The sequence below is a fragment of the Streptomyces sp. NPDC044002 genome (assembly GCF_056434525.1).
The window spans coordinates 53139-99982 of record NZ_JBWKEZ010000026.1; the positions used below are offsets into that span (position 1 = coordinate 53139).

A 46844-nucleotide genomic window follows, 5' to 3' on the forward strand; every position below is an offset into this window, starting at 1 on the left:
CCCCACGGCTCTCCTTGGCTGGCGCGGCGGCTTCGCCGCCACGGTACCGCGCGAGCGCACGTACGTAAGGCGTCTTCGTCCTGCGCCGCCCTCCGGGCGGCCTTTCCGTCTTCCCTCTGAGCGCCCTTCGGGCGCTACTGCTCTTCGCCGCCGCCGCTTCACGTAAGTGTGAGCACGATCACGTGTCTACTCGTTTCCGAAATCAAGATCTTTTAGCGACTCATAAGTGTAAGTACGTAAGTCGCAAGGCTTGAGCCCCTGTCGGGGCTCGCCTGATGAAGACGAAGTACGTATGTACGTACTTCGCAGGCTGGAGTCACTAATTCCTAATTGGAAGGGCTCCGCCCGGCGATCAGAGCTACCGCCGAACTGGTCTCAAATTCGCAAGAGGGTACTTCGGCGAGACGGATATCGCTGCACGGCGCGAAATCAGTACGGAGATCGCTGCCCGGAGACGGCAACAGATATCGACCACATTCTTCCTGGTGATGACCATCGAGAGATCAACCTTCGAGCGCTCTGCGGTTTTCATCACCAGGTCAAATCATCGCGCGAGGGTGCGGCGGCCCAAGCCGCCAGGCGACGGCGCATGAAGAACAGGTTCCGGCGGACGGAGGCTCACCCCGGCCTGGTCGGCTAGGAGGTGAGCACATGCCCGGTCCCGTGCCGGCACGGGAGTCCGACCTCGCCCGCCCGCGTGAGCGCAAGGGCGGCGATGTCCAGGCGGTCACCCGCGGAATCGCGCGCCCCACGAAGGTCCCCAACGGCGACCGAAGCTGGCACCCCATCGCCAAACGCCTCTGGGACTCCCTGAAGGAATCCGGTCAGGCGGACTACTACCAGGCCAGCGACTGGGCCATGGCCTTCTCGCTCTGCGAAGACCTGTCCCACTACAAGCAGGCCGGCAAGCGCAGCGGCCAGATGCTCCAGACCATCTACAGCGCCTTTGAGCGGCTCCTCGTGACCGAAGGCGACCGGCGCCGTGTGCGCATCGAGCTGCACGAGCCCGAGCCGGAGGAACAATCCGCGGCCGTGCTCGCCATCGCCGACTACAAGAAGGATCTCGGACTCGCCGAGTAGCTCCGGGAGGTGAGCCCCATGGTGAAGGCTCCCCCGCAGCTCACCGAGGAGGAGATCGACGCCCTCGAACCGAGCTTCCTCGGGCCCACATGGCTGCGAGGACCGGACGGGGCGTGGAAGCTCCCCGAGCACACGCTCGGGTGGCAGATTGCGGGCTGGTGCGCGGAGTACCTGAAGGCCGAGGACGGCGGGCCCTGGCGCTTCACGCGCGAGCAGCTCCGCTGGGTCCTCTGGTGGTACGCCGTCGACAGCAACGGCCGCTTCATCTACCGCAAGGGCGTCTTGCAGAGGCTCAAGGGGTGGGGCAAGGACCCGCTGTTGGCCGTCGTCTCGCTCGTCGAATTCGTCGGCCCTTCCCGCTTCTCGCATTGGGAGGCCGGACAGCCGGTCGGAATCCCCCATCCCCAGGCTTGGGTGCAGATCGCTGCGGTCTCGCGCGATCAGACGCGCAATACGATGACGGTGATGCCGGGTCTCATGAGCGACAAGCTCATTGAGACGTACGGCATCAAAGCCGGGGCCGAACTAATCCGCGCAAACGGTGGCCGACAGCGCCTTGAGGCGGTGACAAGTAGTTATCGCGCCCTGGAAGGGGCGCGTTCTTTAACGGTCCACGTTTGTCGTTCTCAATGAAACGCATCACTGGGTCGAAGGCAATAATGGCGACAAGATGTACGCCACCATCGACGGTAATGCGACGAAAAAGGATTCGCGCTACCTCGCGATCACCAATGCGTATTTGCCCGGTGAAGACAGCGTGGCCGAGCGGATGCGTGAGGCTTTCGAGAAGATCCTCGAAGGCCGAGCGGCCGACATCGGTTTCATGTACGACAGCATCGAGGCGCACCCCGCGACTCCGCTGACGCCGGAAGCAATTCGGATTGTCCTCCCCAAGATTCGCGGCGACGCCATTTGGCTGCGGGTGGAGACTATCCTTCAGTCAATTCTCGATACGACGATCGCGCCGAGTCGCAGCCGTCGAATGTGGCTGAACCAGATCGTCGCGTCCGAGGACGCGGTGTACTCCCCCGCCGACTGGGACGTCCTGCGGGACGACACCCTTGTTCTCCAGCCCGGCCACGAGATCGTGCTCGGCTTCGACGGCGGCCTCCGCGACGACAGCACCTGCCTGGCAGCCCTCCGCGTGAGCGACGGCTACGCCAGCGTCCTGGGTCTGTGGGAGAAGCCCGACGGCCCGGCCGGCAAGGACTGGGAAGTCCCCCGCGCCCAGGTCGACTCGGCGGTCCACGAGGCGTTCAGCACCTTCAACGTGCAGGGCATGTACGCCGACGTCGCCCTCTGGGAGAGCTACATCTCCGAGTGGAGCGCGCAGTACGGCGAGGGCCTGACCGTGAAGGCCCCGGGTAAGGACGCGATCGGCTGGGACATGCGGACCAGCCTGAAGGCGTCGACCATGGCGCACGAGCGCCTCGTGCGATCGGTGCTTGACCGGAAGATCCTCCACGACGGCGACCGGCGCCTGCGCCGCCACGTGCTCAACGCGAGGCGTAGGAGCAACAACTTCGGGCTCTCCTTCGGCAAGGAGAGCAGGGAGTCCCCGCGCAAGGTGGACGCGTACGCGGCGCTCATGTTGGCGCACGAGGCCCTCGTGGACCTTCGGGCCCGGGGCAAGCGGACGCGTAGGCGCACGGGACGCGGCTACTTCCTCTGACCCATCTATCAACCTGTAACAAAGGGCGGTGATCCATGGCCAGCCCTTCCCCCCTGCCGCTCGCGCGACAGCTCCTGGGCATCCTGCACCGGGACGGCGATCGGCTGCGTCACATCGACGCCTACCTTCACGGCCGGCACGCGGACCCGTACATGCCGCCCCAGGCTGACGACGAATACCGCCTGCTGGCCCGGCGTGCGGTCTCGAACTGGATGCCCTTGCTCGTCGGCACGCCCGCACAGGCCCTCTACGTGGACGGTCACCGCCAGGGCGGCGGGTCGGGCGAGGCCGACGGCCCCGACTCGACGACCCCCGAGTGGGAGCACTGGCAGGCATCCCGGCTCGACGCACGCCAGGCCGCCATCTACCGGGGTGCCCTGGCCTACGGGCACAGCTTCACCGTGACGGAGCGGAACCAGGCCGGGGAGATCGTCACGCGGGGCCTGTCGGCCCTCAAGACAGCGGCGCTGTTCGAGGACGCGGCCAACGACGACACCCCGGCGGCGGCCCTCACGGTGACGGCCTGGCCGCAGGGTGAGCAGCCGGGCGAAGCCCGGCTGTGGGATGCCCGACGCGAGTACGCCGTCACCTTCCTCGCGCTGAACGACGAGAAGTCGATCCGCGTACAGGCCCGGCGCCCGCACGGAGCCGCGGAGTGCCCGGTTACCCGGTTCTCCGCCTACGTCGACCTGGAAGGTCGGACCCTGGGTGTCATCGAGCCGATGATCGCCCTCCAAGACCGCATCAACCAGACCGTTTTCGATCTCCTGCTGGCGCAGAGCTACGGCAGCACGAAGGTGCGGACGGTCACCGGCATGGCCCCGCCGGTCCAGCGCAACCCCGAGACCGGCGAGCCCGTCCTCGACGCGGACGGCAACCCGATCCCGCTCCGGATCAACCACAACAGCAGGCGATTTTTGTTCGCCGAGGACCCAGACGTTCGCTTCGGCTCGCTGGACGAAACCCCTTTGCAGGGCTTCATCGACTCGATCGACATGAGTATCCGCCACCTGAGCGCCCTCGCGCAGGTGCCGCCGCATCACCTGCTTGGGCAGATCGCCAACCTGTCCGCGGAGGCCCTCCAGGCCGCCGAGGTGGCCCTGAGCAGGAAGATCGCCGAGTTTCGTACGAGCTTCGGCGAGTCCTGGGAGAGGGTCTTCAGACTCGCGGCCGAACTGTCCGGCAACGCGTCGGCCGCCGAGGACTACAAGGGCGAGGTTGTCTGGCGCGACATGGAGTCGCGCAGCCTGGGCCAGGCCGCAGACGCCCTCGGCAAGCTGCGCACCCAGCTCGGCATTCCCGAGCGCGGACTGTGGCGCAGGGTTCCCGGCGTCACCCAGACCGAGCTTGAGGACTGGGAGCAGATGCGCGAGGACGACGACTCTGTTGCCCAGCTCGCAGGCGCCCTCACCCGGGCAACTCCCGAGCAGCAGACCGACGTTCAGCAGGTGGCCGCATGAGCCGCCCCGCCCGGCAGTCCGAGACGGACAAGGCGTCCGCGGCCTTCCACGCGGCCCTCGTGGAGATCGGCGCGCAGACCACGGCCGAGGCCCTGTCGCTGTGGGCGGACGTGCCGGCCGATCTCCGCGCAGCCACAGCGGGCGGCTGGCTCCGCAAGGCCATCACGATGGTGATGAGCCGACGGCGCCAGGCCCGCGACCTGGCCCGCGCGTACTACCGGCTGACCCGAGCCCTCCAGACCGGGACGACCGTCGCCGACCCCTACCACCCGGAGCCCGAGCACATCACGCTCGGGGATCTTCGCCGGGAGTTCGGGGCCCTGGCCGGCACGTACCGCCCCTCGGCCTCGCGGGCGGAGGAGGCCGCGACCGGCGAGCCCGGGGAAGCCTCCTCCGGCCCGCCCGACGAGCAGTCCGAGAACGAAGACGACCGGCCCCGCTCCGACGACGATGACGACGACTGGGAGCAGATCACCGTCGAGGAACTCGACGGGCTGCGTGAAGAGGAAGAGCGGGCCGAGCGTGAGGCCGAGGAGGAACTCCGTTCCGCGCTTGACGCCCTTGGCACTCAGAACCTGAACCGGCGTCTGGCCGAGGTCGACGACGAGCAGCCCGCGAAGGACGCTGACGCTGCCCGCGCGCACGCGCACCGGCAGGCCGGAGCCCGGCAGGCCGCCGCAGCCAGCCGCGTCGCCATGAACGGCGGACGGTCGAGCACGTGGCGCCACATGCGCAAGGACGGCCGGGCGCTCGGCTACGTGCGTCTATCCAGGTCAGGTACCCCATGCGGCTGGTGCGCCATGCTCATCAGCCGAGGGCCGGTCTACAAGAGCCGCCAGTCCGCCACGTTCAACGACGGCGACAAGTACCACGACAACTGCGCCTGTTACGCCATGCCGGTCTGGTCCCGGGACCAGTACCAGTCCAGCGAACTCACCGCGCTCTCACGGCAGTACGAAGCCCTGTGGCCGAAGGTCACCAAGGGGCACACCGGCAAAGACGCGATCAGCGTCTGGCGCCGGTTCATCCGCCAGAAGCAACGAGCCGCAGCCCAGGAGGCTCGGCAGACCACGACCACAGCCCAGGAGGCGTGACGTGTCCGAAGGCACCCCCAACAAGCCCGCTCAGGACGACGAGAAGACCGGCACGCCGGGCGAGGAGGAGACTCCCGCACCGGAAGCCAGCACGGAGTCGGCCGAGGACAGCCTGCCCGAGTGGGCGCGCAAGGAGCTGGTGAAGGTCCGCGGTGAGGCCGCCGGGTACCGCACCCGGCTGCGCGACGCCGAGGCGAAGCTCTCCGAGGCCAAGTCGCCCGAAGAGTTCGAGGCCGCCCTGTCCGAGGTGAAGCAGCAGAACGCCGCGCTGGAGCGCTCGCTCCTGGTGACTCGCGTCGCGGGGAAGTTCGAGCTGCCCGAGATCCTGGCCGACGCGCTGAAGGGCGACACCCCAGAGGAGCTGGAATCTCACGCCAAGGCGCTCCAGGCGCTCGTCGCGCCGCCCCTCACCCCAGCGCTTTCCGGCGGGCTGAACCCCGCCGATGCAGACGACGGCGAGATGGACCCGCGCAAGCTCGCGCGGCTCACCCGCCGTTGACCCATACCCAGGCTGTGAACCTGTAACAGGTTGCCTCTTTTTCCATTTCCACGCCTCCGGTCTCCGGGGGCTATTTCTATGCCCCAGGAGGCTAAGTGACAGCCGAACACATGGTGGTCAAGCCGGAAAAGCTCATCGCTACGGCCATCGGAATGCTGGAGCAGGAACTCGTCGTTCCGAACCTCTTCACCAAGGAGGGCGTCGACAAGTTCAAGGGCGCCAAGAACGACACGATCAACGTCACCGTTGAAGGCGTCCTGCCCTTCCACGACTACGAGTGGCGCTCCGGATCGGCCGGCAGCTCGACTCCGGGCACCCGTCAGCGTGTCGTCTTCGACGAGTACGCCGAGCGCACGATCCCGGTGACCTTCGGCGGCAACGTCTACAACGGCGTCAAGCTCACCGACGAGCAGGCCGACTTCGATATCCCGCAGTGGGGCAAGCTCCTGCGACCCCAGGTCAAGGCCATCGCCCGCGGCCTCGCCCGGCGAGCGGTGAAGACCCTGGTGGACCAGCCGTACGCGGTGACCATCGGCAACACCGAGAAGGCCATGCGTAAGGCGATCATCGAAGCCCGACGCGTGCTCAACAAGTTCAACGTGCCCGAGGGCAACCGCTACATGGTCGTCGGGTCCGACTTCGAGACCGTCCTGCTGTCCGACCCGGACCTGAACCTGGCGTCGAACGTCGGCGACAGCCAGGCCGAGTCCGCTCTCGTGAATGCCACTCTGGGAAACCGGTACGGCTTCCGCTTCATTGTCGATCAGACCATTCCGGCGGATAGCGCCTACGCGTTCGCCCAGAGCGGCTTCATCTTCGCTTCGGCGGCGCCGTCCGTTCCCCAGTCCGTTCCCTTCGGCGCGACCACGAGCTTCGAGGGTCTGGCCCTTCGCTGGCTGCGCGACTACGACAGCGAGTTCTTCCAGGACCGTTCGATCGTGAACTGCTACCAGGGCTTTCGCTCGGTCGAGGACACCCTTGTTGGCTGGGACTCGGCGAAGGAGAAGGAAGTCATCTCCACCGACCAGCACTTCGTACGCGGCATCAAGCTGACGCTCGACGGCAAGTCGGACTACCCCGAGGCGGCCTCCGAGCTGGCGAAGATCACGGGTATCAGCGACGCGAAGGTCTGGACCCCGACCGGCCGCGTCCCCGAGGGCGACCCGGCCAACGCCTGAGCCATGACGGCCGTGTGAACCTGTAACAGGGGTTCGCACGGCCGCCGGGCCTGACCGAAGGAGTCAGCTTGGCGTACGCCACACTCGACGACCTGCGGGGCCGTCTCGACTGGGAGCCGGACGAAGACGAGCTGCGCATCGCGGCGGGCGCCCTGGAAGACGCCTCAGCGCTCGCCGCGGCCTACGGCCGCGACTGGCCGGCAGACCGGGTTCCCCAGCTAGTACGGACCCTCGTCCTCAAGGCCGCCGCCCGCTACATGAGCAATCCCGGCGGCTACACCCAGAGCCGGGCCGGGGACGAGACCCTCGCCTGGTCCGACCTCGGCCACGACGCGGGCACCGTCTTTTTCACGGCCGAGGAGAAGCGCCTCCTGGAGGGGCTGGCCGGCACCCGGCCCGGTCTGGTCAGCGTGGTCGTCAGCTCCTGGGAGTCCACCATCCGCCCCGGCGTGGGCGGCCTCGTCCCCGTCGACTACGACGGGGCCCGGTTCCCGATGTTCTCCTCCGATCGGGGGCCGTGGTGAGCCTCCAGCGCAGACGCGGCCAGCGGGCGCGGGTCTGGCGGACCGTCGAGGTCACCGACTCACGCGGCAACCAGGTCACCATGCCCGACCCCGCGGGCCCCGTCGAAGTCCGGGCCGCGTTCATCCCGCAGCGCTCGGCCCGTGCCGAGGTGCCGGGCCAGCAGCAGATCAACGTGACCAGGATGGTCGTCGATGCCCACCTGGAGGGCGTCTCGCTGTGGTCCCGCGTCGAGTACGCGGGTCGCCAGTGGGACGTGGTGTCCCCACCCGCCTACCACCACGGGTCCCGGCGCACACGGCACTGGTCCATCGACATCCGGGAGCGCCCCTGATGGCGGAGGTCTATTCGACGATCGGCGCCCACGGCATCGGGAAGTTCATCGCCGTGCACGAAGGCGTGCAGGACGAGTTGACGAAGCGTGCCTTCGAGATCGCGGTGCGCGCCGAGGAGATCCTCGCGGACCATCACGTAGACGGACACGCCGAGATCGACATCGAGGCGGGTGACAACAACAGGTACGTGATCCTCTCCGACGATCGCGGGCAGAAAGCGGCGCTCAGCATCGAATACGGCCGCGAGGAATCCGTCATCGTCCGCGAGGACACGCATGGCAGGAAGTACCTCGACGTTCTTCCCGCCATGGACGGCCTCTACATTCTCGCCACCGCTTCGAATCTTCCCAAGAAGCGCAAGGGGAAGGTGAAGCTCGACTAGTGGCCGGTATCCCTGACCACATCAAGGCCCTCGCCGAACTCTCCCCGGTTGAAGACCTTCTGCTAGCAATCCTCCGCAAGGGCCTCCCGGGCGTTCGCGTCAAGTCCCTCATCGACCGCCACGAGAAATTCCCGCTCGTCCTGGTGCGCCGTGATCCGACATTCGGACAGTGGGCGGCCGACACCCGATTCACCGACGCCGCCCGGGTCGTGGTGAATTGCTTCGCCGAGGACCCCGACGGCGATTCTGATGCCGCCATCCTCTCCGAGGCCGTGCGCGTCGTCCTGCGTGACTCGTGGCTCAACCACGAGGTAATCCCCGGCAGGGGCCACATCACTCGCGTGGACATGAACTCCTCACCGCGCAGGGCGAGCGACTGGGCCACCGCGACCGGGCCCGTGCAATACGCGGATCTGCCCACAGGCGTGTGGCGATACGAGTCGGTCTTCGACATTCAGATTCGCAAGCCCCGGCAGCGCCCCTTCCCCCTCCCTTAGTCCAACCCGCACGCACCCCGCCCTTTTCCCGGCGGGGCCTCTGGCGTGCGCGAATTAGGAGACATTCCTTCTTGGCGCTCAACGACCACGCAACTCTGGTTGTCGGCAATGGCAATTACCTGACGGCCCCCGTCGGAACCTCCATGCCCGATGATCTCCTCGTGCCGGTCTCCCCTTGGCAGAACGTCGGCCACACCTCCCTTGAGGACGTCTTCGGAATCACCTCCGAGGGCGGCGAGGCCACCACGATCGGCACGCTCCAGAACAAGAGCCTCCGGACGAAGTATTCAGCCCGGACCGAGTCGATCACCTTCACCCTGAACCAGTTCGACACGGCTGCGCTCCGGCTCTACTTCGGCGCCAACGCGCCGCTTCTGCCGGACGGCTCGGTCGGCGTGCCGGCCGACCCGCAGCCGACGCAGTCGGCCTTCCTCGCCGTATTCGTCGATGGCGAGTCGCACTTCGCGGTCTACGCCCCGAAGGCGGAGATCTACCGCGCGGACGACATGGCCATTGGCGACACGGAGTCCCTCGCGGGCCTGCCCCTGGCCGTGAAGCCCATGGTCTACGGGAGCAACTCGTGGACCTACGCGGTGACCCCGCTCGGCGGCACCGTCGCCACGGGCGCGGCGGCAGGCACCCCGGGCGCCTTCACGCCGACCGGCGCCGTGGCCCCGGCGGACCTCGCGGCTCTCGCCTCCGTGATCGCCACCCCCACTGCGAAGTGGTCCACCGGACAGTACGTCGATCTCGCGGACTCCTCGAAGGCGTTCTGGGACGGCTCCAAGTGGGTGGCCGGCACGGCTGCCTGACCTCCTTCTCCTTCTCCCGGCGCGAGCGCGCGGACCCGCTCGCGCCGGGCCTTCCCCCGGTCCGCCCCACCCCTGACACCTGGAGGTCCGCACCCCATGGCTTCTTTCACGCTCGACAGCATTCGCACCGCCGCCGAGGCGAAGTACGGCTCGACCGACATCGAGCTGGGTGACGAAACGATTCGCCTGCTCAACCCGCTGCGCCTGCCGAAGGCGTCCCGCACCGCGCTCTCCGGCCTTCAGGACCAGATGGGAGTCGACGATGCCGACCAGGAGGAGCTTCTGTCCGAGGCCATCCGCCTGGTCGCCGAGCACCCGAAGGCCGCGGAGCGGCTCCTGACCGCCGTGTCCGGCGACCTCGCCGTCCTCGCCGAGATCTTCGACCGGTACGGCCGGGGCGCGCAGGTGGGGGAAGCCTCGGCCTCGCGCGACTGATCGACGACTACGGCGAGGGCCTCTACGCCGATCTGCGGCACTACTACGGCGTTGACCTCGCCGATGTGATCGCGGGCCGGGGGCCCTCGCCCGCGCTCGTCCTCCTCCTCGTGGCGAGGCTGCCCGACACCTCCTTGACCGTCGCCCTGGCGTCGGGCGGCAGGGAGCACTTCGGCTGGGGTGCGGACAGGCACCTGGCCGCCGACCTCTTCGACGCGATCAACGCCAACACCCGGGCAACCGGGCAGTGGGGGCGGGGTAAGGCTCCGAAGATCCCGCTGTTCCCTCGCCCCAAGGCGAAGGCACCGGCCAAGAAGGCGGCCAAGCGGCCCACGACCGTGGCCCAGCTCTACCAGCACTTTCAGCGGAGGTAGCCCTTGTCAGCGGGCCAGATCATCGGCCGCGTCGCCGTCAAGGTGTCCCCCGACACCCGCGACTTCAAGCGGGATGCCGAGAAGAAGCTCGACCGCATCGAGCAGCAGCTCGAAGCGCTCAAGGTGTCGACGAAGATCGACATGAGCGGCGCGAGTCGCGGCTTCCTCGAAGAGTTGCGGAAGATCAACAAGCGGAACAAGCAGTCCGACGCGCGCAAGATCCGCTTCTACACAACGATCTCCACCGACGGCATGGCGACGGCCGTTCGCAACGCGGCCCGCGAGCTACAGCAGCGGGCCAACCGCGAGCGCGTCTCGTTCAAGGTCGACAACCTCAAGGCGGCCGGCAAGGTCGAGCTGGAACTCGACCAGCAGTCGGCGGACCGGGTCAAGCGCAAGCTCCAGGACTGGGCCGACGACATCAGCCCGCTGAAGGTCAAGGTCGAGCCCGACTTCGCGCACGGCTCCGGCCTCGCGATCTCCACCCGCCTTCAGGTCCTCACCCGGCCGCGCACGGTCCCGATCATCCCGGACCTCGACAATGCGGCCGTTGCCAAGGTCGGCGCCGCTCTGGCCGCACTCAGCGGCGCGCGGGTGCTGAACTCGATGTTCGAGAAGCTCGGCCGGACCCTCCGGGACCTCGACAAGAGCGTCCCGATCATCGGGTCCCTGAGCCTGGCCATCTCCGGTCTCGCGGGCTGGGGGCTCACCGCGGCCTCCAACCTGGCCGCACTGTCGTCTAGCCTGGCGCAGATCGGCTACGCCGGTCTGCTCCTGCCCGGCCTGCTCGGCGGAATGGCCGTCGGCCTCGGCGTCACGATCGCGGCGTTCCGCGACTTCAACAAGGTCCTTCCCGAGGTCAAGGGGGCCCTCTCCGGCCTCCAGGACACGATCTCGGAGAACTTCTGGGCCAAGGCCGCCGAGCCCATACGCACGGTCGTCGACGACCTGCTGCCGCGCTTCCGCGACGGCGTCTCGCAAACCGCGACCGAGCTGGGCGGCTTCTTCGGGAGCTTCGCGACCAACCTGGGGACCTCGCTCTCCCCCGCGCTCGACCAGATGTTCTCGGACCTGTCCGAGTCCATCGCGAACGCCACGCAGGGCACCGACACCTTCGCGTCGATCATCGCGACGCTCGGCAAGGTCGGCACCAGCTACCTCCCCTCGCTGGCCAACTGGTTCGTCCAGATCAGCGAGCGGTTCGACGCCTTCCTCAAGCGGAAGGGCGAGGACGGCCTCAAGAAGGAGATCGACGGAGGGATTGACGCCCTCCAGGATCTCGGCTCCGTCCTTCAGCACACGGGCGGCATCCTCGCCGGTATCTCGCGCGCGGCGGAGGCTGCGGGTGGCTCCTCGCTCGGGATGCTGGCCGGCACCCTGGAGCGGATTCACACCACAGTCGACTCTCCTGGTTTCCAGGAGGGGTTGACCAACGTCTTCGCGGCGGCGCACGCCGCGATGCAGCAGATCGCGACCGTCTCCGGCCCGGCGGTCGAGCAGTTCTTCACGACCTTCGGTCACCTGCTCACAGCGATCCTGCCGCAGGTCGGCGCGACCATCGGCCAGGCCCTCGCGGCGGTCGCGGGCGCGCTCGCGCAGCCTGCGGTCTTCAGCGGCGTCGTCGCGCTCTTCAACGGCATCCAGAATGCCGTTGGCGCGCTCGCCCCCGCCATGGCCCCGCTGGGCCAGGCGTTCGGCGCCCTGCTGGAGGTCATCGGCGCCTTCGCGACGATGCTCGGCCCGCTCGTCGCCGCCGCGCTCGTCCCCCTGGCCAACGCCTTCACTGCGCTGGCCCCGGCGGTCATCCCGCTCATCGCCCTGCTGGGCGGAGCGCTCACGGAGGCTATCGGCCAGCTCGCGCCGATCTTCGCTCAGCTCGTTCCGGTCGTCGGAGCGGCGCTTGGCACGGCGTTCTCGGCGCTCAGCGCGATCCTGCCGCCCATCGCCGAGCTGTTCACGACGATCCTGGCGGCGGTTGTACCGCTCGCCGCGTCGCTGATCGAGGGCCTGGCCCCGATCCTGCCGCTCCTCGCGACGGCCTTCTCCGCGATCATCACGGCCGTCACCCCGGTCGTGGAGCTGCTGACGCAGCTCTTCGCGGCGGTGATCACGCCGCTGATCCCGCTCTTCGAGTACATCGTCGCCGCGTGCCTGCCGCCGCTGACCGAGGCATTCCAGCGCGTCTCGGAGGCCCTTCAGCCCTTCCTCCAGGCGCTGATCCAGGTCGTCGACTTCATCATGCCGGTCCTCGTACCGGCGTTGCAGTTCGTCGCTGACTTCATCATCGGCGCGCTGGCGATGGCGCTCGACGGCATCGTGGACGTCATCACCGGCGTCCTCGACGTGATCATGGGCGTCTGGGAGGTCTTCGCAGGCGTCTTCACCGGCGACTGGTCCCGCGCCTGGGAGGGCGTCAAGCAGATCTTCTCCGGGATCTGGGACATCATCGTCGGCGCTTTCAAGGTCATCATCAACGTCGGCATCTTCGGCGTCCTGAAGAAGGGCATGGCGCTCGTCAAGGGCGTCTGGGAGTTCGGCTGGTCCGGAATCCGCACCTTCTTCACGGGCATCTGGAACGCCATCCGCGGCGGCCTCGGCGTCGCCTGGACCGCCATCAAGGGCTACATCGACGACGGACTGCGCAGCGTCCGCTCCACCTGGTCCTCCGGCTGGAACGCGGTCAAGCAGTTCTTCATCGACGCCTGGAACGCAATCAAGACCAAGGCAGTTGAGGGAGCCAAGGCGCTCTGGCAGGCCATCCAAGACGGCGTCGAGCAGTCGATCAAGTTCGTCAAGGAGCTGCCGAGCAAGGCGAAGTCGGCCCTGTCCGACCTCGGCTCCACGCTGCTGAGCGCGGGCAAGGACCTGATCAAGGGCTTCATCAAGGGCATCACCTCGATGTTCGGCGGGGTCAAGGAGACCCTCGGCAATCTCACCGACAAGCTCACCTCGTGGAAGGGCCCGCCCAAGAAGGACGCGGTCCTGCTGTACGACGCGGGCAAGCTGATCATCAAGGGCCTGATCAAGGGCCTGGAGTCCGAGTACGACAGCGTCAGGAAGTCGCTGACCGACCTGACGGCGAAGATCCCGTCCAACGCCTCGAAGGGGCTGAAGGACCGGGTCAACCGGGACCGCACCCAGCTCCTGGCGCTCACCGCCGCGTGGGACGCCGGTTCGAAGCGGCTCGAAGCCGCGCGCGACAAACTCGACAAGCTGCGCGACGAGGCCGCCGACTATGCCGGCCGAGTCGCTGACCGGATCATCGCCACGGGCGACGTGACCAAGTCGAAGGACTCCTCCTTCGGCGGCATCGTCACCGACCTCAAGGCGGCGGTCGATCAGGCGAAACGCTTCGCCAAGGCGCTGGCGGTCCTCAAGTCCAAGGGTCTCAGCCAGACCGCCATCGACCAGATCGCGAGCGCAGGCCCCGAGGCCGGGCTCGCGGCGGCCGAGTCGATCGCGGCGGCCGGCAAGGACGGTATCGACCAGATCAATGCCCTCCAGGCCGAGCTTGCCAAGTACGCGAAGCAGGCTGGGAAGACGGCGTCGGATGCGATGTACGCCAACGGCATCGCCGTGGCCGAGGGCATCGTCAAGGGTCTGGAGGCCAACCAGAAGGCGATCGAGAAGCAGATGCTCAAGATCGCCGACGCGATGGTGGCCGCGATCAAGAAGAGCCTCGGCATCCACAGCCCGAGCCGCGTCTTCGCCAAGCTCGGCTCCTTCGTCGGCCAGGGCTTCGCCCAAGGCATCGAAGGCGAAGCGGACCGCGTGGCCAGGGCAGTTGACGCCATCACCGCGCGGCCCGGCTCTGCGGACTACGCGAACGCCGCACGAGCGACCACTGCCGCCATCGCAGGCGGCCTCGGAGCCGCCGGGAGCGGCGGCACAACGAAGGTTCTCAACTACTACGCGGCCAGCGGCTCGTCGCTCAGCTCCCAGGAGGAGCTGTTCGCGGCGGCCCACCGCGCACGAATGGTGGGGTGGTGAGTGACTGCACTCCTACTGGAAACCGAGCGCGACTCGCTCGACTTCAACGAGGTGGCCAGCACGGGATACGGCTACCAGGCCACGGTCGGGGCCACCGGGTTCGGTCTGCCGTCCGTCTCGGCGCAGTGGCTGGAGGGAGCCGGGGACGGCTCCCGCTTCCGGGGGCAGCGGGTCCTTTCCCGCGACGTCGACCTGCCCCTGGACATCGTCGGCCGCAGCCGCCGACACCTGAGCAGCCTGATCTCGCGCCTGGCGCGCGCGGTCGCGCAGGAGTGCTCGCTCGTCCTGGTCGACGACGCGGGGGTGCGCTGGTCGACGCCCGTCTACCGGACCGGCGGCGGCGAGATCGACCTCGCGGGCACCAACGACGTCCAGACGACGATCAGCTTCAGGGCCCCCGACCCGTACTTCACGGCGAGCACCGTCTCGACGCAGCGGGTCGGGGGCGACGCGGGCGCCGATCCGTTCTTGTCGAGCATCGCTGCCCTGCCCGTCGCGGCGTCTCAGGCCATCGGCGAGATCCAGCTCGACAACACGGGCGACGTGCCGGCCTATCCCGTGTGGGAGATCTACGGTCCCGGCCGTGACCTGACCGTCGTCTCGCCGACCGGTGAGACGCTGCGCTGGACCGGCTCCCTGTCGAGCACAGAGAAGCTGATCGTCGACACCCGCTCCGGCACCGTCAAGGACGGCAAGGGGGCGAACCGCTACGCGCTGCTCGACACCGCGCCGCGCTTCTGGACCGTGCCGCCCGGCGTTTCCACAGCCGCCGTCCGCCTCCTCGACACCACCGCGGCCTCCCGCGTCGTCTGCTCCTGGCGTCCGCGCCGATGGATGGTGATCTGACTGAAGCTCACGGACCTCACGGTCGAGGTGCGCGACCGCACCCTGACTCGCGTCGGCCTGATCCGCCCCGAGGATCTCTCCCTCGACGTCGACGACACGTTCAACAACGTCGGCACGTTCAAGCTGACGCTCCCCTCCGAGCATCCGCTCGCCGACACCCTGCGCCTGCCCGGCTCGGGGCTCATCATCACCGGCCCCGGCGACGTCCTGATGTCGGGGCCGGTCACCTCCTCCGAGTACGCGGCCAGCCCAGAGGACCGCTTCGGCTCCATCGTCTTCGAAGGCGTCTCGGACTCGGTGATCCTGCTCGACATGCTCGCCTGGCCCGATCCGTCCAACCCCGACGTCACCACCCAGAAGACCGGCCACGACGAGCGCAGCGGTCCCGCGGAATCACTCATGCACGCATACGTCAACGCCAACTGCGGCCCCGCCGCACCAGCGGCCCGGCGCCGGGCAGGGCTCGTCATGGGCCCGAACGGCGCGCGCGGCCCCGTGGTGTCCAAGAGCGCGCGCTTCCCGACACTGGGTGAGCTGCTCACGGGGATCGCGACCGTCGCCGACCTCGCCTTCCGGATCGTGCAGCGCGGCAAGCAGCTCGTCTTCGAGACGACCCAAGTGGCCGACCGGACCCGCGAGGTCAGGCTCGACGTGCTGGCCGGCACTCTCGCCGGACAGCGCGTCGCGGTCTCCACGCCTGGCGCGACCCGCGTCATCGTGGCGGGCCAGGGCGAGCAGGCCGACCGCACCTTCGTCCCCGTCGACAACGCCGCCTCCGTAGAGGCCGAGGGGGACTGGGGCCGCCGTATCGAGCGGTTCGTCGACCAGCGCAACACCGACGACAAGGCCGAGTTGAAGCAGGCGGGCGACGAGCTGCTGGCGGACGAGGGCTTCACCCGGACCGCCGTCCAGGCCGTACCGGTGGCCGACAGCGCCATGGAGTTCGGCAAGGACTGGGGCCTTGGCGATCGTGTCTGCGTCATCGCGGGCGGCCAGGAACTCACCGCCCCCGTGACCGGCCTGGTCCTCAAGGCGGGTGACCAGGGTTTCCAGGTCGGCGCCCTGTTCGGTGACCCGACCGGCTTCAACCCGCGCGCAGCATCCACCCGGCACGCGCAGAGCACCGAGCGCCGCGTCTCCGCGCTGGAGCGCACCGCCGAGGGCGGCTCTGACCCTGCCGGACAACTCCTGAGCCTCATGGGGGTCTTCTAGTGGCGAATACGCCCAAGGCTTTCTACCGGTCCGCACTTCCGGCCGGCATGACCACCGTCTACACCGTGCCGCCGTCCGGCGTCGCGATCATCACCAACATCGTCGCCACCAACCCGGCCGCCAGCGCCGCCAGCGTCACCGTGCGCCTGGGAGGCGTCCCGCTCCTGTCCAACGTCGGCATCGCGCCGGGCGGCGTCCTCGCTCTCGACGTGCGACAGGTACTCGCTGCGGGCGACAAGATCGACGTGCAGGGCAACGCCACCCCGGCCCTCGTTCACATCAGCGGCGTGGAGGTGGCCTGATGGGACTCACCGTCTGGCCCGCCCCGGAAGACAAGGGCGTCGTCGGCCCGACCGGCGCAGCAGGCCCCGCCGGACCCGCAGGAAACACCGGACCAGCAGGCCCCGCCGGGCCACGCGGCGAAGCGGGCGCTCCGGGCGCCGCAGGCGTCCCGGGCAGCGCGGTCTTCACCGGACAGGCCGCCCCGGAGACCGGACTCGGCCGGGACGGCGACTTCTACATACAGACCACGGCGACGACGTTCCTCGGCGTCACGAGCACCACAGTCACCTACTGGACGAAATCCGCGGGCGTCTGGTCGAAGGTGTCCGGGGACGTGAGGGGCGCCGCCTGGTACATGAACACCGCGTCGACCTCCAGCGCGGACACCCGCCCCGGCGACATGCTCCTGCGCACGGACACCGGGGACATCTGGCAGCGCGGCGCGAGCGGCTGGGGCAACCCCGTCGGCAACCTGCGCGGACCGCAAGGCGCTCCAGGGGCTACCGGGCCGCAGGGCCCCAAGGGCGACGCGGGCGGCGTTGCCTCCGTCAACGGCAAGGCGGGCTCGGCGGTCACCCTCACCGCAGCCGACCTCGACGCCGTGCCGGCCACTGGCCCGGCGGTCATCACCCTGCCCTCCGGGTCGTCCGAGATGCCGTTGGTCGTCAAGGCGGCCGACAAAACGACCAACCTCATGGAGGTCCGGGCAACCGGAAGCCTGCGGTTCCCCACCGCCAACGTGTACGTCGATAAGTCCCTTCGCATCGGGGACGCCTACGCCGATACCGGCGGAGGCGTAGGGGTCATCGCGCTCAAGGACGCGGCCACCGTTCCGACCACGAGCACCACCACCTCGACCGGCGTCATCGCCTACTCCGAGGGCGGCGTGCTCAAGATCCGCCAGGGCGACGGGTCGGTCATCGTCCCCGGCAGCGCACCGGCAGGAACGGTGACCTCGGTCAACGGCAAGGACGGCCCCGCCGTCACCCTGACAGCCAGCGACGTCGCGGCCCTCGCCGCCAGCACCCGGGGCACCGCGAACGGTGTCGCTTCCCTCGACTCCTCCGGCCGCGTGCCGGCCGCCCAGGTCCCCGACCTGCTGCCGGACGAGTGGGGGCCGGAGGACCACGGGTTGGCGGCCTGGGCGTTCGACCCGGCACTGGCCAACAGCACCGGCCTGTTCCCGGGCTCGGGCCCCATCCGCGTCACCGCCGTCCGCCTGCGGCAGTCCACCCAGGTCAGCCGGATCGTGTGGCACGCCACCGGCTACGCGGGCGGCCTGACGTCCGGGTCCTGGGCAGCGATCTACAACGCCTCCGGAACACGCGTCGGGGCGACCGGGGACCTGTCCACGGCGACGTACGAGCCCGCCGAGGTCCACACGGGCGGCGGAGCGGCCATCAGCTCACCCCTTGCCTCTGCGGTCACGCTGGCCCCTGGCGTCCATTACGTCGCCTGGCGGATGACGTACAACACGACCGCTGGCGACGGGCCGATGCTCCTGGCCAGCGAGTCGTCGGCCGGGGCGCCGCCCAACTTCTTCGGACTCAACACGACGCGCCGCTTCGGCTACTACGCATCGGGCGGCACCACCGCCCCCGCCTCGATCACCGTCTCGTCCATGCTCAACGGCGCTAACCGCTTCTGGGTTGCCGTGGCGTGACGGAGGAAGGACCCCGTGAAGCCCATCTCCGCCACCATCCCGGTGCACCCCGTCGGCGAAGTGCAGAAGGTCTTCGGCACCGTCGAGGTGACGATCAGCGAACCCCACGCCTCTTACCCCGACCTGACGGCCGCCGAGCGGGAGGCCATCCTGCGCGCTGCGGTCACAGCAGTCCGCGGCGCCCTGCCCGTCGACTTGGAGTCCGCGCTCCCCCTCCTTCGCGCAGCCGAAGACCAGTCCCTCTGAAAGGAGACCGCCCCACGTGGCGATCACGTCCTACCCCTTCGACGGCCAGACAGTCACGGAGAGCCAGTTCTCTCAGCTCTTCCGCGAGGCCGTAGACAGCGGCGTCGCCTCGTCGACCACCGCCAGCAGCTTCAGCGTCAGCGCGGACGGCGCCACGATGACCGTCAAGGTCCAGCCCGGCTTCGCCATCCTGCGTGGGCACGCCGTGCTCTCCACCGCAGTCGAGACGCTCACGATCGCGACGGCCGGCACGTCCGCGCGGTCCGATCGCGTCGTCCTGCGCCTGGACCCTGCGGCCAACAGCATCGTCCTGGCCGTACTTCAGGGAGCGGCGGGCGGCACCGTCCCCTCCCCCACCCAGACGGACACGGGGGTGTACGAACTCCCGCTCGCGACGATCACCGTGGGAGCCAACATCACCGCCATCACTGCGGCGGCCGTGGACAAGGAGCGCGCCTTCGTCGGCAACACGGTGGGCGCCTGGACGAACCGCACCCGTCCCACCGTGCCACGCTTCGGAAAGCTGGGGCTGAACTACGACACCGACACCTGGGAGTTCTGGGATGGCGCCGCCTGGTCGCCGCTCGTGGCCTCGGTCTCCTGGTCGAGCCTGACCGGCAAGCCGAGCAGCTTCCCGCCGTCCTCCCACACCCACGCCTGGGACGACCTCACCGGCCGCCCTTCTTCGCTGCCGCCGACGGCGCACAAGCATGCGTGGAGCGACGTCACGGGCACGCCGTCCACGTATCCGCCCGCGACGCACGCACACACCTGGTCCTCGATCACCTCGAAGCCGACCACCTTTCCGCCGTCGGGCCACTCCCACTCCGGCTACCTGGAGGCCGGGGACACGATCTCGTGGGCCAACGGGTCGAAGAAGCCGCACTCCAACTCGGCTTCCGGCTCGGGGACCTGGTACGCGGTCTGGGTGGAGGGCGACGGGACTTTCTGCCGCAACACCTCCTCGATCCGCTACAAGGAAAACGTCCGGGACATCGCCATCGACCCCGAGTCGGTTCTGTCCCTGCGTCCCCGGGTCTACGACCGCAAGCCGACCGAGGAGAAGCCGGAGGCCCGGCGGGACGAATTCGGGTTGATCGCCGAGGAGGTCGCGGAGACGCTCCCCGAGATCGTCACGTACGACGAGGAGGGCCGCATCGACGCGCTGCGGTACGACCTCCTCGGCGTGGCCCTCCTCCCCGTCGTCCAGGACCAGTCTGCCCGGATCGCCCGCCTGGAGGCCCGAGTCGAGGAGCTGGCTCGTGCCTCTTGAGCCGTCCGTCCAGGTCGCCTTCGTCTCCGCAGGCGGGGCCGTCACGGTGGCCCTGGTCGGCGTCCTCGTGGAGCTGGTCCGCCGCCAGGGGACGGCCCTGGCCGAGGTCCGCGCCCACGCCCAGGAGGCCCGCGACCAGGTCTCCAACGACCACTCCACCAACCTGCGCGACGACGTCGACCGGGTCATTACGGGACTCGACCGCGTCCTGGAGGGACAGGCCGCGCACAGCCGGGACATCCGGGACCTGCGGGCCGATCTGTCCCACGAGCGCATCGAGCGGCTCGCCGTGGCGGAGCGTCTCGACGCGCACCTGACGAGTTCTGTCCCCACCCCTTAAGTCCCCACCACCAAGACCCAGGCCCCGCCCATTCGGACGGGGCCTTTCGCATGCCCTGAAGGAGTTCCACCCTTGAGTGATGTCCAGACCATAATCAAGATCGCCAAGAACGAAGTCGGCTACCACGAGGGCAAGTCCGGCGGCCACTGGAACAACTCGCAGAAGTTCTCCCCGGCCGTCCCCGGCCTGGAGTGGAGCCAGAATCAGGCATGGTGCGCCACCTTCGTGTCCTGGTGCGCGCTGAAGGCGGGACTCGCCGACCTCTACCCGCGCACCGCGTCCTGCGCGACCGGCGTCTCCTGGTTCAAGCAGCGCGGCCGATGGAGCGCCTACCCGGCGATCGGAGCACAGGTCTTCTTCGGCCCGAACGGCGGCAGCCACACCGGCCTCGTCTACGACTACGACGACCAGTTCGTCTACACCGTCGAGGGCAACACCAACGCCGACGGCTCGGCCGAGGGCGACGGCGTCTACCTGAAGAAGCGCGAGCGCCGCAGCTCCTACGTGTACGGGTACGGATACCCGCGCTTCTCCGCAGGGATCGTCTCGGCAGACCCGGCCTACAAGGGCAAGGACGACGTGCCGGCCAAGCCCACCTCGAACATCGTGGCTCTGGCTGCGGGCGTGAAGCCCGGCAGTCGGCACGCCCAGGTCCGCGAGCTTCAGCAGCTCCTCATCAAGGCGGGCTTCGGCCCGATCAAGGGTGCGGTCACCGACCTGTACGGCCCGGAGACGCAGCGGTCTGTCGCGCGATTCCACGACGCGAATCCGCGGTACCGGTCCGCAGGTGTGACCCATGACCCGAAGATCGGCCCGACCGGCTTCGTCGCTCTCCAGAAGCTGGCGGGTCGCCGATGAGCAAGATGAAGACCCCCGGCTTCAAGCCGATCAGCCTGGTCGCCCTGCTTCCAGTCCGCTACCGCTCGCGCGTCGGCGCGGCCCTCGCCGCGCTGGGTGTGATCGTGAGTATCGCGTCCATCGTCTACGCCGACAGTCCGGAGGTGGCCGTGATCGTGCAGATCCTCACCGCCCTCGGCGTCGTCGCGCCGAGCGAGGACAGCTCCGAGGAGGAGCCTCAGTAGTACCGGTCCCCCGCCGACCCTCGTGGTCGGCGGGGGCCTTCTCGCGTTTCAGGACGTTCCCGCCGCCGCCTTCGCCTTCTCGGCCTCGATCTCCTCCAGCGTCATCGTCCGAGCGCCCAGGGTCTTCTTCGCTGCCGTCTTCTTCGCTGTCGTCTTCTTGGCGACCGTCTTCTTGGCGACCGTCTTCTTCGCGGCCGTCTTCTTCGCGGCCGTCTTCTTGGCGGGGGTCTTCTTGGCGGGGGTCGGCGGCTGTTCGGGCTCGGGGGCCGTCTCCGCGACCGGCTCGGCCGGCAGGCCGAACGCGGCGAGTACGGGGGCGGCGTCCTCGTCGCACAGGTCGCGCCGTTTCGGCTCGGATTCCCCGATGGCCAGGAGGTATTTCTTCGCGGGCACGTCCCGCTTCTTGCATACGTCACAGATGAGCACGGTGACCTGTACTTCCACTTCTTGTGTCTCCTCGCCGTACGGGACATCGACTTCGGGATTGTCCCGTACGGCGAGGGGTGGGCGGTTTGACTCAGCCGGTCGATGCCTCGTTGAGGCGCTGGAGGTAGCGCGAGCCTTGACGGCGGTCGCGGCCCATGGCCTTGGCCAGGGCCGGGCCCGTGACCTTCTTGCCCTCGGCCTTGATGGTCCGGGCAGCGCTCTTCAGGTCCTCGATCGAGGGGCCGGGGCGGCCGGGGCTGCGGCGCTGGCGGGCCTTGGCGACCTCGTCGACCGGCAGCTCCTCGTCGAGGGTGGGCTGTATCGGCTCCGGGTCCTCGACCTGGTCGGCCTGCTGCTCGGCCACGGGGGCTGGGCGGGCGGCTCGGATAATCATGTGGGCAACATGGCCGACGACGATCGAGGGCACTGCGGACACTGCGGCGGTCAGCGCCATTGACGAGCCCATGTATCCGGCGGAGATCCAGTGGGCGACGACCTGGCCGGACAAGGTCATCGCGAGGGCCAGGACGGCGCCGACGATGGCGGTCCCGCGGCCCTTCTCCCCCTTGCGCCGGGTCTCGACGAACCAGACGGCAAAGGCCGTGTAGACGGACATGCAGACCGGCATGCCGGCCGCGACCCACTCGCCCCATCCGGCGGTGCGGGCGAGCTGGTACTCGCCGGGGGCGGACATGGCCAGGGCAACGATGAGGACGACGGCGCCGACGACGTACGCGTACCAGGGCAGGCGGTTGTGCTGGGGCATGGCTGTGCCTTTCGGGGTGGTGCGAGGAGGAGTCGAGGGGGCCGATCAGGCGGCGCGCATGGCGGCGCGGGCAGCGTGCCAGGCGGCGTTGGGGCCGCTGATGTCGGGCACGGTCGCGGTCGGCGCAGGCGTGTCGACGGTGCCGAGGGCGCAGTGTCGGCAGATGCCGGAGTCCTGCTCTGCGGGCAGGAGGCGGCCACAGCCGCTGGTCTCGCAGTCCGCGTACGACTTCCACTGGCGACGGGGTGCGGGCAGCTTGCGGCCCAGGCGGTCGCTGATCAGCTTGGCCGCGGAGTAGACGCGCGGCGGGAGGCCCTGCGTGAGGGCGTCGGTGATCTCCGCGTTCGTTGCTCCACGGTGGAGCCACTGGACGGCGAGGGGAATCAGCGCGGTGGCCTGCTTGGCGGACAGGGCCAGGCGGCTGTCGATGGAGCCGAGGCCGCCGAGCAGGCGGGCGGCCTCGCGCTCCTGGACGTTGTCGCCCTCCCGCTCCACGGGAGGCTGGACGGCTGCGGCCGGGGAGAGGGGAGGGGTCTTGGTCTCGTTCTTAGACTCAAGATCCTTACCGACCGAAGGGAGCCTTCCCGGTGTCCCGGGGGTCGCCGGGCCGGTTCCCGGCAGGTCGGGAAGCGGCGTGAAGGAGTCCTGCGGGGTGTCGAAGACGTAGACGGCCGTCCGCACCTGGCCCTGGCTGTTCCGGTAGGTGTGGCGGAAGTAGTACCGCGCCTCGATCAGCTCGTCCACGGCCGCCTTGATGCCGTCGCGCCCGATGATCGGATTCTTGTCGGCGAGCTTGCGCACGTCCTCATCAGCCCCGTCCGGGAGGCTGAGCAGGTAGCCGAGGATGCCTCGGGCCGTGAAGGACAGGCTCCTGTTGCGGAGCACGTCGTTGCCCACGATCGTGAAATTGGCACGCCGCGGAGTACGCTGGATACGCACGTGGAGGTCTCTTCTCCTTGTGTACGCCGAGAGTGTTCGAGCACTCACGGCTGTGGCCCTGGGCAGCGTTCGAGCGCAAGCCGGGGCCACATCTGCGTCTGAGCCGGTGTTCGAGCACCGGTGATCTTGTAGTGGTCACAGTTTGACAGCTCAGTGAACCTTACGCAACCATGGCCGAAGTCAGTGATCATCCCGAAGGATGACAGGTTGCGCGACGAAAGGAGGAAGATGGGCGCCAAGAAGATCGTCGACGAGGACGAGGTCATGCAGTGGTTCTTCGAGGGGAAGACCTACGCATGGATGATCGAGTTCTACAAGGAGAACTACAACACCGAGACCACCAAGGCGATGTGGTCCACGTTCCGCCGTCGCAAGAAGCTGCCGCGCCGAAACGTTCGGAATGCCGAGCTGATCCCCTGGAAGGTCGAGGAGGAGCACCGGTACGAGTACCCGGTGATGATGCTTCGAGCCGAGGGGCGACGGCGGGCCGGCAAGAAGCTGACGGAGACGGACGAGAAGCGGCTGGCCTCCTGGAAGAAGGAGCTGCGGGCCAAGGGGCTCGTCGTGCACTACGACCCGGAGACGCCCGACGGATGGTTCCTGATCCCGCGCACCGAGGACGATGACGAGCTGATTCACCCGCCCACCGTGGCCACCGGCCGCAAGGCTCAGGACTGAGTCATACTCGAACACCCGTTCGTATCATTCCCCCGTCGGACTGCCGGCGGGGGCTTCTCGTTCTTCAGGCTGAGTTCGGAATCATGCACTCCACATAAGGTTTAGACCACCCCTAGGGGGCAGGTCAGGGGAGCTGCCCGGGGAGTGATGACGCCAGTTGACACAGGTTCACAATCGACGTACAACTGGTGAAGTCACAGGTTCACAGAGAGACCTACCTGATGAGCGCAACTGTGTCCCGGGGGGACACCACGCGCGTCGCCAAGGGCGTCGCGCTCTACGTCAACGACGAGGCGTGGGAGTACCACATGACCCTCGACCAGGACGTGAGACCCGCAGGGGTGCGCTCAGCCCTCGAAGCGATACGGGCCCTGGGCCTGGAGCCGCTGGACGAGGACGAAGGTGAGCCGTTCTTCCTGGAAGACGGGCGCATCCGCATGGAGCTGGCCCGGTTCGAGTTCGACCCCGAGGAGGAGAACAGCGAGTGCAGTTCGTAGACATCCCCAGAGCCGCGCCGGACGTCCCGCGTGACGGCTGGGACCGGCCCCTGGTCATCCCGAAGGAGGGCGGCAAGCCGAAGGCGCTGACCAGGACGACCACGTTCATCGACGCGATCGAGGACAAGACGGCACTCGCCGCCTGGGGCAGACGCATGACCCTGGTGGGCACAGCCCGACGGCCGTCCCTGCTGGAGGCGGCGCGCGAGCTGGACCCCGAGAACCCGGAGGACAAGCGGCGCCTAAACGCCCTGGCCGACCGCGCGGTGGACCTCTCCGGAGCTCACGACAAACGCGAACGGGGCACGCACCTGCATACCCTGTCCGAATACGTCGACCGCGGAGAGCCGTTGCCGGCCTCGGCCTCACCGTCCGACGTGCGCGACATGGCCGCCTACATGGCCGAGACGACCGCCTTCGACGTGCGGGCGGTCGAGCAGTTCGTCGTCGTGCCCGAACTGGGCACCGGAGGCACCTTCGACCGCCTGCTCTCCTACAGCGGCCCCGGCCCGGACGGCGAGCACCTGGAGGGCCTGTTCATCGGCGACCTGAAGACGGGGTCGGTCGAGTACGGGGCCCTGAAGATGGCCTCGCAGCTCGCCGTCTACAGCCGGGGCGAGTTCTACGACTACGGCCTGCACCCCGTGGACACCGCAGACAAGAAGGCCCTGGCCTCGTGGAAGCGCAAGGTCGTGCCGGCCGCAGAGGCGGCGAAGGCGTACCGGCCACTGCCGGAGGTGTCGCAGCGCTGGGGCATCATCATCCACCTGCCCGCCGGGATGGGCGAGTGCACGCTGTACTGGGTGGATCTGGAGATCGGCTGGCGAGCCGCCGTACTCGCGCGCGACATCCGCCAGATGCGGGCCGTACGGACCGCGATGAGGCCGTGGGTGAGCCGGATCACGCAAGCACTGGCCGCCTAGTCACACCCAATGTGTTAACCTGTAACAACAATCCGAGAGGGACGGAGTGAGTCAGTCGACCGAGAGCACGATGAGCGTCACGATCAAGTACGGCCGAGGCCACGAGGACACGTGGGCCGTCTTCCGGGGAGCCCCGCCGGTCATCCGGGGACAGATTATCGAATATTTCGGCTTCGATAGTGAACCTGTAACTAGTCTCACCCTCAGCGAGCTGGTAGTCGAAGCGACCAGCATGGCCCACGGTGCAGGCAACATCGCCGGACTCCTCGGCGGCCGGGTCATCCCCCAGACCTCCGCGGACTCCGCGCCGACGAGCGCGGCCGACCCGTGGGCCGAGGCCCAGAACGACCGGCCGGCACAGAAGGACGAGTCCAGCGGCTGGATTCTCGGCGAGATCGACAAGCAGACCTCGATCGCCGACCTCCAGCGCCTGTGGGCCGCCAACCAGACCTTCTTCTCCGACGAGGGCGTTATGGCCGCGTACAAGGCCAAGGGCCGGGCCCTGAAGGCCGCATGAGCCGCCCCGCCCTCGTCCTCACCGTCGCCGCAGCGCTGCTCGCGGCGTCCATCTGGAGCTGGATAGCCGCCCCGTACGGGGTGCCCTTCCACACCGAGGCGGACCCGGCGCCCGCCCAGCACACCAACGAGTAACCGAACAGCAGGAGACAGACTTAGTGACCCTCACCTTCAAGGACATCCCCACCCAGGGCGGCGGCTGGTTCAAGCCGAAGGAAGCCCAGGACGCCGTCGCGATCCTCATCGAGGTCAACAGCTTCGACCGCCAGCGGCCCACGCCGAACGGCCCGAAGGACTCGGTGCTCTGCGACATCGCGATCTTCAAGACCCGCGAGCAGCTCGACAGCGCCACCCCCGAGGTCAACAAGGGCACGCGCGTGGAGCAGACGCTCCTCGCCCGCGACCTGGAGACGGTCGTCGGAAGCGCCACCATCGCCACCGTGACACAGGTGCCCCCGAAGCGCCCCGGCGCGCATCCCGCGTGGGTGTGGCGTCCGGTGAGCGACGCGACGGTCCGCCAGGCCGTCATCGACTACGCCACGAAGCGGGAGGCCGCGGTGAGCGCCGCCGTCGCCTCGGCGCCCGACTTCGACTGACGCACGCCGGATGGGGGCCGGTCGAACGGACCGGCCCCCTCGCCTCTGGAAGGAGGAGCAGATTGCTTACCCCTGCACGGTCGCTGGCCCTGCACGCCGAGTCCGGCAAGGAGCTGCCGAGGGTCGAGGCGTTCGAGGCGCTGTACAGCCTGGGCTGCCGCCCGCGCCATGGTGAGGTCATCATGATCGCCGGACGGTCCGGCACCCAGAAGAGCGGGTTCGCCTTGTACTGGGCCGCCATGATGAACCTGCCGACCCTGTACTTCAGTGCGGACATGTCCGCCTTCACCGCGTCGTCCCGGCTGGCCAGCATGGCGACCGGCGATTCCACGGAGATGGTGGAGGCCGGGATGGCCGCAGGCGGCCGGCATCGGCAGGAGTACCTCTCCGCCCTCGCCGGAAGCCGGATCACCTTCGCGTTCGGCAGCCCGATCACCTGGAAGGCCGTGGACGAGGAGCTGGAGGCTTTCATCGAGCTATGGGACGCGTTTCCCCAGCTCATCGTCTTCGACAACCTCATGGATTTCGACTCCGCGGAATCGGACTACACCGAGCAGATGGCCGTGATGAGCGGGCTCACCGAGCTGGCCCGCGCGACGGGGGCGACGGTGATGGTCCTGCACCACGCCAGCGACAAGAGCTGGGAAGCCAAGAGCGATCCGTGGGCGCCGCCGTCCCGCGACCAGGTCAAGGGCGGCTTGAGCGAGAAACCCGAGCTGAGCCTGTCCGTGGCGCTGGACCCCACCAGCCTGGAGTACCGGGTGGCCGTGATCAAGCAAAGGATGGGCCCCTGCGACCCCACCGCGAAGCGGTACGCGTCGATGCGCTGCCACCCGGAGTCGACGAGGTTCTCCCGCCTGGAGCGGCGGGTGCCGCTGGCCTCGGCCGCGCAGCCGTGGTCGCCAACGAAGGTGCTCGAAAACGCCCAACGTGTTAACCTGTAGCTACCCGCAGAAGCGGGTTTCCTTTAGGGGAGTATGTTAACCTGTGACTGAAATAGCGAGCCGCAACCGCGCGAACCGGCGCAAGGGCGCCCAGTGGGAGACGGACCTGCGCGAGGGGCTGCGGGCCGCCGGGGAGGACGTAGAGAGCCTCCGCCTGGCCGGCATCGAAGACGAGGGCGACCTCGTCGTCCGAGAGTCCGACGGCCAGTACCTCGTGATCGAGGCGAAGAACGCGAAGTTCACCCCCGGCCCCTTCCTGGACGAGGCGATGCGGGAGCGCGAGAACTTCGCCAAGCACCGCGGCCTGGACCCGGACGTCGTCGAGTCGGTCGTGGTGGTGAAGCGGCGCGGAAAGTCGTGGAGGAAGGCGTTCGTACTGACCACGGTTGAAGAGTATTTCGACCTGGACCCCGAGTGATCACCCACGAGGAGAAGGCAGAACTCGTCAGGCTCCAAGCTGAACTTGAGTCCTTCTTTGAGGAATTCGCCGCCCCGGACGGGCTGACCGGTCTCGGATTTGATCCGGGCGGCGGGTTCTTCCGAGGGGAGCGAATCGCTTGATCGAGTTCGAGATCCTCGCCTTCGAGGCGTTCCTCGACTGCCTGGGCGACTACGAATTCGACGCCCAGACGATTTTCGAGATCGAAGAGTTCTTCGAGGTCCCCATGGAAGACCTGGATTGGATGCTGCCGTGAACATCAGGCGAATCGACCGGGGCCGCTACGAGGACCGCGAGGAGAAGCCCGCCCTCGAAGCGGTCTTCGGCCACTACGACCTCGACTACAACCCAGAGCGGGCCACAGGCATGGCCCCCTGCCCCTTCCATGAGGACAGGACCCCGAGCTTCTCCTACAACCTCGACCGGCAGCTCTGGAAATGCCACTCCTGCCAGGCGAGCGGGGACAGCTACGAGTTCATCATTCACTACGAGACGACCGTCAACGGGAACGAGATAGCTTTTGTCGGAGCCAAGTCCCTTGCAGCCTCTCTCGGCCTCGCAACGAGCGATGCTGGAGGAGGCGACGAGCACCTATCAGGCAGCACTTACGGCGGACGCCGCGCGGTACCTTCTCAATCGCGGGATCGGAAAGTCCGAGGCGGATACGTACCGGCTTGGCGTCGTCGGTGACGACGCCTTCCCAGGACACGAGCGCTTTCGCGGGATGCTCGCGATTCCCTACCTGGCCCACGACGGCCACCCGCTGACCCTCCGGTTCCGCTGCCTTGAAGAGCACGATCATCGGGCCCACTTCCACGGCAAGTACAACTCGCTCAAGGACGACCCGCCCCGCATGTACGGCGTGGACTCGATCCACCAGGCCGCGGACACCATCGACGTCACCGAGGGCGAACTCGACCGGATCGTGCTGCGGAGGATCGGGCTGTACGCCACGGCGATCCCCGGCGCCGCACTCTGGCTTCCGCGCCATCGACGGATGCTGGCCGGGTTCAACGTCGTACGCGTGTGGGGTGACCCGGACGACGCGGGCAGCGACTTCACCGCGAAGGTCTGCCGCGCCCTCCCTCGCTCCGCCAGGGCGATGCGCCTGCGGGTCGGCGACGTGACCGAGACCTATCTGCACGGAGGCGCTCAGGCCCTCCTCGACATAGCCAAGGAGGACAAGGGGTGACCGAGACGACCACGACGAAGACGGCGGCAAAGCGGCCGGCACGCAAGACGGACTTGCCTACGCAGATTCTCGCCGAGGTGAAAGCTACTCGCCTAAAGATCGACAGGTCGGACCTGCCATTCCGGGGCGGCGAGGTACCCGAGCACGGCCGCGCCTACTTCGAACTGCGTGGAACCGATTGGGGGTTCATCCACGCGGACCGCGAACGCACGTCGCGAGACGGATTCGACTCCCACCTCGTCAGCCGGATGTTCAAGGCGCTGGCCATCGACTTTGAGGACGAGGAAGCCGAGGACAGTCGCGCCTACGCGCAGCATCTCCTCATCGAGATCGCTGCATACGCGGTTGCCGCGATCGAGCACCTGGAGCGAGGGGGCCAGTGAGCGAGCGTCTGCCGGGCAACCCAGGCCCGACCCTTCAGCGCATCTATGACGAGCTGGAGCCTGACGAGCGTGAGTCCGTGGTGATCCGGCTCCTGGACGGCTCCTCGGCCGAGCGGCTCGCCCTCGTGCTGCGCAAGCACGGCCACGCCGTCAGCGCATCCACCATCCGCACGTATCGACGCTCTCTCATGGAGGATTAGTTAACCTGTGACTGACACTCTGCTGGCCGACCTGCTGGCCACACCCACCCCACCGCCCTCACCCGCCCGTCAGGCCGACCCCGACCGCGACTACACCCGCCAGATCGAGGTCTCCGGGGACTCCGCCGAGGTCACCGTGCGGGGCCCGGCTGAGATGGACCCCGATTCGTCGGCGGCCGACGTCCTGCGCGCGCACCGCCTCGACCCCGGCGACTGGGAGGTCTCGGGCTTCAGGTCGAGCGAGTGGACCATGCCGAACGGAGAGCCGGGCGTGAGCACCCGCTTCTCCTTCACTCGCAGGAAGAACCCGCCGACCCCGCGCCTCGATGTCGACGAGCTGCTGACCGTCTTCGACCAGCACATCCCGCCCGTCCGCACCGCCTTGGACACCGAGGGCGAGTGGACGTACGTAGTCGCGCTCGGAGACATGCAGTTCGGCAAGATGGACGGCGACGGCCCCGAAGGCACCCTCCGCCGCGCAATGGACTGCATCGACAAGGCCGCGGACCTCTTGTCCGAGTACCGCCTGCGCTTCACCATCGACCACGTCCACCTCTGCTGGCTCGGCGACCACATCGAGGGCTTCGTATCCCAGGGCGGCGCGAACACCTGGCGCACCGGCCTGACCCTCACCGAGCAGATCCGCCTCACCCGGCGCCTGATGGCGCATGCCATCCTGAAGCTCGCCCCGTACGCCACCCGCCTGACGGTCGTCGCCGTCCCCGGGAACCACGGTGAGGCCGTCCGCCCCAACGGACGCGGCGTCACGCGGTATGACGACTCCCACGACACGGACGCCCTGGTCTCGGTCGCCGAGGCCCTGTCGCTGGCCGGTGAAGGCTACGAGCACGTCGAGGTGTTCGTCCCGGACAACGACGAGCTGACCGTAGTGGTCGAATGCTCGGGGACCGTGATCGCCCACGCCCACGGGCATCAGTGGAAGCCCGGCCGGCACTTCGAGTGGTGGAAGGGCCAGTCCTTCGACAAGACCTCGGCCATGCACCAGGCCGACGTCCTGCTGGCCGGTCACCTTCACCACGAGTTCGTCGACACCGACGGGCCGAGGACGTTCATCCAGGTCCCGGCCCTTGAGTCCGAGAGCACGTGGTGGCGGCACCGCACGGGCACCCGTGGCGCCCCGGGCCTGATGGTCATGGTCACCAAGGACGGAGCGGTCCCGGTCAAGGAGGTGGTCCGGTGAACGAATCCGCGGACTGGTCCGTCATCACCCGTGAGACCGAGGGGATTGCCGGCCGGGCTGCCCGTCGGGTCGCGGACGGGTACGGGACCCGGCTCACGATGGAGTACGACGACGCGTTCCAGGAAGCCCTTCTCCTGCTGGCGACGAAGGCGGACATGGTGCGCGGCTGTCTCGCCGACCCGGAGCTGGGTCCCGGCGTCCTGCACCACCGGCTCGTCCTGGACCTCACCGACCAGGTCAAGACGCAAGCCCGGCACCGCGCCCGTCACGTGTCCTACGAGGCCGTCTGTGCGGCTTCGGACCGGGAGCGGGTGTGAGCCGGTACGAACGGCGCCTCGTCGAGCACCTGCTCCCGGCCGTGTGGGACGCGACGGCCGCGTACGGCATCCGCAACCCCACTGCCCCGGACGCTGACATGCCGAAAGGTTCCGTCGACCCACGAACGGCCGGCACGCTCTTCGCCCACCTCGCCGACATCCGGCAGGCGTGGGTCGCCTGCGACCTCTCGCGCGGGGAGCGTCGGGCCCTGTTCCTGCGGTACGCCCTGGACTGGCCGGACGAGCTGATCGCCGCCCGCGACGCCATCACGGACCGCGCGGTGCGCTACCGGCTCGAACGCGGCGTCGGCAAGCTCGCGGCCTGGCTCAACGGCGTTGACTACGTGGACGGCTATGCCGAGCTGGAGGTGACCGCGTAGGCGGAGGCGCGGTATCGAGCAGTTGTATCCGGCCAGCTCAGCCTTCTGGCGGCTGATCAACTGCTCGTCTCCGCGTCTCGGTCGTCATAGGGTTTTCGCTGAAGTCCTGGCAAGTTCTGGCAAGTTCCTCGCTTCACACCAGTGTCGCGGGCAAGCTCTGGCACACGGCTCGTCACCGACGATCGAGGAGGTCATCATGGCCCTGATTAAGCTCGGCAAAGACCCGGAGAGCCCCAGCGGTGGTTCGCCCACCATCTACCTCGACGACGAGAAGGACACGTACCTCGTACAGGGGTGGAAGGTGAGCGACGCCGCGCACCTCAAGCAGATGGACATCCCCGACCACGAGTCGGTGGTGGAGATCCCTCGGCGTGTGGTGCAGTTCTTCCTGGAGATGCAGGCCGCCATGGGCGCCGACCTGGAGGTGAAGCGGGATGACGCGGACCCCGTCATTTGAGGAGCTGTTCCGCGACTGCCAGAGGACCGCGGTCCATCTGGAGATGCGCGACGCCTACATGAAGTCCGACCAGGCGTTCATCGACTGGCGGGCCGGCATGGTTCTCGACCCGGCTGAGCGCTGGGCCGACTGGCACGCCATCGTCACGGAAGCGACGACACGGGGTGTTGAGGTTCGACGTGCCCGCATCGTCTCCACCCCCGTCAGCGAGTACATCCGCTTCGAGCACGACGTGACGGAGGGGCTGAATATCGCGGCCGGTGAGGCCGTGCGTTGGCTCTCGCGTCGCGATGCGACGGGACTGGCCCTTCCGGGGAACGACTTCTGGCTGTTCGACTCCAGCCTGGTCCTCGTCAACCACTTCGACGGCGAGGGCGAGAACATGAGGCTGGAGCTGACGGACGACCCGGAGGTGGTGAAGCTCTGCGACTCGGCCTTCGAGGCTGTCTGGAGGCGGGCTACGCCGCACGCAGAGTTCGAGCTGATCTAACGGCTCCAACTGCGACACATCACCATGACATCGCCATCTTCGAGCGTCGAGGAAGCCCGTAAAGAACTTGGGCGCCGCCTTGCGCGTATCCGAGAGAATGCCGGACTCACCAAGCGCGGGTTGTCCGAGATTCTGGAATGGCATGAGTCGAAACCGTCGCGCTTCGAGAGCGGGAAACGCGCGATCTCGGAGCGCGACATTCGCGCGTGGTGCTCGGCGTGCGGCAACGAAAGCGCAGCCGAAGACCTCATCGAGACCGCCCGCGGAATCGAGGGCATGTACGTCGAGTGGGGCAAGATGGAGGGCCGCGGACTCAAGCGGGCCCAGGAATCCGTCCTTCCCCTCTGGGAACGCACCCAGCGGTTCCGAATTTATTCGCCTTGGCTGATCCCTGGCCCCGTGCAGACGGCCTCCTACATCCGGGCGCTTCTAACTGCGATCCGCAATCGCAGAGGGCTCATCGACGACGTGGACGAAGCCGTCGCGGTGCGCATGGAGAAGCAGAAGGTCATCTACGGCAAGCACACCTTCGCCATTCTGCTAGAACAGAGCGTGCTGAAATACCGCATTGGCGGCACCGACGTCATGGCGGGCCAACTGGGCTACCTACTCAGCGCTATGGCCGTCCCTTCGGTAAGCATCGGCATCATCCCCCAGGACGCGGACCGTTCAAACCTGTGGCCTGTCGAGGGATTCTTCCTCTACGACGACGAGACCGTGAACGTCGAGCTCGTTTCGGCCCACCTGACCGTCGTGCAGAGGCATGAACTTGCCATGTATGCCAAGACGTTCAGTGACCTGGCCGAACTGGCGGTCTACGGCTCAGCCGCGCGTGAAATCATCACGGCAGCCATCGATTCCCTGGGATGAATGCCTGGCAAGTTCGGGCAAGTTTCTGGAGTCTCACCTACGCCTCTCTCTAGCTTAATTGGCACGCTCCAGAACTTGCCCGGAGGAGGCAGTGATGGCTTTGGCAAGTACCGGCAAGGCGTTGGGGGCGGCCGATGAAACGGCCGAGAATCCCCCCGTCGACACCGAGGAAATCTCTCTGCGTACGGATTCGATCCTCGCGATGCGGGTGGGGTCCACGACCCGCAACGACATCGACGGCGTCACGCCGGCAGTCGTCCAGCACCTGAACCTCCTGCTCGACCAGGACCTGGGGGCGGACAAGGACGCCGAGGTGCAGAAGCTCGTCCGCAAGGGCCGTGCCTTGATCGACCCCAAGGAGCGCCCGACGGAGAACACGCCGACCTTCGGGGCCTGGCTCTACGCCCGGGACGTCGCCACGCTCACGCGGCGGCTGCTCTGGGTCTACACCGAGCGCAACGGGCTGGACGCGCCGTGAGCGTCAAGGAGGACCAGATCATCCGGGAGCTTTCCCACTACCTCCACGATCACCCCGCCGACCAGATGGCGTTGATGCCGGTCTACGACGCCGCACTCGACCACTCACGGCGCCAAGCCTGCACGCACGACCAGCGCTGTCCCCTCGTGATGACGGCGGCTGTCGTCGTCGACGAGCGGGCCCGCGTCCTGTGTCTGCGGCACGAGGGTGGCTACGCCCTCGCGGAGGCCGAACCGGAGGACCAGGACGACTCGCTCAGCGAGGCAGCCCTTCGCCTGCTGACCGAGGAGGTCGGCATCCGGGATGTGTGGACGCAGCCCGGCAGCGAGGGCCCCTTCCTGGTCGACGTGACGCCCGCGAGTCAGCACGGGTATGGCCCTCGCCTCCGGGTGGGCATCCGCTACCTCTTCCGGGCGCACGCGGGCGCCGTGTACCCGTCGGCGCTCGAAACGGGCGCGGCGGCCTGGGTGCCGCTGTCCGAAGTCGGCATCCCGGCGCTCCGTGGTCGTCTGGAGAGCCTCCTGATCGGAACCTGATGAGCCCCCGAAACGAACAACTCGCCTACCTTGCCAGCCTTGTGGCGCTCGGCGGCACCCTCCTCTTCGCCATCTGGAGGGGCTGATGTACGAGCGCAGGGCCGTGGAACCGCCCGCCAAGCCGACTCCCCCTGTCGGGACGGTCGAGCAGCGGAACAGGCCGCCTGGCGATGTGCGCATAGGCGACTTCCTGTACCTCGATGGAGCGTTTCAGCGGGTCCGGGACATGAGGGCCTCCGGCACATCGGCCCACCGCGTCTTGCACTTCACCGGGCACGCCCCGGTGATCATGCGCGAGCCCCGGACCATCTACCGGCCGCTCGAACTTCTCTGACCAGAACGCCTCCGAAATCTCTCCACCCTTCTCACCTCACGCCGCGAGGAGCTTCGCCATGCGCTTCCGCAAGATTCACGGGGCAGGCAACGACTTCGTCCTGCTCACCGACCTCGCCCCGGCCGACAAAAGGGAGTGGCCGAAGGAGGCCGAACGCCTCTGCGCCAGACGTACCGGCGTCGGTGCGGACGGCCTTGTCATCAGCAGCCTGGTCAGCGATGAGCCGACCGTTCTCGAAGTCGACTGCTTCAACGCGGACGGCTCGGTTGCCACGATGTGCGGCAACGCGCTCCGGTGCTCCGCCTGGGCCGCGCACCGGGACCACGGCTTCAGCGAGATGCGCCTCCGCATGGCAGGGGTCATGCACGACGCTCGTGTCACCGACGACTCTGTGTGGGTCACGGCCGAGGTGGGCGTGATCGACCCGCGTCGCGTGCAGACCGTGATCAACGGCAAGCCGACCTGGTTCGACAGCGTGCACACCGGCACCGAGCACGTCGTCGCCATCGTGGACGACGTGGACGCCATCGACGCGGTTACGGTCGGCCGCCTCATCCGCCACCATGCCGCCCTCGCGCCTTTAGGGACCAACGTCAACTTCGTCCAGCCGTTCGGCGACCAGGCACTCAAGATCCGGACGTACGAACGCGGTGTCGAAGCGGAAACCCTGTCGTGCGGCAGTGGAGCCGTGGCGGCGGTCGTCATCGCCAGGATGCGCGGACTCGTAGGCCCGCGCTCCGTCACTGTCCACAACCGTGCCGGCGAACCGCTCACGGTCCGTTCCCACAGCAGCCGGCCCAAGCAGACGCAATGGGTCGGAGGCCCGGTCACCAACACCTTCGAAGGGGTGCTCGCATGACTCTCTTCCTCACCTCCAGCTCGGAAGCCGCAGTGCAGGAGGCCGCCGCGACGCTTCGCGACTGGCAGCGCGACCACCAGGGGCTCAGGGTCGCCCTGATCTACGGCCCGGTGTCGGCCGAGGACCGGCTCTACCACTCGAAGTGCCCCGTGGACCAGCGGTCCGTGACCGCGCTGTCCGAGGCCCTGGACGAGATCGGGGCTCGCTGGCAGGAGCTGAACCCGTGCGAGACGGACTTCATCATGGAGCTGTCCGCGTACGAGGTGGCCCTGTCGAACCTTCACGGCCCGTACGGCGAGGACGGGCGCCTGCAAGGTCTGCTCGACTACCTGCGCGTGCCGTACTGCGGCAGCGGAGTCGGAGCGTCCGCTGTAGCCGCCGACAAGATCCTCTGCAAGCGCGTGATGCTGACCCTCGGCGTCCCCACGCCGGGCTGGTGGGTGTGGTCTCCCGGGGGCGCGGTCAACTGGAGCGGACGGCCCGTGATGGTGAAGCCGCCCTTCGGCGGGTCGAGCGTTGGCATGAGCCTGGTACGAGAGCAGGCGGAACTCGCCAAGGCCCTGGAGGACGCGGCCGGCACGGAAGGTGACGCGGTACTCGTCGAGGAGTACCTGACCGGTACGCCGCTGACCGTCGGCATGCTGGAGCTGCCCGGCGGCGAGGTCGTCGTGTTCCCCCCGCTGGCGACCGAGGCGACCGAAGCGGAGTTCTACGACGCCGACACGAAGCTCGACGTTGACTCCAGGGGCGGCGTCACCGTCCGGGCCGCGGAGCTGGCGCCCGAGGTGCTGGACAAGGTCAACGAGCACGCCACGAGGCTGTGGAACGGGCTCGGGCTGCGCGGCTCGGCCCGCGTGGACTTCATCCTCACCGGGGACGGCGAGCCGCAGGTGCTGGAGGTCAACAGCACGCCGGGGATGTCCCGCGAATCCAACTTCGTGGTGGGCGCCGCGATGGTCGGACTCACGCACACGGACGTCGTGCTGGCCATGCTGCACGAGGCGCTGACTCGCCAGCCGTACGATGTCCCCCTGCCCTCTCCCGCGTTCTCCGGTAGCACGGCGACTCGGGAGGCTGCCGTCTCGCCGTAGGAGCCCTGCCGCTGTGCCGCGCGTCCACGATGTCCCCCTGTGCCGACAGCTCATCGAACCCGCCGAGTGGGATCTACACGGCGGTTGGGCGCTGGGAGACAGGATCGAATGGTCCAACCGGGCGTGCGGCCTGGCGTCGCTCAAGGCGATCCTGCTCGCCTACGGGTGCGAGGCACCGACGGTCACGGAACTCCTGAAGCTCGCGGTCAAGCACGAGGTTCTGACGCCCCGTGGAGCACTCCACGCAGGGGTGGCGAACCTGGCGACCGAGCTGGGAGTTCCGTCGACCGCCGAACCGGTACCGGTCGAGGAGCTGCCGAGACGCCTGGACACCGCGCCGCTGATCGTGTCCGTGACCGAGCAGCTCCCCGACGACGGCCGCAAAGGCGGTCACCTGATCATCCTTCGCGGCTACGAGGACGGCCCCGACCCGACGATCCTCTTCCGAGACCCGTCGAGGTGGGGCCAGACGCACGATCGCGTCCCCCTCAGCCGCCTGGCCCACTCATACACCGGCCGCGCGATCACCTTCGCGCCCCTGACCGACGGAGAGTCTCGATGACCGAGCCAGGCGGCGAAGCGCCCAAGGCCGAAGGCTGCCGGAGGATCGCCGTGCTCGGGGAAATGCTTGAGCTCGGCGAAGAAGCAGCCGAAGCGCATCGCGGAATCGGCCGTTTCGCCGCCGAGGTCGGTGTCGATCTCGTCCTCGCCATCGGCGGGGACCTCGCGAAGCAACTCGCCCTCGCGGCTGGCGCCGCAGGCGTACCCGAAGTGGCGATGGTGGGCGACAACCGGACCGCCGCGGCTTACCTGCACACCATCCTTCGGCCGGGGGACAAGGTACTCGTCAAGGCGTCGCGGGGCGGTCAGCTCTGGCAGGTCGCCCAGTCCCTCACGGGCCAGCCCGTCACGGACCTGTCCGGCAACCACTTGCCCTGAGCTAACCCGCCCGAGGCAAGGGGGCCACTTCGCCGCCCTCCCTGCCGGCCGGGGGTGTCTCCGCCAACGATGCGGGCGTTCCTGCTTCCACCGGGCTGCTGGGCACTTCCTTCTGCACCTCGGCGACAGCCGCCTCGTCCTCGCTGGGCGCATCGGGGTTGGCTGCGGCGGTCGTGACTGCCTCGACCACTTCGCCAATGGCAACCCTCGGAATGTCGACCTGCCCTCCGGGGACAACCCGCTCCTCCACCGCGACCGTCACCACATCCGTCTCGGGATTCGTGACAGTCACCGAGACGGTCGGCGGCGGCGAGTCCGAAGTCTGCTGTACCGGTGTCTTGACCTCGACCGTGACAGCCAGGCTGTCCGTCACCTGCGATTCCGCGGTGATGGTCACCATGCCGCCCTCGGGGGGAGAAACGGTGAACACCGGCTCGGTGCCGGGCTGGCTGATGGCCTTCATGTAGCTGCGGAAGGGGTTCAGAGGGGTCAGGACCTCGCGGAGTGGTTCCTCGATCGGGTCGGGAATGACCCTCTCCACCATGTTCCTCATCTGTTCCTTGGCGCTGCCCGGCTTGGTGCGCCCCTTGCTCTTCTCTTCGCGCCTGCCGGACTGCTGCCGGCCGACGCTCTCGTGCCTGACCTTCGGGTCCGGGGCGGCGGGGGCAGCGTAGCCATCGTCGCCTTCGACCCGCTTCTCCAGCGGGGCCACCTCGCGGTAGATCGGCTCGGAGGCCAGCACCGTCATCCCGGGGCTCGGGGACTTCCCCCTGGGGCCCTCCGGGCGCAGCGGAGACGCCCCCTCGCCCTCGCCGTAGGCCAACGCACGGGCGTCCTCCTCCGAGACGCCGCGTCGGAGGGCCTCCCGGACCACGGCGTCACGCTGTTCCTCCGTCAGCGGTACGCCCGCGATGCCTCCGTGGCCGTCGAAGTAGGTGGGCACGTACCCCGATGCCGGGTCGTGGCGGTAGACCCCGTCGTCCTCGGGCTCGATGTCCGGCACGGTCGCAGCCGTACCGTCGGCACGCTCCTCCGCTGCCTCATATCGGGAGCGGTCGACCAGGCCAAACGTCGTGGTGAAGACGGCGGTCGTGGCTATGAGACCCCAGGCCGTGATCGCAGTCTTTCTCTGCGGCTCACCCTTCTCGGGCAGCGCAAGAACTCTGGAGACAAACGGGCGGCGGTGCGGCGACACGGCAGGTTGTTCCTTCCCCCTGGAATGAGTGCTTCCGATTACTTCTAACACGAGAACACGTGTTCGAAAAACAGTCGCACAAAGTGGATCTTTCGAGTCATCCTGCGGTCGCATTAGGTCCAACCCGAGGGGATGACGCGCCTCTGGTCTAGACCTGCATCACCACGGGGACAGAGCACTGCAAATGGGGCGCGGAACAGCCCGCCCGGCTACCCGAGGACGAACGCCGTTCGCCAGTAGGAGAAGTCGATCAGGAACCGCGCGGCGGTCGTTCACATCCGGGCGCTGGCACCCTCGACCCGACCCAGCACGAATCCAGCACGGTGCGGATGACGAGGGGTGATGACGGGTGACGAGTCGTCAGATTATCCAGCACCGATCCAGCACGGGAAAAACTAAGGGGCCCGACTCAAGAGAGTCGGACCCCTTCTGACCTGCATGTTTGTCAGATCAGCGAAGTGGTGGTATGTCGCCCACTACACGTTGAAGCGGAACTCCACCACGTCGCCGTCCTGCATGACGTACTCCTTGCCCTCCATGCGGGCCTTGCCCTTGGCGCGGGCCTCGGTGACCGAGCCGCACTCGACCAGGTCCGCGAAGGAGATGACCTCGGCCTTGATGAAGCCGCGCTGGAAGTCGGTGTGGATCACGCCGGCCGCCTCGGGGGCCGTGGCGCCCTGCTTGATGGTCCAGGCGCGGGTTTCCTTCGGGCCGGCCGTCAGGTACGTCTGGAGGCCCAGGGTGGCGAAGCCGACGCGGCCGAGGGTGGCGAGGCCGGGCTCGTCCTGGCCGACCGACTGGAGGAGCTCCAGGGCCTCCTCGTCGTCGAGCTCCGCGAGGTCCGCCTCCAGCTTCGCGTTCAGGAAGATCGCCTCGGCCGGGGCGACCAGGGCGGCCTGCTCCGACTTGAAGGCCTCGTCCGTCAGCTCGTCCTCGTCCACGTTGAAGACGTAGAGGAACGGCTTGGTGGTGAGGAGGTGCAGCTCGTGGAGGAGGTCGCCCTGCTCCGTGCCCTTGGTGATGCCCTTGGAGAAGAGGGTGTCGCCGGCTTCGAGGATCTTCTTGGCCTCGACGACCGCCGCCAGGACCGCGACCTTCTCCTTCTGGAGACGGGACTCCTTCGTCAGGCGCGGCTCCGCCTTCTCGATGGACTGGAGGTCGGCGAGGATCAGCTCGGTGTTGATCGTCTCGATGTCGTCCTTGGGCGAGACCTTGCCGTCGACGTGGACGACGTTCTCGTCCTTGAAGGCGCGGATGACCTGGCAGATCGCGTCCGACTCGCGGATGTTCGCCAGGAACTTGTTGCCCAGGCCCTCGCCCTCCGAGGCGCCGCGCACGATGCCGGCGATGTCGACGAAGTCGACCGTGGCGGGGAGGATCTTCTGGGAGCCGAAGATCCCGGCCAGCTTGGCCAGGCGGGGGTCCGGGACGCCGACGACGCCGATGTTCGGCTCGATGGTGGCGAACGGGTAGTTGGCCGCCAGCACGTCGTTCTTGGTCAGGGCGTTGAACAGGGTCGACTTGCCGACATTCGGCAGGCCGACGATTCCGATCGTGAGCGACACGTTGGCGACTTCCCGTAGCTGGAGGGGGCGGCGGCCCGGAGGTGGGCCACCCGACAGTTTACTTTCCGATGAGCGGCACTCGTTGTACGCGTGTCCGCGCCCGGGTTCGGGGGCCTTCCCGCCTAGTTTGGTGGGGTGGAGCAATACAGGATGCGTTCGGTACGTCACCCGCAGGCACCCGCCCGTGTGCCCGCCCAGGCGCGGCGGCCCGCCGCGCCCCGCCGGCTGCCCCGGCCCATGCTGACCGGGTTCGGCGCCGGGCTGTTCGCCTGCCTGGCGATGCTGCTGGTCGCGGGGGTGTGCCGGCTGCTCTTCGGTTCCTCGCTCTTCGCGTACGGGCTGCTCTTCCTGCCCGTCTCCGCCGCGGTCGGCGTGTGGGTGCGGCCGGCGGACCTGGTCACCGCGCCGATCTCGGCCCCCATCGCCTTCGCCGCCGGGGTGTGGCCCGTCTCGGGCGGCTCCGGCGGCTTCGGCGGGCAGCTGATGGGGGTGGTGTCCGCGCTGTCCCTGCACGCCGGGTGGCTGTACGCGGGCACGCTGGCCGCCGGGCTGATCGCGCTGGTGCGCCGGGCCGCCCTGAGCGGGCGCAAGCGGGCCGCCCGGCAGCAGCGCAGGGCGGCCGGCGCCGCCTACTGAGGGCCGGACGCGTCGCGCGCGGCCATCGCCGCGCCGACGATGCCCGCGTTGTTCTGGAGCTTCGCGGGGACGATCTCCGCCCGGATCCCCTTGACCAGCGGCAGGAACTTCTCCGGCTTGCGGCTGACTCCACCGCCCAGGATGAACAGGTCCGGGGAGAAGAGCATCTCCACGTGGGCCAGGTACTTCTGCAGCCGGTGCGCCCAGCGCTCCCAGCTGAGGTCCCCGTCCTCCTTGGCCTTCACCGAGGCCCGCGTCTCCGCGTCGTGGCCCTTGAGCTCCAGGTGGCCCAGCTCCGTGTTCGGTACGAGCCGGCCGTCTTGGAAGAGCGCGCTGCCGATGCCCGTGCCCAGGGTGAGCAGGAGCACCGTGCCCGCCACCCCGCGCCCCGCCCCGTACGTCATCTCGGCGACGCCCGCCGCGTCGGCGTCGTTGAGGACCGTGACGGGCCTGCCGTCCAGCCGGGCGGAGAGCAGGGCCGCCGCGTCGACGCCAATCCAGCCCGGGTCGACGTTGGCCGCCGTGCGGGTGACGCCCCCCGTGACCACGCCCGGGAAGGTGACCCCGACGGGGCCGTCCCAGGAGAAGGCGCCGACCACCTCAGCGACACAGCCGGCCACCCCCTCGGGGGTGGCCGGCTGTGGGGTGAGTACCTTGTGGCGCTCCTGTGCCAGCTCGCCGCGGGCCAGGTCCACGGGAGCGCCCTTGATGCCTGAACCGCCGATGTCCACACCGAAGATCTGCATGGACATACGGTACGAAAGGACTTACTTCTCGGCGACCAGTTCCGCGGCCTCGGCCCGCAGGTCCCGGCGCAGCTCCTTGGGCAGCGAGAAGGTGATGTGCTCCTCGGCCGTCTTGACGATCTCCACGTCCGCGTAGCCGCGCTGGGCGAGCCATTCGAGGACTTCCTCGACGAGGACCTCCGGGACGGAGGCGCCCGAGGTCAGGCCGACGGTGGTGACGCCGTCCAGCCAGGCCTCGTCGATCTCGCTCGCGAAGTCGACCAGGTGGGCGGCCTTCGCGCCGGCGTCGAGGGCGACCTCGACCAGGCGGATGGAGTTCGAGGAGTTCTTGGAGCCGACGACGATGACGAGGTCGGAGTCGGCGCCCATCACCTTGACGGCGGCCTGCCGGTTCGAGGTGGCGTAGCAGATGTCGTCGCTGGGCGGGGAGACGAGCAGCGGGAACTTCGTCTTCAGCGCGTCGACGGTCTCCATGGTCTCGTCCACGGAGAGGGTGGTCTGGGAGAGCCAGACGACCTTGGACTCGTCGCGGACCTCGACCTTGGCCACGTCGTCGGGGCCGTCGACGATGGTGATGTGGTCCGGGGCCTCGCCGGAGGTGCCGATGACCTCCTCGTGGCCCTCGTGGCCGATGAGGAGGATGTCGAAGTCCTCGTTGGCGTAGCGGACGGCTTCCTTGTGGACCTTGGTGACCAGGGGGCAGGTCGCGTCGATCGTCGCGAGCCTGCCGCGCGCCGCCTCCTCGTGCACCACCGGGGCCACGCCGTGCGCGGAGAACATCACGATGTTGCCGGGCGGGACCTCCTCCGTCTTCTCGACGAAGATGGCGCCCTTCTTCTGCAGCGTCTGGACGACGTACTTGTTGTGCACGATCTCGTGGCGGACGTAGACCGGAGCACCGTACTGCTCCAGGGCCTTCTCGACGGCGATCACGGCACGGTCCACGCCCGCGCAGTAACCGCGGGGGGCGGCGAGCAGGACGCGGCGGGATGCGGGAGCAGGGGCGGCAGCAGTCATGTGCTCCATCGTACGGGGGTCTCCAGCAGGCCGGTCGTCGCCCGTTCGGCACAGACTTGGCCGAACGTACGTACCGAGCGTCCCCCGGAGGATCGATGGCATCCGCTACGGATTCCAGCACGGCGGCCCCCGCGGCGCTGCGCCGGAACCTGGGCTTCCGGGACCTGGTGGTCTACGGGCTGCTCTTCATCGCCCCCATGGCCCCCGTGGGGGTCTTCGGCACCCTCGACGCGAAGTCGCACGGCGCGGTGGCCCTCGTGTACGCCGTCGCGACCGTGGCGATGGCGTTCACGGCCTTCTCGTACGCGCAGATGGTGCGGGTGGCCCCGCAGGCCGGCTCGGTCTTCACCTACGCCCGCAAGGGGCTCGGCGAGGGGGCGGGGCTGATCGCGGGCTGGATGGCGATGCTCGACTACCTGCTGATCCCGGCGGTGGCGTACCTGTTCTCCGGGATCGCGATGCACGCGCTGGTCCCGGAGGTGTCGCGGTGGGTGTGGACGGCCCTGGCGGTGGTGGCCACCACGGCGCTGAACCTGTGGGGCGTACGGGCGGCCGCGCGGGTGGGCTTCGCGGTGCTGGCCATGGAGATCGTGGTGCTGCTGGTGTTCCTGGTGGCGGCGGTGACCGTGCTGGCCCAGGGCGGGGCCCGGCGCGGCTGGCTCTCGCCGCTGACCGGGGACGGCTCGCTGGGCTTCTCGGCGGCGGCCGTGCTGGGCGCGGTGTCCGTGGCCGTCCTGTCGTACCTGGGCTTCGACGCCATCGCCTCCTTCGCGGAGGAGGTCACCGGGGGCAGTGCCCGGGTGGCCCGGGCGGTGCTGTTCTGCCTGGTGCTGACCGGGGTGCTGTTCGTGGCGCAGACCTATCTGGCGGCGCTGCTGTCCCCGGTGTCCTCGGCGGAGCTGGCGGCCGACCCGGGGCGGCAGGGGCCGGCCTTCTACGACGCGGTGGAGGCCTCGGTCGGGCCCTGGCTGCACGACCTGGTGGCGGTGAGCAAGGCGGTCGGGGCGGCCTTCGCCGCGCTGGCCGGGCAGGCGGCGGCCGGCCGGCTGCTGTTCGCGATGGCCCGGGAGCGGCGGCTGCCGCGTGCGCTGGCGCGCACCTCGGGCGGCACCCCGCGGGCGGCGCTGCTGGTGGCGGCGGCGGTGACGCTGGTGGCGGCTGTGTGGGCGGCCCGGCGCGACGACGGCCTCGACCACCTGGTCTCCGTGGTGGACGTGGGGGCACTGGTGGCGTTCACCCTGCTGCACGCCTCGGTGGTGGGGTGGTTCGTGGTCCGGCGGCGCGAGGGGGCGCCGGTGTGGTGGAAGCACCTGGTGGTGCCGGTCCTCGGGGCCGCCGTGACGGTGGCCGTGATCGTGGAGGCCTCCTGGACGGCGCAGCTGGTGGGCGCGGTGTGGCTGCTGGCGGGGCTGGGGGTGCTCCTCGTGCAGCGCGGGCGCGGGCGGGAGGACGCCGACACCCCGTACCGGGCCTGAGACGCTGTCAGCGGGGGCGGTTAGCCTGCGTGCATGGGTCTGAATACGTCGGCTGATGCGCCGCTGCCGGTCGGTCAGGTGTCCCGGCTCATCGGGGGCTGGATCGACCGCCTGGGCCAGGTGTGGGTGGAGGGGCAGATCACGCAGCTGTCCCGGCGGCCGGGGGCCGGGGTGGTGTTCCTGACGCTGCGCGACCCGTCGCACGACATCTCGGTCAGCGTGACCTGCTTCCGCCAGGTCTGGGACGAGGTCGCGGACGTGGTCTCCGAGGGCGCGCGGGTCGTCGTACTGGCCAAGCCGGAGTGGTACGCCCCGCGCGGGCAGCTGTCCCTGCGGGTGACCGAGATCCGCCCGGTCGGGATCGGGGAGCTGCTGGCGCGCCTGGAGCGGCTGAAGCGGTCGCTGGCCGCCGAGGGGCTCTTCGCGCCGGCCCGCAAGAAGCCGCTGCCGTTCCTGCCGCAGCTGATCGGCCTGGTGGTGGGGCGGGCCTCGGCGGCCGAGCGGGACGTGCTGGAGAACGCCCGGCGGCGCTGGCCTGCGGTCCGCTTCGAGGTGCGCAACGTGGCGGTGCAGGGGGTGCACGCGGTGCCCCAGGTGGTGCAGGCGGTCAAGGAGCTGGACGCCCGGCCCGACGTGGACGTGATCATCGTGGCGCGGGGCGGCGGCAGCGTGGAGGACCTGCTGCCGTTCTCCGACGAGGAGGTCGTGCGGACGGTCGCGGCGGCCCGTACGCCGGTGGTGTCGGCGATCGGGCACGAGCCGGACTCCCCGCTGCTGGACCTGGTGGCGGACCTGCGGGCCTCCACGCCCACGGACGCGGCCAAGAAGGTGGTCCCGGACGTCGGCGAGGAGCTGCAGCGGGTGCGCCAGCTCCAGGAGCGGGGGCTGCGGGCGCTGCGCGGGCTGCTGGACCGGGAGGAGCGGGGCCTGGCGCACGCGCTGGCGCGCCCGGTGTTCGTGCACCCGCGGCGGATGGTGGAGGTGCGGGAGGACGAGCTGGAGGCGCTGCTGGCCCGCAGCCGGCGCACGCTCGGGCACCTGCTGGACCGGGCCGACTCCGAGCTGGAGCACACCCTCGCCCGGGTGGTGGCGCTGTCGCCGGCGGCCACCCTGGAGCGCGGGTACGCGGTGCTCCAGCGGGCGGACGGGCACGTGGTGCGGGCGGCTTCGGAGGTGGCGGAGGGCGAGGTGCTGCGGGCCAGGGTGGCGGCGGGCGAGTTCACGGTGGCGGTGGCGGAGGTGCCGGAGGCTGCGCCGCAGGTCCCGGACGCGGCGGTGGAGAGCGGGTCGACCACGGGTCCAGGGGCCCTCGAAATCTGACATATTCCACGCTAATCAGACGCACCACACTCCTACGATGGGATACCAAGGAATGACCGACAGCGATACGGCACTGGGGTACGAACAGGCAAGGGACGAGCTCGTCGAGGTCGTCCGCAAGCTGGAGGCGGGCGGCACCTCCCTGGAGGAGTCCCTGGCCCTCTGGGAGCGCGGCGAGGAGCTGGCGAAGGTCTGCCGGCACTGGCTCGAAGGGGCCCGCGCCCGGCTGGACTCGGCACTGGCCGCCCGCGAGGCGGCGGCCGGGGACGGCGGGGACGGCCGCGAGGAGTGACCCGCACCACCCGCCCCAGGTGGTAGTTGAAATTTCATCTACTTGCGCCGTACAGTCGGAGCCATCGCTTGACCACCGCATAGAAGAAGGCTTACCGATGTCTCTCGTGCTCGACGCCGCTGCCCAGGACCTGCTGTTCCGCGAGGCCCGCACCGCCAACTCGTTCTCCGACGAGCCGGTGACCGAGGAGCAGGTCCAGGCCATCTACGACCTCGTGAAGTTCGGCCCCACCGCCTTCAACCAGACCCCGCTGCGCATCACCCTCGTCCGCTCCCCCGAGGCCCGCGAGCGCCTCGTGAAGCACATGGAAGAGGGCAACAAGGCCAAGACGGCCGCCGCCCCGCTGGTCGCCATCCTCTCCGCGGACAACGAGTTCCACGAGGAGCTCCCCCAGCTGCTGCCGCACTTCCCGCAGGCCAAGGACGCCTTCTTCTCCGAGCGCCCGGTCCGCGAGCAGGCCGCCCTGCTGAACAGCGCCCTCCAGGCCGCCTACTTCATCATCGGCGTCCGCGCCGCCGGCCTGGCCGCCGGCCCGATGACCGGCCTGGACTTCGCCGGCGTGCAGAAGGAGTTCCTGGACGCCGACCACACCCCGCTGATGGTCGTCAACATCGGCAAGCCGGGCGAGAACGCCTGGTTCCCGCGCTCCCCGCGCCTGGAGTTCGACCAGGTCATCACCACCGTCTGAGCCCGCCCGCGCCGTCTGAGCACCGGCACGGACACGGACACGACGTGACGTGACACGACGAGAGAGGCCGCCCGCCCCGGATCCCGGGGGGGGGGGGCTCCTTTTTCCTTTTTCCCTGTCTTCCCCCCCCCCCCCCTCCCGGTGCGGCCCCCCCTCCCCCAACTCCCATCCCCCGGCTCCCGGTC

Annotated in this window: 61 protein-coding genes; 54 read left to right on the forward strand and 7 right to left on the reverse strand. The window is 68.7% G+C overall.

The genetic code is table 11. From position 1 onward, the window contains the following. Positions 1–651 precede the first annotated feature (651 nt). The 24 genes from AC07A6_RS20445 to AC07A6_RS20560 all read left to right on the forward strand — a co-directional run bounded on the left by AC07A6_RS20445 (position 652) and on the right by AC07A6_RS20560 (position 21274). Positions 652–1080 (forward strand): phage terminase small subunit, encoded by a 429-nt coding sequence (locus AC07A6_RS20445; protein WP_478777981.1) that lies wholly within the window; start codon positions 652–654, stop codon positions 1078–1080. An 18-nt stretch (positions 1081–1098) separates the two neighbouring features. After that, on the forward strand, positions 1099–1713 hold the full coding sequence (locus AC07A6_RS20450) for a hypothetical protein (RefSeq protein WP_478777982.1): 615 nt from the start codon (positions 1099–1101) through the stop codon (positions 1711–1713). Positions 1714–1750: 37 nt separating this feature from the next. Beyond that, complete coding sequence (locus tag AC07A6_RS20455; RefSeq protein WP_478777983.1) at positions 1751–2752, forward strand: terminase; 1002 nt, start codon at positions 1751–1753, stop codon at positions 2750–2752. Positions 2753–2787: 35 nt separating this feature from the next. Next, entirely contained in the window at positions 2788–4212 is a 1425-nt protein-coding gene (locus tag AC07A6_RS20460; RefSeq protein WP_478777984.1) for a phage portal protein, read from the forward strand. Next, entirely contained in the window at positions 4209–5306 is a 1098-nt protein-coding gene (locus tag AC07A6_RS20465; protein WP_478777985.1) for a VG15 protein, read from the forward strand. The genes AC07A6_RS20460 and AC07A6_RS20465 overlap by 4 nt, the downstream gene beginning before the upstream one ends. Position 5307: 1 nt before the next feature. Next, positions 5308–5805 (forward strand): hypothetical protein, encoded by a 498-nt coding sequence (locus tag AC07A6_RS20470; protein WP_478777986.1) that lies wholly within the window; start codon positions 5308–5310, stop codon positions 5803–5805. A 95-nt stretch (positions 5806–5900) separates the two neighbouring features. Further along, positions 5901–6983 (forward strand): hypothetical protein, encoded by a 1083-nt coding sequence (locus tag AC07A6_RS20475; protein ID WP_478777987.1) that lies wholly within the window; start codon positions 5901–5903, stop codon positions 6981–6983. Positions 6984–7051: 68 nt separating this feature from the next. Further along, positions 7052–7507 (forward strand): hypothetical protein, encoded by a 456-nt coding sequence (locus AC07A6_RS20480; RefSeq protein ID WP_478777988.1) that lies wholly within the window; start codon positions 7052–7054, stop codon positions 7505–7507. Further along, positions 7501–7839: a phage head-tail adapter protein gene (locus AC07A6_RS20485; RefSeq protein WP_478777989.1), complete on the forward strand. Its 339-nt coding sequence runs from the start codon at positions 7501–7503 to the stop codon at positions 7837–7839. Before AC07A6_RS20480 ends, AC07A6_RS20485 begins: the two co-directional genes overlap by 7 nt. After that, the gene (locus tag AC07A6_RS20490; protein ID WP_478777990.1) at positions 7839–8222 is read left to right on the forward strand and encodes a DUF5403 family protein; all 384 of its coding nucleotides are present in this window, start codon (positions 7839–7841) and stop codon (positions 8220–8222) included. Before AC07A6_RS20485 ends, AC07A6_RS20490 begins: the two co-directional genes overlap by 1 nt. Continuing rightward, positions 8222–8719 (forward strand): hypothetical protein, encoded by a 498-nt coding sequence (locus AC07A6_RS20495; protein ID WP_478777991.1) that lies wholly within the window; start codon positions 8222–8224, stop codon positions 8717–8719. Before AC07A6_RS20490 ends, AC07A6_RS20495 begins: the two co-directional genes overlap by 1 nt. A 71-nt stretch (positions 8720–8790) precedes the next feature. Continuing rightward, entirely contained in the window at positions 8791–9531 is a 741-nt protein-coding gene (locus AC07A6_RS20500; protein ID WP_478777992.1) for a phage tail tube protein, read from the forward strand. Positions 9532–9627: 96 nt separating this feature from the next. Continuing rightward, a complete protein-coding gene (locus AC07A6_RS20505) occupies positions 9628–9966 on the forward strand; it encodes a phage tail assembly protein (RefSeq protein WP_478777993.1) in 339 nt (112 codons plus the stop codon). A 65-nt stretch (positions 9967–10031) separates the two neighbouring features. Further along, positions 10032–10340, forward strand: a complete 309-nt coding sequence (locus AC07A6_RS20510; RefSeq protein ID WP_478777994.1) for a hypothetical protein — start codon at positions 10032–10034, stop codon at positions 10338–10340. Between the two features lie 3 nt (positions 10341–10343). Continuing rightward, a complete protein-coding gene (locus AC07A6_RS20515) occupies positions 10344–14330 on the forward strand; it encodes a phage tail protein (protein WP_478777995.1) in 3987 nt (1328 codons plus the stop codon). Then, positions 14331–15176 carry a phage tail family protein gene (locus AC07A6_RS20520; protein ID WP_478777996.1) on the forward strand — a complete coding sequence of 282 codons (846 nt, stop codon included), beginning with the start codon at positions 14331–14333 and terminating at the stop codon, positions 15174–15176. A gap of 27 nt (positions 15177–15203) precedes the next feature. Then, positions 15204–16388 carry a siphovirus ReqiPepy6 Gp37-like family protein gene (locus AC07A6_RS20525; protein WP_478777997.1) on the forward strand — a complete coding sequence of 395 codons (1185 nt, stop codon included), beginning with the start codon at positions 15204–15206 and terminating at the stop codon, positions 16386–16388. A gap of 47 nt (positions 16389–16435) precedes the next feature. Then, positions 16436–16690, forward strand: a complete 255-nt coding sequence (locus tag AC07A6_RS20530) for a hypothetical protein (RefSeq protein WP_478777998.1) — start codon at positions 16436–16438, stop codon at positions 16688–16690. After that, positions 16690–18333: a hypothetical protein gene (locus AC07A6_RS20535; RefSeq protein ID WP_478777999.1), complete on the forward strand. Its 1644-nt coding sequence runs from the start codon at positions 16690–16692 to the stop codon at positions 18331–18333. Before AC07A6_RS20530 ends, AC07A6_RS20535 begins: the two co-directional genes overlap by 1 nt. 15 nt (positions 18334–18348) lie before the next feature. Further along, complete coding sequence (locus AC07A6_RS20540; protein WP_478778000.1) at positions 18349–18579, forward strand: hypothetical protein; 231 nt, start codon at positions 18349–18351, stop codon at positions 18577–18579. A 16-nt stretch (positions 18580–18595) separates the two neighbouring features. Continuing rightward, positions 18596–19852, forward strand: a complete 1257-nt coding sequence (locus tag AC07A6_RS20545; protein WP_478778001.1) for a tail fiber domain-containing protein — start codon at positions 18596–18598, stop codon at positions 19850–19852. Next, positions 19842–20192, forward strand: a complete 351-nt coding sequence (locus AC07A6_RS20550) for a hypothetical protein (RefSeq protein WP_361831710.1) — start codon at positions 19842–19844, stop codon at positions 20190–20192. The genes AC07A6_RS20545 and AC07A6_RS20550 overlap by 11 nt, the downstream gene beginning before the upstream one ends. 72 nt (positions 20193–20264) lie before the next feature. Continuing rightward, positions 20265–21050, forward strand: a complete 786-nt coding sequence (locus AC07A6_RS20555; protein WP_478778002.1) for a C40 family peptidase — start codon at positions 20265–20267, stop codon at positions 21048–21050. Beyond that, entirely contained in the window at positions 21047–21274 is a 228-nt protein-coding gene (locus AC07A6_RS20560; protein ID WP_478778003.1) for a DUF7439 family protein, read from the forward strand. The genes AC07A6_RS20555 and AC07A6_RS20560 overlap by 4 nt, the downstream gene beginning before the upstream one ends. Before the next feature lie 48 nt (positions 21275–21322). On the opposite strand, the gene AC07A6_RS20565 is transcribed toward AC07A6_RS20560, so the two are convergent. The 3 genes from AC07A6_RS20565 to AC07A6_RS20575 all read right to left on the reverse strand — a co-directional run bounded on the left by AC07A6_RS20565 (position 21323) and on the right by AC07A6_RS20575 (position 23363). After that, on the reverse strand, positions 21323–21718 hold the full coding sequence (locus tag AC07A6_RS20565; protein WP_478778004.1) for a histone H1-like repetitive region-containing protein: 396 nt from the start codon (positions 21716–21718) through the stop codon (positions 21323–21325). 73 nt (positions 21719–21791) lie between these two features. Next, positions 21792–22466, reverse strand: coding sequence for a hypothetical protein (locus AC07A6_RS20570; RefSeq protein ID WP_478778005.1), 675 nt, complete (start codon positions 22464–22466; stop codon positions 21792–21794). 45 nt (positions 22467–22511) lie between these two features. Beyond that, the gene (locus AC07A6_RS20575; RefSeq protein ID WP_478778006.1) at positions 22512–23363 is read right to left on the reverse strand and encodes a hypothetical protein; all 852 of its coding nucleotides are present in this window, start codon (positions 23361–23363) and stop codon (positions 22512–22514) included. A 249-nt stretch (positions 23364–23612) separates the two neighbouring features. On the opposite strand from AC07A6_RS20575, the gene AC07A6_RS20580 reads away from it, so the two are divergent. The 25 genes from AC07A6_RS20580 to AC07A6_RS20700 all read left to right on the forward strand — a co-directional run bounded on the left by AC07A6_RS20580 (position 23613) and on the right by AC07A6_RS20700 (position 37725). After that, positions 23613–24083, forward strand: coding sequence for a hypothetical protein (locus tag AC07A6_RS20580; RefSeq protein WP_478778007.1), 471 nt, complete (start codon positions 23613–23615; stop codon positions 24081–24083). Positions 24084–24304: 221 nt separating this feature from the next. Beyond that, positions 24305–24580: a hypothetical protein gene (locus AC07A6_RS20585; RefSeq protein ID WP_478778008.1), complete on the forward strand. Its 276-nt coding sequence runs from the start codon at positions 24305–24307 to the stop codon at positions 24578–24580. Further along, the gene (locus AC07A6_RS20590) at positions 24568–25503 is read left to right on the forward strand and encodes a hypothetical protein (protein WP_478778009.1); all 936 of its coding nucleotides are present in this window, start codon (positions 24568–24570) and stop codon (positions 25501–25503) included. Before AC07A6_RS20585 ends, AC07A6_RS20590 begins: the two co-directional genes overlap by 13 nt. A 70-nt stretch (positions 25504–25573) precedes the next feature. Then, the gene (locus tag AC07A6_RS20595; protein ID WP_478778010.1) at positions 25574–26020 is read left to right on the forward strand and encodes a hypothetical protein; all 447 of its coding nucleotides are present in this window, start codon (positions 25574–25576) and stop codon (positions 26018–26020) included. Further along, positions 26017–26154, forward strand: coding sequence for a hypothetical protein (locus AC07A6_RS20600; protein ID WP_478778011.1), 138 nt, complete (start codon positions 26017–26019; stop codon positions 26152–26154). Before AC07A6_RS20595 ends, AC07A6_RS20600 begins: the two co-directional genes overlap by 4 nt. A gap of 23 nt (positions 26155–26177) precedes the next feature. Then, the gene (locus tag AC07A6_RS20605; RefSeq protein WP_361831731.1) at positions 26178–26615 is read left to right on the forward strand and encodes a hypothetical protein; all 438 of its coding nucleotides are present in this window, start codon (positions 26178–26180) and stop codon (positions 26613–26615) included. A gap of 62 nt (positions 26616–26677) precedes the next feature. Beyond that, entirely contained in the window at positions 26678–27559 is an 882-nt protein-coding gene (locus AC07A6_RS20610; RefSeq protein WP_478778012.1) for an AAA family ATPase, read from the forward strand. A gap of 43 nt (positions 27560–27602) precedes the next feature. Beyond that, the gene (locus AC07A6_RS20615; RefSeq protein WP_365333562.1) at positions 27603–27977 is read left to right on the forward strand and encodes a P-loop NTPase family protein; all 375 of its coding nucleotides are present in this window, start codon (positions 27603–27605) and stop codon (positions 27975–27977) included. 139 nt (positions 27978–28116) lie between these two features. Then, on the forward strand, positions 28117–28254 hold the full coding sequence (locus AC07A6_RS20620) for a hypothetical protein (RefSeq protein ID WP_361831737.1): 138 nt from the start codon (positions 28117–28119) through the stop codon (positions 28252–28254). Then, positions 28251–28688, forward strand: a complete 438-nt coding sequence (locus AC07A6_RS20625) for a CHC2 zinc finger domain-containing protein (RefSeq protein ID WP_478778013.1) — start codon at positions 28251–28253, stop codon at positions 28686–28688. Before AC07A6_RS20620 ends, AC07A6_RS20625 begins: the two co-directional genes overlap by 4 nt. Positions 28689–28722: 34 nt before the next feature. After that, entirely contained in the window at positions 28723–29190 is a 468-nt protein-coding gene (locus tag AC07A6_RS20630; protein WP_478778014.1) for a toprim domain-containing protein, read from the forward strand. Beyond that, a complete protein-coding gene (locus AC07A6_RS20635; protein WP_478778015.1) occupies positions 29187–29573 on the forward strand; it encodes a hypothetical protein in 387 nt (128 codons plus the stop codon). The genes AC07A6_RS20630 and AC07A6_RS20635 overlap by 4 nt, the downstream gene beginning before the upstream one ends. Further along, complete coding sequence (locus AC07A6_RS20640) at positions 29570–29773, forward strand: hypothetical protein (protein WP_478778016.1); 204 nt, start codon at positions 29570–29572, stop codon at positions 29771–29773. Before AC07A6_RS20635 ends, AC07A6_RS20640 begins: the two co-directional genes overlap by 4 nt. A gap of 7 nt (positions 29774–29780) precedes the next feature. Further along, positions 29781–30974, forward strand: a complete 1194-nt coding sequence (locus tag AC07A6_RS20645; RefSeq protein WP_478778017.1) for a hypothetical protein — start codon at positions 29781–29783, stop codon at positions 30972–30974. Then, a complete protein-coding gene (locus AC07A6_RS20650) occupies positions 30971–31291 on the forward strand; it encodes a hypothetical protein (RefSeq protein ID WP_478778018.1) in 321 nt (106 codons plus the stop codon). The genes AC07A6_RS20645 and AC07A6_RS20650 overlap by 4 nt, the downstream gene beginning before the upstream one ends. Then, positions 31288–31671: an RNA polymerase sigma factor sigma-70 region 4 domain-containing protein gene (locus tag AC07A6_RS20655; RefSeq protein ID WP_478778019.1), complete on the forward strand. Its 384-nt coding sequence runs from the start codon at positions 31288–31290 to the stop codon at positions 31669–31671. The genes AC07A6_RS20650 and AC07A6_RS20655 overlap by 4 nt, the downstream gene beginning before the upstream one ends. A 196-nt stretch (positions 31672–31867) precedes the next feature. Then, entirely contained in the window at positions 31868–32128 is a 261-nt protein-coding gene (locus AC07A6_RS20660; protein ID WP_478778020.1) for a hypothetical protein, read from the forward strand. Continuing rightward, positions 32106–32618 carry a DUF6879 family protein gene (locus AC07A6_RS20665; protein WP_478778021.1) on the forward strand — a complete coding sequence of 171 codons (513 nt, stop codon included), beginning with the start codon at positions 32106–32108 and terminating at the stop codon, positions 32616–32618. Before AC07A6_RS20660 ends, AC07A6_RS20665 begins: the two co-directional genes overlap by 23 nt. A gap of 24 nt (positions 32619–32642) precedes the next feature. Beyond that, positions 32643–33488 carry a helix-turn-helix domain-containing protein gene (locus tag AC07A6_RS20670; protein ID WP_478778022.1) on the forward strand — a complete coding sequence of 282 codons (846 nt, stop codon included), beginning with the start codon at positions 32643–32645 and terminating at the stop codon, positions 33486–33488. A 94-nt stretch (positions 33489–33582) separates the two neighbouring features. Continuing rightward, complete coding sequence (locus tag AC07A6_RS20675; RefSeq protein ID WP_478778023.1) at positions 33583–33966, forward strand: hypothetical protein; 384 nt, start codon at positions 33583–33585, stop codon at positions 33964–33966. After that, a complete protein-coding gene (locus tag AC07A6_RS20680) occupies positions 33963–34502 on the forward strand; it encodes an NUDIX hydrolase (protein ID WP_478778024.1) in 540 nt (179 codons plus the stop codon). Before AC07A6_RS20675 ends, AC07A6_RS20680 begins: the two co-directional genes overlap by 4 nt. 392 nt (positions 34503–34894) lie before the next feature. Continuing rightward, positions 34895–35695 (forward strand): diaminopimelate epimerase, encoded by an 801-nt coding sequence (gene dapF / locus AC07A6_RS20685; protein ID WP_478778025.1) that lies wholly within the window; start codon positions 34895–34897, stop codon positions 35693–35695. Next, positions 35692–36786: a D-alanine--D-alanine ligase family protein gene (locus AC07A6_RS20690; RefSeq protein ID WP_478778026.1), complete on the forward strand. Its 1095-nt coding sequence runs from the start codon at positions 35692–35694 to the stop codon at positions 36784–36786. The genes dapF and AC07A6_RS20690 overlap by 4 nt, the downstream gene beginning before the upstream one ends. Before the next feature lie 13 nt (positions 36787–36799). After that, entirely contained in the window at positions 36800–37348 is a 549-nt protein-coding gene (locus AC07A6_RS20695) for a C39 family peptidase (protein WP_478778027.1), read from the forward strand. Next, a complete protein-coding gene (locus AC07A6_RS20700; RefSeq protein WP_478778028.1) occupies positions 37345–37725 on the forward strand; it encodes a glutamate ligase domain-containing protein in 381 nt (126 codons plus the stop codon). The genes AC07A6_RS20695 and AC07A6_RS20700 overlap by 4 nt, the downstream gene beginning before the upstream one ends. Before the next feature lies 1 nt (position 37726). Here AC07A6_RS20700 and AC07A6_RS20705 read toward each other — a convergent pair whose 3' ends face one another. Both AC07A6_RS20705 and ychF read right to left on the reverse strand, forming a co-directional pair. Continuing rightward, positions 37727–38920, reverse strand: a complete 1194-nt coding sequence (locus tag AC07A6_RS20705) for a hypothetical protein (protein ID WP_478778029.1) — start codon at positions 38918–38920, stop codon at positions 37727–37729. Positions 38921–39396: 476 nt separating this feature from the next. Next, positions 39397–40485, reverse strand: coding sequence for a redox-regulated ATPase YchF (gene ychF / locus AC07A6_RS20710; protein WP_362468473.1), 1089 nt, complete (start codon positions 40483–40485; stop codon positions 39397–39399). A 150-nt stretch (positions 40486–40635) separates the two neighbouring features. Between ychF and AC07A6_RS20715 the strand changes: the two genes are divergently transcribed. After that, entirely contained in the window at positions 40636–41121 is a 486-nt protein-coding gene (locus AC07A6_RS20715) for a DUF6542 domain-containing protein (protein WP_386272922.1), read from the forward strand. Here AC07A6_RS20715 and ppgK read toward each other — a convergent pair. Next, positions 41115–41867, reverse strand: a complete 753-nt coding sequence (ppgK, locus tag AC07A6_RS20720) for a polyphosphate--glucose phosphotransferase (protein WP_478778030.1) — start codon at positions 41865–41867, stop codon at positions 41115–41117. The genes AC07A6_RS20715 and ppgK overlap by 7 nt on opposite strands. Before the next feature lie 21 nt (positions 41868–41888). Further along, entirely contained in the window at positions 41889–42893 is a 1005-nt protein-coding gene (locus tag AC07A6_RS20725) for a 4-hydroxy-3-methylbut-2-enyl diphosphate reductase (protein WP_285341814.1), read from the reverse strand. A gap of 86 nt (positions 42894–42979) precedes the next feature. Here AC07A6_RS20725 and AC07A6_RS20730 point away from each other — a divergent pair, with 86 nt between their 5' ends. The 4 genes from AC07A6_RS20730 to AC07A6_RS20745 all read left to right on the forward strand — a co-directional run bounded on the left by AC07A6_RS20730 (position 42980) and on the right by AC07A6_RS20745 (position 46659). Then, positions 42980–44359 carry an APC family permease gene (locus tag AC07A6_RS20730; protein ID WP_478778031.1) on the forward strand — a complete coding sequence of 460 codons (1380 nt, stop codon included), beginning with the start codon at positions 42980–42982 and terminating at the stop codon, positions 44357–44359. Positions 44360–44392: 33 nt separating this feature from the next. Beyond that, positions 44393–45679, forward strand: coding sequence for an exodeoxyribonuclease VII large subunit (gene xseA / locus AC07A6_RS20735; RefSeq protein ID WP_362468466.1), 1287 nt, complete (start codon positions 44393–44395; stop codon positions 45677–45679). 52 nt (positions 45680–45731) lie between these two features. Continuing rightward, on the forward strand, positions 45732–45971 hold the full coding sequence (locus AC07A6_RS20740; RefSeq protein WP_362468464.1) for an exodeoxyribonuclease VII small subunit: 240 nt from the start codon (positions 45732–45734) through the stop codon (positions 45969–45971). Positions 45972–46068: 97 nt separating this feature from the next. After that, positions 46069–46659 (forward strand): malonic semialdehyde reductase, encoded by a 591-nt coding sequence (locus AC07A6_RS20745; RefSeq protein WP_362468462.1) that lies wholly within the window; start codon positions 46069–46071, stop codon positions 46657–46659. Positions 46660–46844 lie beyond the last annotated feature (185 nt).

Bases quoted from the DNA above. Each gene is read 5' to 3' on its own strand.
- AC07A6_RS20445 (WP_478777981.1), top strand. From the start codon at position 652: ATGCCCGGTCCCGTGCCGGCACGGGAGTCCGACCTCGCCCGCCCGCGT.
- AC07A6_RS20450 (WP_478777982.1), top strand. From the start codon at position 1,099: ATGGTGAAGGCTCCCCCGCAGCTCACCGAGGAGGAGATCGACGCCCTC.
- AC07A6_RS20455 (WP_478777983.1), top strand. From the start codon at position 1,751: ATGTACGCCACCATCGACGGTAATGCGACGAAAAAGGATTCGCGCTAC.
- AC07A6_RS20460 (WP_478777984.1), top strand. From the start codon at position 2,788: ATGGCCAGCCCTTCCCCCCTGCCGCTCGCGCGACAGCTCCTGGGCATC.
- AC07A6_RS20465 (WP_478777985.1), top strand. From the start codon at position 4,209: ATGAGCCGCCCCGCCCGGCAGTCCGAGACGGACAAGGCGTCCGCGGCC.
- AC07A6_RS20490 (WP_478777990.1), top strand. From the start codon at position 7,839: ATGGCGGAGGTCTATTCGACGATCGGCGCCCACGGCATCGGGAAGTTC.
- AC07A6_RS20505 (WP_478777993.1), top strand. From the start codon at position 9,628: ATGGCTTCTTTCACGCTCGACAGCATTCGCACCGCCGCCGAGGCGAAG.
- AC07A6_RS20530 (WP_478777998.1), top strand. From the start codon at position 16,436: ATGACCACCGTCTACACCGTGCCGCCGTCCGGCGTCGCGATCATCACC.
- AC07A6_RS20535 (WP_478777999.1), top strand. From the start codon at position 16,690: ATGGGACTCACCGTCTGGCCCGCCCCGGAAGACAAGGGCGTCGTCGGC.
- AC07A6_RS20560 (WP_478778003.1), top strand. From the start codon at position 21,047: ATGAGCAAGATGAAGACCCCCGGCTTCAAGCCGATCAGCCTGGTCGCC.
- AC07A6_RS20570 (WP_478778005.1), bottom strand. From the start codon at position 22,466: ATGCCCCAGCACAACCGCCTGCCCTGGTACGCGTACGTCGTCGGCGCC.
- AC07A6_RS20585 (WP_478778008.1), top strand. From the start codon at position 24,305: ATGAGCGCAACTGTGTCCCGGGGGGACACCACGCGCGTCGCCAAGGGC.
- AC07A6_RS20595 (WP_478778010.1), top strand. From the start codon at position 25,574: ATGAGCGTCACGATCAAGTACGGCCGAGGCCACGAGGACACGTGGGCC.
- AC07A6_RS20600 (WP_478778011.1), top strand. From the start codon at position 26,017: ATGAGCCGCCCCGCCCTCGTCCTCACCGTCGCCGCAGCGCTGCTCGCG.
- AC07A6_RS20630 (WP_478778014.1), top strand. From the start codon at position 28,723: ATGCTCGCGATTCCCTACCTGGCCCACGACGGCCACCCGCTGACCCTC.
- AC07A6_RS20660 (WP_478778020.1), top strand. From the start codon at position 31,868: ATGGCCCTGATTAAGCTCGGCAAAGACCCGGAGAGCCCCAGCGGTGGT.
- AC07A6_RS20665 (WP_478778021.1), top strand. From the start codon at position 32,106: ATGACGCGGACCCCGTCATTTGAGGAGCTGTTCCGCGACTGCCAGAGG.
- AC07A6_RS20670 (WP_478778022.1), top strand. From the start codon at position 32,643: ATGACATCGCCATCTTCGAGCGTCGAGGAAGCCCGTAAAGAACTTGGG.
- AC07A6_RS20675 (WP_478778023.1), top strand. From the start codon at position 33,583: ATGGCTTTGGCAAGTACCGGCAAGGCGTTGGGGGCGGCCGATGAAACG.
- dapF (WP_478778025.1), top strand. From the start codon at position 34,895: ATGCGCTTCCGCAAGATTCACGGGGCAGGCAACGACTTCGTCCTGCTC.
- AC07A6_RS20690 (WP_478778026.1), top strand. From the start codon at position 35,692: ATGACTCTCTTCCTCACCTCCAGCTCGGAAGCCGCAGTGCAGGAGGCC.
- AC07A6_RS20700 (WP_478778028.1), top strand. From the start codon at position 37,345: ATGACCGAGCCAGGCGGCGAAGCGCCCAAGGCCGAAGGCTGCCGGAGG.
- AC07A6_RS20715 (WP_386272922.1), top strand. From the start codon at position 40,636: ATGCGTTCGGTACGTCACCCGCAGGCACCCGCCCGTGTGCCCGCCCAG.
- ppgK (WP_478778030.1), bottom strand. From the start codon at position 41,867: ATGCAGATCTTCGGTGTGGACATCGGCGGTTCAGGCATCAAGGGCGCT.
- AC07A6_RS20725 (WP_285341814.1), bottom strand. From the start codon at position 42,893: ATGGAGCACATGACTGCTGCCGCCCCTGCTCCCGCATCCCGCCGCGTC.
- AC07A6_RS20730 (WP_478778031.1), top strand. From the start codon at position 42,980: ATGGCATCCGCTACGGATTCCAGCACGGCGGCCCCCGCGGCGCTGCGC.
- xseA (WP_362468466.1), top strand. From the start codon at position 44,393: ATGGGTCTGAATACGTCGGCTGATGCGCCGCTGCCGGTCGGTCAGGTG.
- AC07A6_RS20740 (WP_362468464.1), top strand. From the start codon at position 45,732: ATGACCGACAGCGATACGGCACTGGGGTACGAACAGGCAAGGGACGAG.
- AC07A6_RS20745 (WP_362468462.1), top strand. From the start codon at position 46,069: ATGTCTCTCGTGCTCGACGCCGCTGCCCAGGACCTGCTGTTCCGCGAG.